A 56,863-nucleotide genomic window follows, 5' to 3' on the forward strand; every position below is an offset into this window, starting at 1 on the left:
TGAAGGCGATCGACCCGGATATTCCAGTCGTCCTCATCACTGGGCATGGCGATGTCGAGTTGGCCGTCGCGGCCATCAAGGGCGGCGCCTACGATTTCATCCCGAAGCCATATGCGACGGAGCGACTTCTAGAGACGCTGCATCGTGCTTCGGAGAAACGGCACCTGGTTCTGGAAAACAGGCGTCTAAAGGACGCGGTCGCCCGATCCGCCGGCGATATGCCGCTCATCGGCGAGGCGCCGGCCATGAAGCGGTTGCGCAGAACGCTCCGCCAAATCGCCGATACCAATGTGGACGTCCTCGTGGAAGGTGAAACAGGCACCGGCAAGGAGGTGGTCGCCGCGCTGCTGCACCGGTGGAGCAACCGGCACGCGAAACCCTTTGTCGCGTTGAATTGCGGCGCGCTCCCGGAAAGCGTCATCGAGAGCGAGCTTTTCGGACATGAGGCAGGCGCCTTCACGGGAGCACAGAGGCGCCGGATCGGGCGGATCGAGCATTCAAACGGTGGGACGCTCTTCCTCGATGAAATCGAGTCTATGCCGCCCCCGCTTCAGGTGAAGCTGCTCAGGGTGCTCGAAGCCCGGCAGATCACGCCGCTCGGCACCAATGAAACCCGAAGCATCGACCTTCGTGTCGTCGCCGCGACGAAGGTCGATCTCGGCGATCCAGCGACCCGCAGAGATTTCCGGGAAGACCTCTATTTCCGGCTGAACGTAGTGACGTTACGCATCCCGCCGCTTCGCGAGCGCCCCGAAGACATTCCGGCGCTTTTCGGCCATTTCCTGGAGCGCGCATCGAAACGCTTCGGCCAGCCGGTGCGGGAGATGACCGCGGCCGTGCGCGACCATCTCATGGGCCACAAGTGGCCCGGCAATGTTCGCGAACTCGTTCATTTTGCCGACCGCGTCGCCCTGGGGCTCGAACCGGCATTGGAAACCTCGGTTGTATCGACTCAAGAATGCGGGACCGCACCAGGCCTAAGTCTTGCTGAAAAGGTGCGCCGTTACGAAGCAACTGTAATTCACGAAGCCTTGCAGGAACATCGCGGCGATATGCAACAAGTGATCGAAACACTTAGAGTCCCTCGCAAAACTTTCTTCGATAAATTGAAACGCCACGGGATAAACTCGGCCGATTATCGAAAGAATCGCGAGTGTTCGAAACCTTCTTGAACTTGCACATCGCGGAAAGGCTGCGATGATGTGTTGACGCCAGCGCATTGGAATAGTTAAAGCCGCTTGTGCCGAATGCCACGCTATTTTGCCTCAACCCTTACTGTAATACCCATCCACTGAAGTTCTGACTCGGGTTTGCGATGGAGTTCCTGACGTGATTCACTGATCGCCGGGTGCTGTTGATGGGGATCAGCATGGCTGCCCTCCGGATCCGCCAGGACTACTCACCGTGCGACTTACGCCAGCGGGCCGCCCGCGAGAGGGATCCCAGGGCGATCTTGCGGCTCTTGGCCATTGCCAATGCGCTGGAGGGCCTGACCCGCGCCGAGGCGGCCCGGCTCGCCGGCATGGAGCGCCAGGCCCTGCACGATGCCATCCAACGCTTCCATGCCGCAGGCACTGACGGCCTGCATGACCGCTCCCGTTCGGGTCGCCCGGAACACCTCACTCCCGGCCAGCAGCCCGCGCTCAGGGCGCCCCTCCTGCGCGGACCCCAGCCGGAGCGCGATGGGGTGAGCGCCTGGCGCCTGGTTGATCTGTGTGACTATGTCGAGCGGACTTAGGGCGTCCGCGACAGCCAATGGGGTCTCTCCCGCGTGCTCAAGCGGCTCGACTAGTCGCGTCAGAAGACACGGCCCTCGCCCCCGAAGGGCCATCCGGCCGCACAGGCGGCGTTCAAACAATCAGCTCCCATCAAAGCTTCAGGCCTTCGCGGCGGAGCATCCTGACGCACGTCTTCACCTCTGGTGTCAGGACGAGGCGCGCTTGGGCCAGAAGGGCCGGACCACCCGGGTCTGGGATGAGCGCGGGGTGCGCCCGCCGGGCGTGGTCGACCGGCGCTTCGAGAGGCTGTATCTGTTGGCCGCTTGCCGTCCGGGCACGGACGAGGCCTTCGCGCTGGCGCTACCGCGAGTGCACGCCGACGCGATGACGGTGCTTCTGGAGCACTTCTCGCGCCAGCTTGCGCCGGGCGTGCATGCGGTGCTCGTGCTGGATCAGGCCGGCTGGCACGACGAGCGGGCCTTGCATGTGCCCGCGTCCATCACGCTCCTGTCATTGCCGTCGGCCTCGCCCGAGTTGAACCCGGTGGAGCGGATCTGGCTCTATCTGCGTGAGCGGGATCTCTCGCATCGCGTGCTGGACGACGATGGGGCTGTCCTGGAGGCCGTCTGCCGCGCCTGGACCAGGCTTCTTGATGAGGCGGGTCGGCTCACGACACTTACTGCTTATCCTTATCTGACCACGTCAGAAATTCCGTGAGCGGGTATAATCCCTGAAATATAACCGCCAGACCGAAGCGCCGACGGCAATATTGGCTTTCTGGCCAGGTATTTTCTTCTCATTTTGGGGCTGCAGCTCGCTCGCTTCGGAACAACGGTCCACTAATGGGATGGACCGGCTGCTTCCCCCGGCGGGTACTCGGCAAAGGCTGGTACCCGCGACAACGGGAGAAGCAGCCATGGAGCCCGAGATAGAGAATTTATTTCCGACCCTTACGATGATTGGCATCGACATCGGCAAAGACGTCTTCTCCCTTGTCGGCTTCGATGCCGAAGGGAAGATCGCCTGCCGTCGCAAGATCAAGCGGGGTGGCAATCACGCCGAGGTGGTATAGGAATGCCTGAGCTGTCCCGTGGCCTCACGCGGGTAAGCCATGTGGGATGCCTCGTGTAATAGTATCTCTCGCATCCAGATGCTTGCTGGATCATTATTGTGAAGGGCAGGCCATTGGACGGCTTCGGTGAATGCGGGAAGTGGCAGCGGCAGTTCAACGATCCGCAGGGGTATCGTCTTTGCGAAATGCTCAACCAGCCGTAAGGGCATGGTTGCTATACGGTTGGTGCCTGATAGCACGGGTGGGAGCATGCTAAAGCTGTCCACCACGACCTCAAGACGTCTCTTGAATCCGTGCTCGAGCAAAAACCATTCCTCGATGGAGGGCTTCCGTGTCCGTCCGAACTTGACCGCAACGTGCCCCATCGACATGTATCTCTCGAATGTAAGCTGCCGCGGTAGCTGCTTGTTCATGCGGCAACCTACACACACAAGTTTCTCGTCAAACAGTGCCACTCTAGGATGCACGCTCGACATGAATACTTCCGGAAGGACTAGAAAATCGACGTCACCGCGCCGGAGAAGCTCATCGGGGTCATCGTCGAGAGGCAGCAATTCGAAGCTGACGGCGGGAGCTTCCCGGGCAACACGCTCCACGACCTTTCTAAAAAATACGAGTGTCATGAAATCGGAAAGGATGATCCTGAAGCGGCGCTCCGATTGGGCTGGGTTGAACCGGTCCGAGGAAATGATGGAGAGCTGGATGTGCAGCAGAGCCTCGCGGACTGCGGGGGCGAGCCCTGCCGCACGCGGTGTTAGGACAAGTTCACGGCCCCTCATCGTGAATAGCTCATCGCGGAAATAGGCGCGTAACCGGCCGACGGCCGCGCTCATGGCCGGCTGGCTCAGGTTGATGCTGCGTGCCGCCGCCGTGAGGTTACGCTCGGTCATCAGAGCATCGAGCGCGACGAGGAGATTGAGATCAAGGCCCTTGAAACGCATGGTGTGCAGTGATCCATAGCATGGATGTGGGCGGATTCAAGCGGTCGTCGCAACGGTGAAATTTTAGCTCATCGCAGATACTGGTCCAAGGCCTCGGCAGGGGTTCTCCAGCCAAGGGCCTTTCGCGGCATGGTATTGAGGGCCAGTGCCACAGCTGAGATGTCATCGACGCTATGCGCGCTGAGGTCGGTCCCCTTTGGAAAGTACTGGCGCAGCAGACCATTGGTTGTTGTTGCCCCGAAAGATCGGACAGATCATCCCGGTTGACGTGAGGCGATGAACTCACGCGGGGAACGATCGCCGAGCGCCTTGTGCGGGTGAAGGCTGTTGTCATGCTCGAACCATAAGGGAAGGCTTTCCATGACCGTTCTCGCATCCGGGATCGGGTTTACCCGGACGTCATCACGCGTGATCGTCCGTACGAAGGCTTCGGCCAGGCCGTTGCTATGCGGGCTCTGCACCGGCGTGGTGCGCGGCTCCAGCCCCATCTCCCGCGCCAGGCTCTTCGTGTCATGCGCGATGTCGCCCGAGCCGTTGTCGGAGAGCCCTTCGATGGTCTCCGGCAGCCGGTTCACGGACCCGAAGCGAGGCTCCACCGCCGTGATCATCAGATCCTGCACGTCCTCGCCCGTGAGTCCTTCGGTCGTGGCCACATGCCCCAGCACCTCGCGATCACAGCAGTCGAGTGCAAACGCCACCCGCACCGTCTCGCCATTGGCGCAGCCGATCTCGAACCTATCCGAGCACCAGCGCAGACTGGAGCGCTCCACGGCAACACGCCCGTCGTGCCAACGTGTCTCAGCTCCGCCAGCATGGCGCTGCAGCAGGAGGTCATGGGCCTTCATCACTCGATAGACCCGCTTGTGATTAGGCGCAGGACGACCCTGCTCACTGCAACAGCTCGAGTTTTTGACATCCGGGCGCATGATGCCGTTATAGAGGTGATGATAGGCGCCGTGCGCTATCTGATGCTCATCAGAGTGTCCCTCCTCGGCCCTAGCAGGGAGGGAGTAGAAGAGGGCCGCGATGACAACGATCGTCATCACGACAGCTAAGGCGTTATAGAAGGCCGCCCAGATTTCGGCACGCCGCATCGAAGCCTCCTTTTCCCTAAGACCGACGCTCGGCCGGGTCGGCATCGCGCCCTCAGTGATCACGAGCGCCTTCACCCGCAGCCGCACAGAGTTACGCCGACATAAGGCGATGATGATTGCGGCAGCACTCCACGCCAATTATCCGCGTGGCTGATTGGATTACACGTTGGTATGGGCTGGCGATGCGCGGGGTATAAGCGGGGATGTCACATCAACCAAGTAAAGGCCTTTCCGGCGCGGGCCTCGCCTGCCTAAGTCCTTGAAAACGCACAATCGGGCATCCGCGCGAGGGGCAGTATGCGTACGTAAAACACTTTGATGTGACGACGCCCTTCCGAGAAGTGCCAGAGCCTAACCTCAGGGGTGTTCCTGAGAACGGACCCTGGGGCCGCATGTGGTCAGCCTTTTGCGAAGGGATCCTCGCATAAGCATCGCTTTACCGGACGCAGAGCAGAATCGCCGAACAATCAAAATGCTTGCCGTTGAACACCACGTCCTCCGTTGTCGGGATTTCAATCATAGTAGCTAAAACTCTGAAACAAACTGTCTGCGCCATAACCCAGCTCGGATCTACTAAGGGCTTGGCAGGCAACAACCTGCCCAAATGGGCAACTGGTGCGTTGTTGGAACAAGGACCATCCGTTCTGAACGGAGCTGCCGATGTCGCTACCCTCCCTTCACCCATGTGGATGCCCCAAGTGTCACTCGCGCAAGCCCCATCCGGACCGCATGCTTCATCGGCAGATCAACCTGCTTGCCAGCCGGCTCGACGAACAGCAGCGCCGGTGGTTTATCGCGTTTGAGGCGATGCGGATCGGCTGGGGCGGCACTCAGCGGCTTGCCCAGATCACGGGCTTGAGCCCCCATACCATCCGGCGCGGCCGTCGCGAACTCGAGGCCGGGCTTGTTGACCGCCCCACCGAGCGCGTGCGGGTCGCCGGTGGTGGCCGTCCCACCCGAGAGGTCCAGGATCCTGAACTCCCACAGACCTTGGAGGAGTTGCTCGAAGGCGAGACAGCGGGTGACCCGATGGGTCGGCACGCCAAAGCCAAGCGGAGTTCTCTGCATCATCTGAGCCATGAGCTTGCCGTCGCAGGACACCCGGCCAGCCGCCCCACGGTGGCGCGCCTGCTGCGCCAATTGGGCTACTCGCCCAAAGCCAATGCACGGCGTACCGAGGCGCACAGCACGCCGCCTGAGCGCGATGCGCAATTCCAGCACATCGCCGAACAGCGCGCGCAGTTTGCAGCCACAGGTGAGCCGATCATCAGCGTGGATTCGAAAAAAAAAGGAATTGGTCGGTGACTTCAAGAACCCGGGCCAGACGTGGTGCCGGAGAGCCGAGCCGGTCTTGGTGCACGACTAGCCGCAGGATGCAGTCGGTCAGGCCATTCCTTACGGCATCTACGAGATCACAACCAACAGCGGCTATGTGTGCATCGGCGATTGCTTTGACACCCCGCGCTTTGCCGTTGAGGCGATCAGTGACTGGTGGGAGAGCGAAGGACAGAAGCGCTTTCCAGAAGCCGGGCGTCTCCTCGTCCTGGCCGATGCGGGCGGCTCGAACAGTTGCCGCTCCCGAGTTTGGAAAGCCCAGTTGCAAGAACAGCTCTGCGATGCCTGCGGGCTCGAGGTCACGGTGTGTCACTATCCCACCGGCTGCTCGAAGTGGAACCCAATTGAGCACCGGCTCTTCAGCTTCATCAGCTTGAACTGGGCTGGCGTGCCGCTGCGGACCTTTGCGACGATGGTCCGCTACATTGCCGGAACCGTCACGGCAGCCGGGCTGCGGGTGAATGCTCGCCTCAAGCGTGGTGGCAATGAGACCGGGGAGCGGGTCTCCGACGAGGTCATGCGTCGCCTCCACCTGAGGCCGCATGCCGTCTACACGCTCTCGCCGCGAACTTGATAACCTGAATTGGCAAATAGTTGGCTGCCAAGCCCTAAGGTGCGACAGCATTCTGCCCACTGGATGAGGACACCTATACTTTGATGTGATTGCTATCGCACAGGGCTGCCGCTAAGGCGCTGTTAGCGCATGAACTCATTGCGTCTGAGGGCGTTTTGCTCGTCCTGATCTGAGGAGGAGCCATGCTGACGGCCGCACAGTGGGCGATGCTGGAGCCTTTGGTGGAACAGTGCCGTCCCAAGGGCAAGACACCGCCGCAGGATCTACGACGGACCATTGAGGCCATGCTCGGCGGCATGAGAATGGTGCCAAAGGGCGGTCCGTCCCCGCTGAGCTGGGGCCGTGGTGGCGCGCGGCTCAGACCTTCATCCGCTGGGCGCGTCGGGGTGTCTGGGAGCGTCTCCTGGTGCAGGAGCACAGCATCCAGCTCGGAATGACGTTCCTCGACGGCAGCAGCGTGCGGGCGCATCAGAAGGCCGCCGGAGCTCGCCGAAAAGGGGCTCTCAAGCTGAGCGAGACCATCGTGAAGCACTTGGCCGCTCTCGTGGCGGCTATGGCACCAAGGTTTGCGTGATCGCGGACGGTCTCGGACGCGCCGTCGCGTTCCGCATCGCCCCCGGTCAGGCGCATGAGCTGCCGCACGCCATTCCTCTGCTGGACAGCCTGCCGGACGTGCCAATGTGGGTTGTGGCCGATCGCGGCTACACCAGCCATGGTTTTCGTGAGCACATCTGGAGCATCGGCGCACGACCCGCTATCCCACCGCGGCGCCATGAGGCGCCGGTGGCATGCCCCGAGTGGATCTACAACAACCGCAATGTTGTCGAGATGGTCTGATCACAAATGACAAATTCTGCCTAAGTCGCTTCGGACAGCTCAGGTTGAGTTGGTGGCGGATGCCGTTGCACTTGCGCCGGACCTGTTCGTCGGGTTGCCCTTCGTTGCCGAACTTGTCTGCGACAGGAGGCAACAATGAGGAAGTGGCGGATGCACCGGACATGCCAGCCTCATCCGGACGGGCAGAGCCGGTGGGATCGGACCTATCAGCAATTGATGGCCTGGACGCAGGTGTCCCAAGACGCCGCGGTTCCGGTCGGCCCCGAGCTTCCCGCACGGGAGGTGAACCATGAGGACCGGGGTCTATGCACGGGTCTCCACCCAGCGCCAGGCGCAGGCCGACGGGCTCGCTCAGCAGATTGATCGCCTGCAGGCTCACGCCCGTCAGCAGGGGTGGAGCGTCGCCCCGGAGCACATCTTCCGCGATGATGGCTATAGCGGCGCCAAACTCACACGGCCAGGTCTGGAGCGGCTGCGCGACCGCGCGGCTCTGCGCGAACTCGATCGGGTTCTGATCACGGCGCCAGACCGGCTCGCGCGCAATTATGTGCATCAAGTCCTCCTGCTCGAGGAGATCACGGCCGCCGGATGCCAGGTCGAGTTCCTCGACCGGCCGATGAGCCAGGATCCGCATGATCAACTCCTGCTGCAGATTCGTGGGGCCGTGGCCGAGTATGAGCGCAGCTTGATTGCCGAGCGCATGCGCCGTGGTCGCTTGCGCAAGCTGCAGGCCGGAATCCTGATGCCGTGGACGCGCCCACCCTACGGCTATCGGGTGGATCCCGAGCGACCGCGGGATCCGGCCGGAGTCCGGCTCGATCGGGCTGAAGCTGCCGCGGTGGCCGAGATGTATGGCTGGTACGCGGACGAGGCCCACAGTCTCTTCGGGCTGGCCAAGAAGCTGCAGCAGGATGCCGTGCCGCCGCCGCGGGTGCAGGGGCGCTGGAACGTGACGACCTTACGGGCCATTTTGACCAACCCCGTCTACGCCGGACAGGTGTACGCTGGTCGCATTCAGGCTGCCCCCTACCGCGTGCGCCCGCCGGAGGAGTGGATCGCCGTGGCACACGTTCCGGCGATCGTCACACAGGAGCAATTTGATCGCGTGCAGACCAAGATCGCCCAGAACCGACAATTTGCCCGCCGCAACAACACGGCCCATCGCTATCTGCTGCGCGCCCTTGTCAGCTGTGGGATATGTGGATTGTCGTGTTTGGGCCGCAGCTTGCCATCCGGCTATTGCTATTATTGCTGCCGCGGCAAGCAGTCGCCGCGGCAGTCCTATCGGGAGACCCGATGCCCCTCCCGCTTCATCCCGGCCGAGCAAGTCGATGACCTCGTCTGGAGCGACTTATGTCAGGTGCTCACCCATCCGGAGTCGATCCGGTTCGCCCTGGAGCGGGCGCACGGGGGACATTGGCTGCCCCAGGAACTGCAGGCGCGCCGGGAGGTGCTCCGGCGCGGCCAGACCCATCTTCAGCAGCAGATTGAGCGGCTCACGGAAGCTTATCTGGCCGGCGTGCTCGGGCTTGAAGAACTCCGGCGGCGCCGGCGTGATTTGGACCAGGCCAAAGAGGCCCTCGAAGCCCAGGTGCGGCAACTGGAGGCCCAGGTGGATCGCCAGACCGAGATTACCCGCTTGAGCCTGAGCATCGACGGGTTCTGCCGCCGGGTGCGGGTCGGGCTTGAGCAGGCGACTTGGGAGCAGAAGCGGCAATTGATCGAGTGGCTGGTGGTGCGTGTCATCGTCACCGATGGGCAGGTCGAGATCCGCTATGCCATTCCGACCAGCCCTGCCGGTGAAGCCACTCGGTTTTGTCATTTGCATTCAGACTATCGAGCGCCTCTGGGCGAGGCTCAAAGAGTGGCGGGCTGTTGCAACCCGCTACGAGAAGACCGCAGCGTCCTTCATGGGCATTCTCTGCCTTGCCGCCGCCCTCGACTGGATCAAGTCCTAACAGGCCCTAGCTGTTTGGTGGCGGAACGTTGTTGGGATCAGGTGCGTTGCGCGATTGAGGAGTACGCTTGGCGCTTCGATGGCCTGCGACGCCGAGCCCCTCGTCGAAGGAGATGAACCGTCCCGGGATTCCCGGAGGCTCCAACACCTGACAGGATGGAGCCATGACGAAGCGAACACCCCCGTATTCACCAGAGGTCCGCGAGCGGGCGGTCCGGATGGTTTTCGAGCACCGCGACGAGTACGCCTCCCAGTATGAGGCGATCCTGTCGATTGCGGCCAAGATCGGCTGCTCGCGCGAGACGCTGCGCCACTGGGTGCGGCAGGCCGGGTGCGACCAGGGCCTTCGCCCCGGGCCGACGAGCCAGGAGCAGGAGAAGATCAAGGCCCTTGAGCGTGAGGTACGCGAACTGCGCCAGGCCAACGAGATCCTGCGCAAGGCCAGCGCGTATTTTGCCCAGGCGGAGCTCGACCGCCGCTTCAAGCCATGAAGGCCTTCATCGACGAGCATCGTGAGGTCTACGGGGTCAGCCGATCTGCCGTAGGACCACCGTCAGCGACGCCGCTGCCCCTTGCCCGCGCGACCGGGTCGGGCTTTGTCTATGTGGCCTTCGTGATCGATGCCTTCGCCCACCGGATCGTGGGCTGGCGTGCGTCACGCTCGGCTCGGGCCGAGCTCGATGCTCGATGCTCGATGCTCTCGAGCAAGCTCTCCATGACCGGCAGCCCTGGCAAGCCAACCTCATTCACCACAGCGATATGAGGGGTTCAATACGTGTCACTGAAGTACACCGAGCGCCTCGCCGAGGCGGGGATTGAGCCATCGGTCGGCAGTGTTGGCGACGCGTACGACTGTGAGAATGTGAGAGCCGCTCGGAAGGCCTGACCCTTCGTACGATTGACTGCGTGTCATTGCATTGACGTGTCGGTCCTCCGGGCGGCACCTGACGGTCTGCTGTCGCGTGACTTGATAGGAGCTTGAGGGTCTCGTCCCATCACAGTCCTGTCCGCTCGCAGGAACCTGTCAGGTTCTTACCTTCGGAGGACGAGGAATGCGCAAGACTGATCCTGCTGAGATCATCATCGGCATTGACACTCACAAAGAGGCCCACGCCGCCGTCGCCATCAACGGGCTGGGAGCCCGCCTTGGGGCAATGACCCTGCCGGTGACCAGCAGAGGCTATCACGAGATGGAGAGCTGGGCTCAGTCCTTGGGTCCCGTTCGCGCCTTTGGGATCGAGGGGACAGGCTCTTATGGGGCTGGCCTGGCACGCTTCCTGCAGGAGAGAGGCCACAATGTCATCGAGGTCAACCGCCCCAATCGCCAGATCCGGCACCAGCATGGCAAGAATGACCCGCTTGACGCTGAGAACGCGGCCCGCGCCGTTCTCAGCGGCCAGGCAAGGGCGGCTCCGAAGTCGGGCACCAGCTCCGTGGAAATGATCCGCCATCTCAAGGTGGCGCGAGACACCGCCGTCAAGAGCCGCACCCAGGCGATGGTCACCCTCAAGACGATCATCGTCAATGCTCCCGCTGCCTTGCGCGAGAGCCTTGACGGCCTCACCGGCAAAATGACCCTGATCCGCCATTTAGCCGCCTTGAGACCAGGAGCGATGACTTCGCCAACAGCCTCAGCCAAAGCAACATTGCGCGCTCTCGCCCGGCGCTGGCTGATGCTCGATGCTGAGATCAAAAGCCACGATGCCGATCTCGATGCTCTGACCTCCGCCTGCGCGCCGACCCTGAAGGAGGCTCATGGCATGTCGACCGGTACGGCTGCCGAGATGCTGATCCTCGTCGGCGACAATCCCGAGCGCATCCGCTCGGAAGCAGCCTTCGCCAAACTGTGTGGCGCCTGTCCCATTCCGGCCTCGAGCGGCAAGACTTCACGTCACCGTCTCAACCGCGGTGGCCATCGTCAGGCTAACGCGGCTCTATATCGCGTCGTCATTATCAGAATGCGCAGCCATCCACCAACTCTTGACTATGTCCGTCGACGAACGGCAGAGGGTAAAGGTAAGATGGAGATCATTCGTTGTCTCAAGCGCTTTGTCGCGCGGGAGATCTTTGGCTATCTCTGCCGAGCCAGAAGGGATCCCACGACGGTCCCTTCGACCTCTTGACCTCTATAGGAGCATCAATGCTCTGGCGGAAACCGTCATCGGCCTGTTCAAGGCCGAAGTGATCCATCGGCGTGGTCCGTGGCGCTCGTTTGAGGCGGTTGAGTTTGCCACCCTAGAATGGGTCGACTGGTACAACAACCGGCGCCTGCTCGAGTCCATCGGCAGCATTCCGCCCGCCGAGGCGGAAGCCACCTACTATGCCCAGCTTGAGCTCACGCCGATGGCCGCATAGAATCCAAGCCAATTAGCCTCCGGAAAATCCGGCGCGGTTCACCCGCACCGCCGCCCGGCTCCACAGGGCAAAGGGCAGGCCCAGCTCGTCGGGCGTGTGCCGGCGGATCAGCGCGCGGACCTGCGCTTCCTGCTCGACCTGGAGAAACCGGCCTGTGCCAGGGGCCGGGCCGCGCGGCCCGCTGGCCAAGCCGGCCTGGCCCTGCTCGGCGAAGCGGCGGCAGATATCGAAGACGCCGGTGCGCGTCAGACCCACCTGCGCGGCAATGGCATCATAAGTCAGGCCGCTCTCGCGCAGGCCGATCACCTGCCGGCGGCGCTCCTCTTGCGCGGCTGCTGGCAGCTTGCGCATGTCTATATGCTTCATCCAGCCAAACTGGAGTCTTCCGCAGCAGATTTCAAGAGTACCCAAGCCGGATCAATAAGTCGACGGTGCCCCAAGCAAGGGGATTAACGATTTTGAGTGCACGCAAGCTATTTTCTTTGGAGCGTGACTTATCTCTGAGTACCAGATGGCTGCCGGCAGGATTTGGACGGTGCGCATAACTTCATCCATAGCGTAGATTGCTGCCATCAAAACAATGGATTTTACAATGCTACCGAACAACCAGTAGCAAAGGTCAGGTTAGACACCTATAACTCGGGAATACTAGAATGGCTATCGATCTTAATCCTGCCCTCGGGAAAAATTCTCAGCTGTACCCCGAGCATCAACCGAAGCGCATGTCCATTGCAGTCACGTTCTCCGGCCTGCGCAAACTGCATCGCGCCCGCTCGACACGACAAGCGCCCCCCACGTCGCGGAGGCGCTTGCTAGCTACAAACCTTCGTATAGCTTTCCCAAACCATTCGATATCAGCCACATACCTCCGTACAATTGAGCCAGCCCTCGATCCCGCTTTAGCTTCGCGAGGAATGGGGTGTTGCTGATCGCAGGTGCCAAATGCTTCTGCCACCCGGCCAAATGGATCCCATGTCCATCGCAGTGGAAACGTGCAGAAGATGCAGGGAAGCCGTTGGTGAATCTGGTACGGATGGCTCATGCACCCGATGCAATCTCCATCGTGTATGACAATCAAATAGGGCGCGAAGCGATGACGGACATCCTCTTTTCGGCGGGCTTCATCCCAGAACTGTGCCAGAGTGCAGATGAGTTCTTGAAACCCAGCCGCCTTCGGAGCACGTCCTGCTTGATCGCGGACATGCAGTTGCCCCGGGTGACAGGGATCGACCCGTGCGACCATCTGGTTGCATCCGGAAAGGCCATTCCCACCATTTTGGTCACAAGCCGATCCGGCGACGACCAGCGGGCGCGGGCGCTGCGAACCGGTGCGTCCTATTACCTGAGCAAGCCATTCAGTGACAGCGAGTTGCTTCCATGCATCAACTCCACTCCGATATGCCAGACAGCGCGGAAGAGGCGCACATGAATATTGCCATATCCAGCGCTACGGGAGTTCTCTTACGGCGCTCTCAGGTGCGGTGGAGGCTGGCCTGGGAAAACGAGCTGCAACTCTCCGATCACATCGACCTGTCCGAGTTCTTTCGAAAGACCTACGGACCGACTGGGGCCTTTAATGCAAAACCATTCGAAGGCAATCGGAGCTGGGCTGGCGCGAGGCCTGAGCTCCGCGCAATCGGCTACGACTCGGGTGGTGTAGCAGCTCATATGGGCTTGCTGCGCCGCTTCATCAAGGTTGGCGCGGCCGACCTGCTAGTGGCTGAACTAGGATTGTACGCCGTCCGTCCAGATCTTGAGGGGCTCGGAATCAGCCATGCAATCCGCGCCATGCATCCAGTCCTGCAGGATCTGGGCGTCCCATTCGGCTTCGGCACGGTTCGGCACGCGCTGCAGAAGCATGTTGCAAGGCTGGGCCGGCACGGTCTGGCGACCATTGTGTCGGGGGTTCGCGTGCGGTCTACCCATCCAGACGTGTATCTAAACTTGCAGCCCACGCGCGTCGAGGACGTACTCGTCGTGGTTCTACCGATTGGACGCTCGATCAGCGATTGGCCGACAGGTACGATCATTGATCGGAACGGACCGGGGCTGTGAAACACCTGGATTATATATGCAAAGTGCCGAGTGCATTTGATGTCAACACTGGAGATCGTAGCGTCTATCTGACGTTTGACGACGGTCCCCATCCACTTTTCACACCAAAGATCCTCGACGTGCTGGCGGAGCATCGAGTGCCGGCGGCTTTCTTCGTCATCGGCTCCTGCGCGGCAGCCCAGCGAGACCTCATCCGACGCATCGTTGCGGAAGGGCACGAGGTCGCTAACCACACGATGACTCATCCGGATCCGTCCAGATGCAAACCCGACGAAGTACAATACGAAATACTTGCGGCGAACAGGACCATTAAACTGGTGTGCCCCCAGGCCTCCGTGCGGTACATGCGCGCGCCGTTTGGCATCTGGACTGAAGACCTGCTCACTGCATCCGCGCGCGCTGGACTGACGCCCGTACACTGGTCGGCAGACCCGCGCGACTGGTCTCGCCCCGGAGCCAACGCGATTGTCGATGCAGTGCTTGGCTCTATCCGGCCGGGCGTGATTGTGCTCTTGCACGACGGGTGCCCTCCCGACGAGTTGAACCCGGGCACTCGCGCCGGCCTGCGCGATCAGACGGTCAGGGCGCTGTCCCGTCTGATTCCAGCATTGCATGACCGTGGATTTGAAATCCGCTCGCTTCCTCAACGTTACTGAAAAAGCCGACATCCTATGAACCTGCTTGCCACAACCAGCACTGTCGCCATCTCCTGCTACGCACTGCTCTCGACCGCTTATAAAGGCATGCAGGTGGCTTATGCTGTGCCGACAAACGGCCCACTGGCGTCGGACGACCCGGCCGGCTCCGACCCTCTGCCGAGCGTGGATGTCATCATCCCCTGCTTCAACGAAGACCCAAGCACGCTCTCGGCATGCCTCGCTTCGGTTGCCGACCAGGATTATGCGGGAGAGCTGCGGGTCTATGTGGTCGATGACGGTTCTAGGAACCGCAACGCCGTGGAACCTGTACACGACACCTACGCGCGCGACTCGAGGTTCCATTTCATTCTGCTCCGCGAGAACGTTGGAAAGCGCAAGGCGCAGATCGCGGCGATACGCCGCTCATCCGGAGGCTTGGTGCTCAACGTTGACTCGGACACGACCCTCGCACGCGACGTCGTCACAAAGCTTGCATCGAAGATGCAGAACCTATCGATCGGTGCAGCCATGGGCCAATTGACAGCCAGCAACCGAAGCGACACTTGGCTGACGCGGCTAATCGACATGGAGTACTGGCTTGCCTGCAATGAGGAACGCGCAGCGCAGGCCCGCTTCGGCGCTGTTATGTGTTGCTGCGGCCCTTGTGCTATGTACCGCCGGTCTGCACTTCTTTTGCTGCTAGATCAGTACGAGACGCAGCTGTTCCGGGGCAAGCCAAGCGACTTCGGTGAGGATCGCCACCTCACGATCCTTATGCTGAAGGCAGGCTTTCGCACCGAGTACGTTCCGGATGCCATCGCGGCAACCGTCGTTCCGGACAGCCTGGGGTCGTATCTGCGCCAGCAACTCCGCTGGGCACGGAGCACGTTCCGTGACACTTTGCTTGCGTTGCGCCTGCTGCCCAGTCTCGATCGTTACCTCACGCTGGACGTGGTCGGACAGAATCTCGGCCCACTCCTTCTCGCGCTAGCGGTACTCACCGGACTTGGGCAGCTCGCACTGACAGCCGAAGTGCCTTCGTGGACAGTCCTGATGATCGTGTCCATGATAATAACACGCTGCAGCGTGGCAGCGTTTCGTGCTGGCCAGCTTCGATTTCTCGGCTTCTCGCTGCACGCAATCATCAATATTCTTCTCTTACTCCCCCTGAAAGCCTATGCCTTGTGTACATTGAGCAATAGCGATTGGCTGTCGCGTGGCCCCGCGGCCAACGTTCCAAACAGCAGTAGAAAACTGGGCGCTATCCAAAGACCAAAGTTGGTGGCATCTGACGGCACTTGCAGCGACGAGCGATAGCCGACTTAGCGCAGGCGGACGAGTTTTGAGACAGGACAGGAAAAGTCAGTTGCTGAATCGGGATTTGGCTACAGAGGATCCTTACAGGCTCGAGCCCAATTCGCTCGAACGGGAACCTCGTACAATCATAAGCGCAAAAGGTTCCCTACCTGACTCTATGTCAACCGTGGCAATCGATTTTGCCGGTGTAATGAAATCATATGGCGACAAAATCGCTGTCGACGGGCTGTCGTTCACCGTTGCGCCGGGAGAGTGCTTCGGCCTGCTGGGACCAAACGGCGCAGGGAAAAGCACGATTACGCGTATGGTCCTCGGAATGACAACGCCTGACGCGGGTACGATCACGGTGCTCGGCGTGCCGGTTCCGGCACGCGCTCGTTTGGCACGCGAGCGCATCGGCGTGGTTCCGCAATTCGATAACCTTGACTTGGAACTGACCGTACGCGAGAATCTGTGGGTGTTCGGGCGCTACTTCAGCATGAGCACGCGCGAGGTCGAAGCGGTCATCCCATCGCTCCTTGAGTTCGCCTGTCTTGAGAGCAAAGCAGATGCACGGGTCACGGAGTTATCCGGCGGCATGAAGCGGCGCCTGACGCTGGCGCGAGCGCTGGTCAACGACCCGCAGCTGTTGGTGATGGATGAGCCGACCACTGGGCTCGACCCGCACGCGCGCCGCTTGGTCTGGGAGCGCCTGCGGTCGCTGTTGGCGCGGGGCAAGACGATCCTCCTGACGACCCACTTCATGGAAGAGGCCGAGCGCTTGTGCGATCGGCTGTGCGTGCTCGAGGGAGGGCGTAAGATCGCCCAAGGCCGACCTCATGCGCTGATCGACGAGCAGATCGGGTGCCAAGTGATTGAGATCTACGGTGGCAATCCGCATGAGCTGCGTGCGCTAATCAGGCCCTACGCGCAGCGCATTGAGGTAAGCGGCGAGACGCTCTTTTGTTATGCGTCCGATCCGGAGCAGGTGTGCGTGCAACTGCGCGGGCGCGCGGGTCTGCGGCTTCTGCAGCGTCCCCCAAATCTGGAGGATGTCTTTTTGGGACTGACTGGGCGTGAGATAGGGAAATGAATATAGGCAAAGGTTTTTCGGCGGGTCTGCCAGCTAACGCATGGAACTGGGCCGCGGTATGGCGCCGCAACGGTCTTGCATGGAGGAAAGTCGCGCTTGCATCGGTTCTTGGCAGCCTCGCCGAGCCTATGATCTATTTGTTTGGCCTCGGCTTTGGTTTGGGAATAATGGTAGGTAGGGTTGACGGCACCTCATACATCGCGTTTCTGACCGGCGGCATGGTTGCGACAAGCGCGATGACTTCCGCGACCTCTGAAACGATTTATGCCGCTTTCGCCCGAATGAACGCTCAGCGCACGTGGGAGGCAATCCTGCACACACAGCTCACGCTCGGCGATATTGTTCTGGGTGAGTTGGCGTGGGCAGCGACCAAAGCCGTCCTGGCTGGAACGGCAATTATGTTTGTTGCCGCAGCTCTGGGCTATGCAGCGTGGCCATCCGCCCTCTATGCACTACCAGTCGTTATCCTCACTGGTTTCGCCTTCGCGAGCTTGGCGATGGTCGTCGCGGCGCTGGCGCCCAGTTACGACTATTTCGTGTTTTACCAGACGCTCGTCCTCACACCGATGCTGTTCCTATGTGGCGCGGTTTTCCCGGTCGCCCAACTGCCCACCGCTTTTCAGCATGTAGGGCACTTCTTGCCGCTAGCACATTCGATTGAGCTGATCCGTCCGGCGATGCTCGGCCGCCCGGCCGGCAGTGTCGGCCTGCATATCAGCGCACTTTGCATGTACATAATACTGCCGTTCTTCCTGTCGACAGCGCTGCTTTGTCGACGCCTGATGCGTTGACGTCACTTTCGACCACTACAAGAACGAGCCGGCGGAGAGATAACAGCGTGGATTCTAGTGCTGGCCCCATCCGAACCTTCGCACCCGATGATAGCTGGAAGTACATACGATGACCTACCCCACACCGACGCCTGAGCCATTTGCAGTTCTTGCGATGCCAAGGACTGGCACGCACTATCTGGAAGCATTGCTCAACGAGCATCCGAACGTACTGAGCAACGGTGAGTTGCTCAATACGTATGACTCAAATTGGCCCGATAAGGATCGCCTGATACGCAGCGATCGGGAACTCCTAGAGCTTGCCTACCTGGGCTATCCCACGCGGAGCGACAAGAAGGTGACGCGTATCGGCTGTAAGATCAACGAACCTCAGTTTCACGACCGTCCGGGCTTTTTTGCTGAGCTGGCCGGTTGGCCAGACCTGAAGGTCATCCTCGTGGTTCGCAGAAACCCATTAGAATCGCTACGGTCGCTGGTGCAGGCAAGGCAAAGCGGCAAGTGGCTGAAGTTCAGCTCGGACAGCAATGCGGCTCCGCCACCGCGCGTCAGACTGTCAATCACAGAGTGCGCGGCCTACTTCGAGACCGCGGACGCTTTTCACGCTCGGGTCGCGGACTCCTTCGCGGCAACCAACATGCTTATGATTGAGTATGAGAGCCTTCTTCGCCAACCCGCCGCATGCGTGGCAGCGATTTGGGATTTCCTGGGGGTTCCAGCGCTTCAGCTTCCCGGGCGCGCGATCCTTCAGCGCCAGGAAACGCGACCACTGGACCAAACGGTACAGAATTATCATCAGTTGCGGCTGCACTTCGCAGACGGACCTTACGCGAGATTCTTTGAGGTTGGCGACGCGTGACTAGCCTTCGCACCCACTATCGACCTTCTCGATATCGACGAGGCACGAAAGAAAATCGTGTCAACCCCGGCCCGGCGCGGGCCGTGGTCTCCGAGACCCCGTACCTCATCCCGGTTTCGGACGATATCATCGGCGGCATCAGCCGCTTCGTCGGTGAGCTCAACAGCTTTGGGATACTCGTAACGGCGGACGATTTCGCTTTCAATGGCCTCTCTACGAAGACGCCGCCTGAAATCCTTCATCCCATTGCACACAAGAATGGGGCACCAATACCCATTTCCACTAAGAAACTCTCGCGGCTTGCCGAGTCACATGGGCGACCTGACAGCAGCCTTGACGAGGCTGTCCAGGACGTCGCCTCATCGGCTGCCTCTGCTGCTAACGACGACGGCCTGCTTGGTCAGGTCGGCATCGATGAAATCTGCAAGATCAGCGAAGGGATTAATGCCGATGTCTGATGTCAGCAACATGCCAAAGTTCAGCGCTCGAGCCCTTCCCGACGATCGCGCGATCGAAATCAGCGTCAACGCCTATCCGTGCCTCGCGCAGGCTGGAAAAACGGAAATCCTGGAACTCGCGGAGCGAGACTGGGGCGGCTGCGGCAAGGCCGACGAAGTCGCGAACATAATTGAGTCCCGCGACGGCGAAGTGGATCGCTTTCTGGCTATCCTGTCGACGCACCCCCGCATGGTTGGCGAGGCTCGACCGGTGGAGCATCTGCGATCCCGAGAGATGAATGTTCCAGACGACATTCTAATGGATATCGGCGCGCTTGGCTGGAGATACATCAGCCTGAGCGGCGATTACCGCTGGTATTATGTAACCTCGGGAGCCGGCAGCACCGTCCGCTACGCAGTCTTCGCCGCCGCGCCACAGCCTCAGAGTGGTTCACACGTCCTCCAAGTTACCAAAGTTTATTGCATAATCCTCGCGCGCGTCCCTGCTTTAGGCCAAATCACCGGCGGCTTGGACGTGACAGCGCACTATAGTCGTTTATCCACTCGTTAGAGGGGGAAGTTTACGTGAAGAAAATTCTGATTATGGGCCTACCCGGCGCTGGAAAGACCACACTGGCGAAACTCCTTGCGCCGCTGCTTAACGCCGTTCACTTCAACGCCGATGACGTGCGCCGTGAAATCAACAAGGACCTGGGTTTTGGCCCTGAGGATCGGCTCGAGCACGCGCGCCGTATGGGCTGGCTGTGCGATCAGGTCGTCAAGACAGGCGCCTTTGCTATCGCGGACTTCGTCTGCCCGACGCCCGCGACGAGACGCGCGTTCATGGATGACGGACCGGCCTTCGTGGTCTGGATGCGGCGCGTCCAAACCGGCCGCTTCGAGGACACCAATGCGCTCTTCGAACCGCCGGAAACTTGCGACGTCGCTGTCGGTGTAGAGGGCGCACCAGAATATTGGGCGGAACGCATCCGGCAAATGCTGCTGCCGGTCTTCGACCCACAGAAGCCTACGGCTCTCTTTCTCGGCCGCTACCAGCCGTTTCATGAGAGCCACCGTGCACTCATAGCTGAGGGCATCCGCCGCGTCGGTCAGGCCTGCATCGCCGTTCGTAATACACACGATCTGGACGACGCAAATCGCTTCGCCTTCGAGGATGTCAAGGCCCGCATTGAGGCAAGGCTGCGCGACTTCTACGGGCGTTATGTCGTGGTGCAGGCGCCGAACATCACGAAGGTTTTTCACGGCCTGGATCTGGGTTATGAGGTGGAGCAGATTGTGCTGGGCGACGCCATCCAAGCCGTCTCGCCGACCGCGGTTCAGAACCGTTTGAGCCAAGCAACTTCCTAGGAGTCCGGCAGTCAAGGCTCCCTACAGAAACAGGTGGTGCAGCAAGGTTCATGCCTTCTTGGGATTGTTGAGACGACGCGCGAGTGGACCCTACTAATCGGCGGTGGAGGCGGGCGCGACAGGGCCGGGACAAGCCGGGATATCGGCCCAGCGCTGGTCCTGCAAGTACGGCATCAGCGTTCGTGATCCCGCCAAGATGATGCAACAGCTTGGTACCGAGGTCGACCCATCTGCGATTTTTCGTTGGATGAAGCGCTTGCCCCGGAAGTCGAGGCGTGGGCCCGCCGGTATCAGGGCCATCGGTCTAGCTCCTGGCGGGTCGATGAAATGTATGCACGGGTTGGCGGTGGGAGGAAGCTAAGAATGAATGCGGCGTGCACCTTGTGCCGACCCAAAGAGTTTAGGAGCAGTCCCATGATCAGCGGGCGTGAGGGAGCTGTGCGACACGCAGACCAGATTCATTCCCAAAGGCACATCCCCGACAGTAACCTGCTTCGGTCCGTGTTGACCCATCTCGACCGCCTTGAGGCGGAGAGCATCTACATCATGCGCGAGGCGGTTGCCGAAAGCGACAACCCGGTCATGCTATATTCGATCGGCAAGGACTCGTCAGTTCTGCTGCATCTGGCGTTGAAGGCGTTTTATCCGGCGAAGCCTCCATTCCCTCTGCTTCACGTGGACACGACCTGGAAGTTTCGCGAGATGATCGCATTCCGGGACCGGAGAGCGCGCGAACTCGGGCTCGATCTGTTGGTGCACACCAATCCCGATGGACTGGCCCGCAATGTCGGTCCGATCAGCCACGGCTCCGAGGTCCATACCGACGTCATGAAGACCCAGGCGCTCAAGCAGGCGCTCGAGCGCTACGGCTTCGACGCGGCTTTCGGCGGCGCCCGCCGCGACGAGGAGAAGTCACGGGCGAAGGAACGTGTCTTCTCACTGCGTAATGCGCATCACTGCTGGGATCCCAAGCGTCAGCGCCCGGAGCCCTGGCAGCTCTATAACGGCCGCAAGCGCTGGGGTGAGAGCCTGCGCGTCTTTCCACTCTCCAACTGGACCGAACTCGACATTTGGCTCTACATCCACCGTGAGAACATCCCCATCGTGCCGCTCTACTTCGCGGCTGAGCGACCGGTCGTGGAGCGGGACGGCATGCTCATCATGGTGGATGATGACAGGCTGCCGCTCCATCCTGGCGAGCAGCCACAGCTCCGATCTGTCCGGTTCAGAACGCTCGGCTGCTATCCCCTGACCGGTGCGGTAGAGAGCACGGCAGCCACGCTCCCGGACATTATTCGCGAAACGCTCGAGGCGCGCACGTCCGAGCGAAATGGGCGCGCGATCGATAAGGACACGGCAGCGTCCATGGAACGCAAGAAGCAAGAGGGCTACTTCTGATGACGGTTCATCGCGCACCTGAGAGTTTCGAGCTGGAGGATTACCTCGCGGCCCAAGAGCGCAAGAGCTTGCTTCGCTTCATCACCTGCGGCTCCGTCGACGACGGCAAGTCCACGCTGATCGGCCGCCTGTTGTACGAGTCCAAGCGCCTGTTCGACGATCAGCTCGCCACGCTCGAGCGCGATTCACGCAAGCACGGAACCCAAGGAGGAGAGATCGACTTCTCGCTCCTGGTCGACGGGCTTGCCAGTGAGCGCGAGCAGGGGATTACGATCGATGTTGCCTACCGGTTCTTTTCGACGGATCGGCGGACCTTCATCGTCGCCGATACGCCGGGCCATGAACAATATACGAGGAACATGGCGACGGGCGCCTCGACGGCCGATGTGGCCATCCTTCTCATCGATGCACGCAAAGGGATCACGCGGCAGACCCGTCGACATGCTCTGCTCGTATCCATGCTCGGGACCCGGCACATTGCCTTGGCCATCAACAAGATGGATCTCGTGAACTGGTCGGAGGCGAAGTTCAATGAGATAGTGGCGGCGTTCCATATCTTCTCGGGCAACCTCGGCTTTGAACGCGTGACTGCGGTTCCATTGTCCGCCTTGCATGGCGACAACATCGTTAGGCCGCCACCGCAGGCCGCTTGGTATCAGGGCCCGACGCTTCTGTCTTATCTTGAGACGGTGGAGGTAGTGCCTAGGGGCGGAGCCGAGCCGTTTCGCTTGCCGGTTCAATGGGTCAACCGGCCGAACCCGGACTTTCGGGGCTTCGCGGGTCTGATAACGAGCAGCGTGATCAGGGTTGGAGAGCGGGTGCGGGTGGTGCCCTCCGGCCTTGAGTCCACCGTTGCAGGGATCGTGACATTTGACGGAAATCTGGATGAGGCAGTTGCCGGGCAGTCCGTTACGCTTATCTTGTCCGATGAAGTTGATGTCTCCCGGGGCGATATCATTGCTTCCGTTGAGCAGGCTCCGCATGTCTCCGACAGGATCGATGCCCGCCTGTTCTGGATGGCAAGAGAACATCTGAAGGAAGGCGACCAATTTCTCCTGAAGCTTGGGACGCAAACGGTTCCCGTCACAGTGATCGCGGTTCGCCAGAAGATCGATCTTGCGACACTCACACCTGTGAATGTTTCCTCCTTGGGAGCGAACGACATTGGGGACGTCATTCTCACAGCCGATTATCCAGTTGCATTCGATACCTATGCGGAGAGCCGCTGCACGGGCGGATTCATCCTCATCAATAGGGAGAGCTTCGACACGGTTGCGATTGGCCTAGTGAGTGGATTAGGCCATAGTTCTCAGGACCAGACGGAGGTCGATCAGAGCAGGGCACAGAAAACTTGGCTCAAGCCCCCCAGCGAAAGACCTTGGCGAAGTGTGCTCAAGGCAATCTCATGGCGGATCACAGGCTCACTTGACACAATGGTCGTCGCATTCTTCTTTACGCAGAATGTCCGCCTGTCGGCAGCGATCGGAGCCACGGAGGTTTTAACAAAGCTCGTACTCTACTATGGGCATGAGCGTCTCTGGGACCGGATCATGTTTGGGCTGATCCGCAGCGGTGACGGGCCACGGTAGCGACCGCGGCCTGGGCCGTCTTCCGGAGTGCGCCAGGCAAGTCCAGACCCTGTTCCCAGCATCAGCTGTCTCTTGAACAGTCGCGTGAAAGAGGCGAAATCAGTTTAAAGGACGAACAATCAGTGAACGTTTATGCCGAAGTTGGCCTCTGCATCCGCGGACCCGCCTTGTCCATGAGAGAATTCTGCGGATCGTGTTCAGTGAGATCTCTGAGGCGCTCTTTCTGACACGTTGATCTTCCCTCGCGTTGGATACTGCTGGCGAATTGCATGTTGCCGCTTCATTCGCAGCCAGAGAGCTGATCTGCAGCGCTCGAATGCAGAGCGCCGGTGGTCCGCTCTGGAAGCTTGGCAGCCGCCTCGGAAGCTCCAAAGCGAATTCCTAAGAAACAACGAGTTCGGTTGAGGCGAGCTCTGCCTTTTCCAGGACGTAGCCGAGCGACTTGGCGCGGCGGCGAAGATTGCTCAGCACCCGCTGCCGATAGCGTTCCTCGTAGTACGCCGCCCCCGGATCGGCGTAGGCCATGCCGTGACGGAGCGTGTTGTAGATCAGCACCGCGATCTTGCGCGCTGTCGCCGTGATCGCCTTGACCTTGCCGACCCGCGCGGCCAGCCGCCGGTAGAAGGCGCCCAGCGCTGTCTGGGTGCGCCCGATCGCGCCCGCGGCCAGCCGCAACAGTGCCGCGACCCGACTGCCGGAGCGGCGCGTGCGGCTCGACAGCACCTTGCCCCCAGAGATCTTGTTGTGCGGCGCGAGACCCAGCCAGGAGGTGAAGTGCTGGGCGCTCGGCCAGGCCGCGAGATCCGGGCCGCACTCGCTGACGAGCTTGAGCGCCAGGTAGGGTCCGATCCCATCGATCTGGGTCAGGTCGACCCCGAGGATCGCATGCAGGGCCGCGCGCACCGGCACGGCCGGCTCATGGGCCTGCGGCTGCGCGCGGCGGGGCGGCGGCAGCGGCACCGCCGGGGGCGGGCTGGCCGCCTTCAGGCGCTCCAGCACGGCCGCGATGCGCTCGTCGCAGGCGGCCACCTTGGTCTGGTAGACCTCATACAGTTCGAGCGCCTGGGCCAGGGCGAAGATGTGCTCCTCCCGGTCGTTGCCGACCAGCGCGGCGCGCAGGGTCGCGAGCGGGGTCTTGCAGCGCCCGTCGCGCAAGGCGGCCAGGCGGTCGGGATCACGCTCGCCTGCCACCAGGGCCCGAATGATGCGCAGCCCCGTCTGGCCGGTGATGTCGGCCACCACGTGATGGAGCTGCAGGTTCATCTGGGTCAGCGCCTTCTGCATGTGCTGGATGTGGGCAGCGGCAGCTTCCAGGAGGCGCTCACGCTGGCGCAGATAAGAGCGCAGGGTGGCGATCTCGCCTTGCGGCTGGAAGCTGGCCCGCAGGAGCCCGTACTCATGCAGGCGCTGCAACCACTGGGCGTCGCACACGTCCGTCTTGCGGCCCGGCACCTGCTTGACCTCGCGGGCATTGACGACCACCACCGCGAAGCCGCGTTGGGTGAGGATCTCGTAGAGCGGGATCCAGTAGACCCCAGTCGATTCCAGGGCCACCGTGGTGACCCTGCACTGCCCAAACCAGTCGGCGAGGCGCTGCAGGTCACCCGTGAAGGTGCCGAAGGTGCGCACCGGCTCGGGATCGCAGCGGGACGAGACGGCTGCCACATGGATCCGGGCGCCGATGTCGACGGCGGCCGCATGGGGATGGATCGGGGCAAGATCCCGCTGCAGGTGGGACGGCGATTTGCGCGGCATGGCAGGCTCCTCCTTTGTGACATCAACGGAGGGCGGGGCTGCGCGAGATCATCACATTCCTAACCGGGATCGCCTGGGCGTCACCACTCTCAAGTGCGCAGCAGCCCGTGGACCATGTTCGCCATCGGGGTTGGGACCACCACATGGGCATCGGCCGCTCCCCTCCGCAGCCGATCATAGAGCGCCCTGTTTCTCCCGCCACAGGCGGATTGAAAATTCGCGACCGTTCGCCAGCAGTATCGCGTTGGTGGCTCTCCCGCACTTTGCGTGGATGAGTCGCAGTAACGTGGCCTGATCCCGCCGATTTCTGGGGACAGAGCGGCGCATGAACCCGCTTTCGCTCATTCCCGGTTGCCGGATCCGTCACGTCACTCCTTTCGGCCAGAACGCCCTAGTTGTTGCAGTTGAGGGGCGTGCTCCCCATGGCCGCTGCCCTGCATGCCGGCATATCAGTGGCAGCGTGCACAGCTCCTCAGTCCGGCATCCGGCGGATCTCCCATCCTTCGGACGCGAGGTCCGTCTGCAGGTCCATGTGCGGCGTGTCTACTGCCACAATCAGGCTTGCTCGAAGCAAACCTTCACGGAGCCTCTCTCCCGTCTTCTCAAGCCTTATGCCCGACGCACATTAAGGCTGGACAAGGCTCAAGGCCGGATCGGCATTGCGTTGGGAGGGGAGCCCGGTGCCAGGCTCCTCGCGCATGGAGCCATACCAGCCAGTGCCTACACAATCCTGCGCCTGGTTCGGCACCAGCCGCTTCCCAGCGCCAGCCGCCGCGTATTGTCGGCGTTGATGACTGGGCGGTAAGGAAGGGGCGCACCTATGGATCCATTCTGGTCAACCTGGAACGCCGAAAGCCAATTGAGCTTTTGCCCGACCGAACCGCGTCCACCTTCTCGGCCCGGCTCCGGCGCCACCCCGATATCAGGATCATCGCTCGTGACCGCTCCAGTGAGTACGCCCGCGGCGCGGCCACGGCCACTAAGGTCATCCAGGTTGCGCATTCCAGGGATGGTGATCGGTGGCTCGACGCGATCGTGATCACTCGTTCCAGTGATCGTGATCACCGTCAGCATTGACCTGGTGGTCTGCTGAGCGGGAGTGAAGCGGTCCGTACCGCCGGCAGTTGCAGGGTGGTCTGGAAACAGGCGTCAGGTCAAGCCCGGCGCCGCAGGCTGTCGCCCTTGAGTTCAATCCGATGCGCATTGTGAATGACGCGATCCAGGATCGCATCGCCGAGCGTGGGATCGGCAATCACATCGTGCCAGTGTGACACGGGAACCTGACTGGTGATCAGCAGCGAGCCCTTGTCGTAGCGATCGTCGACGATCTCGAGAAGATCCCGGCGCTGCTCGGCGCTGAGCGGCTCCGGGCCCCAGTCATCGATGATGAGCAGATCCGTGCGCTCCAGGGCACTCATCAGCCGGGCCAGACGGCCTTCGCCGCGGGCCTGGGCCAGATCGGCAAACAGGCGCGGCGCCCGCCGGTACAGAACCGAGAAGCCGTCGCGACAGGCCTTGTGCCCAAGCGCACAGGCGAGCCAGCTCTTGCCCGTCCCGGTCGGGCCGACAATCGCCAGGTGATTGTGATCGCGCACCCACTGGCTGGTCGCCAGCGCCTGGAACAAGGCCCGGTCGAGACCGCGTGAGGTGCGGTAGTCGACATTCTCGATGGTGGCGTTCTGGCGCAGTTTGGCCGCGCTCAGGCGGCGCGCCAGACGACGGTTGTCGCGGAACGTCGCTTCCCGATCGACCAGAAGACCGAGCCAGTCGGCATGGGGCATGGCCGCCGCGTCGGGGTTGGTCTGCAACTCGATCAGCGTGTCGGCCATGGCACTCAGGCCAAGGGCGCGCAGGCGTTCGACGGTGGGATGAAGCAGCATGAGGATCTCCTGATCAGTGATAGTAGCCGGGGCCACGGATGTTGGCGTGGACGAGAACCGGCGCGTCCTGCGCCGGCTCAGAGGCCTTGGGCGTGCCGCTCTTCAGAATGGCGGCCACCGAGGTGTAGGACCGGGTGTTGATCGCCAGCGCCTGCGCGCAGGCCGCATCGACCCGCTCGGCCCCATAGCGCTTGACCAGGCCGAGAATGCCGATCGCCGAGCGGAAGCCCTGCTCGGGATGCGGCCGGGAGCGCAGGATGACGTCGATCAAGGTGGCCGCGTCGGCCCCGACCTTGCCCGCCTCGCGGCGGATGCGCTCATGCGTCCAGTCGCGGTAGCGCCGATGCGAGCTCGGCATGTGTTCGGCCACCGTGGTCGGCCGATGCGGACGATGGGAGCGCACATGCGAGGCCACGCGCTTGCCGCGCCAGAAGACTTCGATGCTGGTGGCCGTGATCCGCGCCTCGACCTCCTGGCGCACGAGGCTGTGCGGCACGCTGTAGTAATGCTTGCCGATCTCGATGTGATAGTCGAGACCGACCCGGCAGCGCTTCCACTCGGCATACTCGTAAGCTTCGGCCGGCAGCGGCAGGAGCGCCGGGCGGTCGAGCGCCTCGAACAGCTCGCGCCGGCTGCAGCCCCACCCGCGCAAGGGGCGCTCGTTCAGGTCATGCAGCAGATCGTGGATGGCCGCGTTGAGGGCCGGCAGCGAGAAGAAGCGGCGGTTGCGCAGGCGGGCCAGGATCCAGCGCCCGACCACCTGAACGCCGACCTCGACCTTGGCTTTGGATTAAGCCGTCAAATGCTGGTCATACGGGGATCACCGCCCAGACCGTATGGATCACGCACCCGTTCCATCCGCTGAGCGGGCAGAAGCTCGCCCTTGTCAGCCGAGGGTGCCACTGGGGTGAGGATAGGGTCGTCTATCGCGGTCCTGATGGCGTCTTGCGAACGATTGCGGCAGCGTGGACCGATCTCGATCCACCGGACGAGTTCCGTCGTGTTGCGGCCGGGCGGGCGGCTTTCCGTACGGTCGATCTCCTCGCGTTATGCACCCTCCTGGACAGGCTCGCGCTGCGCCCGGAGCGCGGCAAGTTGTAAGGGAGATTATGCCGCATGTGTAAATCTAATTCCGCCATGCCATGCGCCGCAACGCGAGCTTGCATCGCGCTAAAGACCTTCAGGTGTAAGGGAAGTAGCGTCAACCTGGCGTTTGACGACGGTCACGTTGTGGCATATTCTACTTTACATCTCTCGGGCGAGGTTGATCATGGCAAGGCCAAACCGCCGGGATCTCAAGAGCGCCGCACTGGCGCGCGACGGCACCCTCAATCCCCATCCCGAGGGCGTCCAGGACGCCTTGTTCACCAGCAACCCGTTCTTCGATGCGCGCGATCTCATCCAGGTGCGTTACGAGATGGTGCGTCGGCATCAGATGGACGGTCTCTCCATCAGCGAAGTCGCCGCGGCCTTCGGGGTCTCGCGCCCGACCTTCTACAAAGCCCAGAATGCCCTGGCCAGCCAGGGTCTGGCCGGTCTTATCCCGGGCCAACGGGGTCCCAAGGACGGCCACAAGCTGTCGGCCGCGGTGGTCTCCTTCGTCTCCGAGATGAAGCTTGCCAGCCCGGACCTCACCACGCTGCAATGTCTCGACGCGATCCAGGAGCGGTTTGGTCTCAAGGTCCACAAGCGCAGTTTGGAACGAGCGCTGGCGCGCAAAAAAAAACGCTCCCATCCGGCCTGATCGGCATCGGCGCCGTCGAGACCTACGAGAGATTGCGAGCCGCGGTCCTGTCGGCCGAGCCGGTCTGGGGTCTGGACCTTGGCATCCTGCGCCAGCGTGGCGTGGCAAGCTGGCTCAAGGGGCGAAGCCTTCGGTCGCCCGTGCCCGCCAGACCGGCACCAAGGTCGCCTGTCCTGGTTGTCGAGCCCGTGTCGCCCGCTGGCGAACTCACCCGCCTTCTGGCCGGGATCGTCGTTGCGCTCATGGAGGGCCCCGCCCATGCCTGATCTCAAAGTGACGGCCGATCATCTCAAGCGCGATGCCTATCTGTATGTCCGTCAATCGACCTTGCGTCAGGTGGCCGAGCATGGTGCGAGCACGCAGCGCCAATATGGCTTGCGCGGTCGCGCCATCGCCGCCGGCTGGCCGGCCGAGCGCATCCGCGTCATTGATCGGGACCTCGGCAAGTCCGGCTCCAGCGCCGCAACCCGTGATGGCTTCCAGGAACTGGTCAGTGAGGTGGCGCTCGGCAAGGCCGGGATCGTGATGGGGCTTGAAGTCTCGCGTCTGGCGCGCAACTCCGCCGATTGGCACCGGCTCATCGAGCTGTGCGCGCTGACGGCCACGCTCATTCTCGATGAGGATGGCATTTACGACCCGGCCGAATTTAATGACAGGCTCTTGCTCGGCCTGAAGGGCACGATGAGCGAAGCCGAGCTCCATATCCTCAAGGCGCGGATGCGCGGGGGTCAGCTCAACAAGGCCCGGCGCGGCGAGCTCGAAATGGCTCCGCCGGTCGGTCTGGTCTACCGGCCTGATGGCGGTCTCGACCTCGACCCCGACGCGGAGGTCCAGGGGGCCTTGCGTCTGGTGTTCGAGACCTTCGCCCGCACCGGCAGTGCCATGCGCACGGTGCGCTTCTTCCAGGAGCAGAATCTTTTGTTCCCGCGCCGGCTGCGCAAGGGGCCGAATAAGGGAGAGCTGTTGTGGGCCCCGCCGCAGCACGCCCGCATTCTGCAAGTGCTGCATAACCCGCGCTATGCCGGCGCCTTCGTGTATGGCCGGACGCGCACGCGTCATCGGCCTGAGGGAGGGGCCGCGACAATCCGGGTCCCCAGGGCCGAGTGGCAGTTCGTCATCCCGAACCTGCATCCGGGCTATATCAGCTGGGAATGCTTCGAAGCCAATCAACTCCGGCTCGCCGACAACGCGCGCGCGTTTGGCGGGGAGCGCCTGTCCGGTCCCGCCCGCGAAGGACCTGCGCTGCTGCAGGGCCGTGTGTTGTGCGGTCTGTGCGGCTCGCGCATGGGCGTCCGCTATCAGCAGGAGCATGGATGCAGCGTTCCAGTTTACATCTGCCAGGAAACCCTGGTGCGACGCGGCGGAGCGGTGTGCCAGACCATTCCGGGCAAAGTCGTCGATCCGGCCATTGGCGCGCTTCTCGTCGAATTGATGACCCCGATGACGCTGGAGGTCACCCTGGCCGTGCAGCAGGAACTTGAAGCGCGCGGCCGAGACCGACAACTTGCGTCGTCAGCACCTCGAACGCATGGCCTATGACGTGGAGTTGGCCCGTCATCGCTACATGAAAGTCGATCCCAATAACCGGCTTGTTGCCGACACCCTGGAGGCAGACTGGAACGACAAGCTGCGGCTTCACGCCGAAGCAGCCGAGGCGTATGAGCGCAAAGCTCGCGAGCAGGTCGGTGAACTCGACGCCGAGGCGCGGCGGCGCATTCTTGATCTCGCCGAGCAGTTCCCGCGCGTCTGGCATGATCCCCGGATCGACCCACGGGAGCGCAAACGTATCCTGCGTCTGCTGATTGAGGATGTGACGCTCGTCAAAGCCGATACGATCACCGCGCATGTCCGCCTCCCGGGCGGCGCCACGCGGACCCTCACCCTTGAGCGGCCCCTTCCCATCGCGCAGATCCGCAAGATCAAGCCCGAGATCGTCTCCGAGGTGGACGGATTGCTTGACGAGCACTGCGATCGCGAAGTCGCCGATATCCTCAACCGGAGAGGACGCCGCACCTGGGAGGGGAAGGCCTTCACCCTCAAGAAAGTTGCGCTGATCCGCAGCACCTATCATCTGCCGAGCCGCTATGAGCGCCTCCGCCGTCGCAATATGCTCACTACGCGCGAGGTGGCCGCACGGTTTGGCGTCTCGGAGGCGACCGTCCATCAATGGGGACGACAGGGTCTCATCCGGAAGTGCTACAGTGACCGTCTCGCCCGTGGCCTATGGGATGTTCCTTCGGACGAGACCATCCTCAAGGGCTGCGGCGGGCGAGGCGCGCGTCCAGCCCGACGGGGGCCCATCACTTCATCGAAATCCGAACAAGGTGCAGTATGAAACAACCGCTTTGTCGCGCGGCTTGTAGGGCCGGGCCGGAACAATGGCGGTGCCGTAATGGCGCGCTGCGTCGGCATAGGTGCGATTGACCATCGGCTCGTGGAAGCAGGCCTTGGTGATCCCGGCCTTGAGATTGTCGCTGACCGTCTGGCGGGTGGCGCCGCCCAGGAAGGCGAAGGTGCGCCCATGCGAGCCGATCCAGTCCGGCAGGCTCTGGGTGAAGCTGGCCTCGGCATAGGTGTAGTTCGACGCCCCGAGCACGGCGACAAAGATCTGGACCGGGCGAACCTCGCCGGTCGGCCCGTCGATCACCTCCATGGTGTGGCCGGAATAGTCGACGAACAGCCTCTCGCCGGCAACATGGACCTGGCGCAGGGTGGGTTTGAGCCGGCCCGCCCAGTCCTTGTAGTGCTCGCAGAACCAGGAATAGCTGAAGGCCTCGGGCGTGCTGTCGCAGTATTCCTCCCACAGCAGCATGAGGGTGACGCCCGGCCGGCGCAGCTCGCGATGGACCAGGGCCCAATCGGGCTGGCTGCGCTGCTCGGCGGGCAGGTCGGAGGGCGGCGGATAGAGCCGGTTCTCCAGCAGGCCATCATCATCGAGTTCGGGCGGCAGCGGCCAGGTCAGGCCGGCGCGCCGGGCGCGGTTGATGTATTTGCTGATGGTGCCCTGGGCCAGGCCCAGGCTGGCCGCGGTGGCGCGCTGGGAGAGCCCGACAGCGTGGTGCAGGCGTAAGACTTCACGGATGTGGCGCATCGACAGTCTCTCGGTGGGCATCTTGGTCCTCGGCTGGAAAGCAAAAGCCAAGATTACCGTGGGTTGCGGACTGCCGGCGGCAAGCACCACTTCACGGTCTCGGAAGACTGATCACGATCGCTGGAACGGGCGATCACGACCCTCTGGAAACCATGATCACGCCGCCCTGGAATGGATGATCACGATCATCTGGAAACCATGATCACGATCGCCTCGAACACGCAATCCAGGTCGCGGATCGTTGGCATCTGCTGTTGAATGCCCGCCAAATGTTCGAGCGCTGGCTGGCGGCAGCCCAGGTCCGGCTGCGGCGTCTGCCTCTCATCGAGCAACCGCCTGTAGCCTCAGGACGGCGAACTCGCACCTACCCTCGCACGCGGGCGGATCAGGCCGCCAGTGACGACAGTCGAGCCCGTTGGCAGGCTCTCTATGAGGAAGTCCGGCAACGACATGCCCGTGGAGAGAAGCTGTTGGCGATCAGCCGCACGAATGGCCTGGCGCGGCACGGTGAGGAGGTTTGCTCAGGCCGAAAGCTTTCCCGGGTGTGCCGTGCGACAGCCGGGACCCAGGATCCTCGATCTGTATCTCTCTGAACCGCGCCGGATTTTCCGGAGGCTAATTGGCTTGGATTCTATGCGGCCATCGGCGTGAGCTCAAGCTGGGCATAGTAGGTGGCTTCCGCCTCGGCGGGCGGAATGCTGCCGATGGACTCGAGCAGGCGCCGGTTGTTGTACCAATCGACCCATTCTAGGGTGACGAATTCGACGGCCTCAAAGGAGCGCCACGGACCACGCCGATGGATCACCTCAGTCTTGAACAGGCCGATGACGGTTTCCGCCAGAGCAGTCGTACGCGTCGCCGACACTGCCGACGGATGGCTCAATCCTCGCCTCGGCGAGGCGTTCGGTGTACTTAACCCGGAAAATTCATGGAGGGCCGATCCGCGTCATTTTCGGGAGAACCCACCCGCCATGAACCACTCTACGCTTCCACTGCCGGGCCTGTCACCTGGTGGCGGCAAATCCGTTCTAGCGCGGTTCGACGGCGGCCTGCTGTCCTCCGATGCCGGTGTTCTCGCCTTGCGCGAGGTGGAGAAGCGTTTGGGTGTCGCCGAGCGGCTCGCCGCGTGCATCGATGACCCACGCTCTCAGGATCAGGTCGTTCATCGCCTGCCTGATCTGATCCGCTTCCGCCTGCTGATGATCGCCGCTGGCTACGCGGACGGCAACGACGCCATCAGCCTGCGCTCCGACCCGATCTTCAAGATGGCGCAGGACGGTCTCCCGTCCGAGCGCGATCTCGCCTCACAGCCGACACTCTCGCGCCTGGAGAACAGGCCCGATGCTCGCTCTCGGGTGCGCATGGGTCGGGCCATGGTCGAGCTGTACTGCGCCTCGTTCCGACAGGTGCCGAAGCAGATCGTGCTCGACCTCGACGATACCTTCGATGCCGTTCACGGCGATCAGCAACTGCGCCTGTTCAATGCTCATTACGACGAATACGGCTTTCAGCCCATGGTCGTGTTCGACGGTGAGGGGCGGTTCATCACGGCCGTGCTGCGGCCGGCCAGGCGGCCCAAGGGCAGCGAGATCCGGGCTCATCTGCGCCGGCTCATCCGAGCGCTCCGAGCCCATTGGCCCACCACCCGCATCCTGATCCGGGCCGACAGCCACGATTGCGGTCCAGTGGTGATCGATTGGTGCCGCGCCAATCGCATCGACTTCATCCTCGGAGTGGCCTCAACCTCGACCCTGCGCCGGCACATCACGGGTCTGGAGGCGAGCGCCAAGGCGCGCTTTGCCGCGGCTCCCCAGAGAGGCAAGGTGCGGCGCTTCACGGAGTTCTTCGACGGTGCTGCAAGCTGGAGCCGGGTCGAGCGCATCATCGCCCGGGTTGAGGCCGGCGCGCAGGGCAGCGACACCCGCTTCATCGTCACCAATCTCACTGGCGGCAGAGCCAAAATGCTCTACGAGCGGATCTACTGTCGGCGCGGCATGGCGGAAAACCACATCAAGGCCTGGAAAGCCCACCTGGCAGCCGACCGCACGTCGTGTACCAAAGCGACGGCGAACCAGTTCCGGCTGTTCCTGCATGCCGGCGCCTATTGGCTGATGTGGGTCCTGCGCGCGAGGATGCCGAAGCGCTCGCTCTGGCGCATCGCGCAATTTGATACCTTGCGGCTGCGTCTGATCAAGATCGCCGCCCGGGTGGTTGAACGGAAGACCCAGATCCAGCTGCACTTGCCGAGCGCCTGTCCTGACCAGACGATCCTGCGCGTGGTTCTCGGCCGTCTGCCGCGCCTCGTCACCTGATCAATGGGGCACACACGCCCCTGACCCGAGCCCTGTCCCGTCCACCTGCAAACCCGCCGCTCTCATCCGCCACGCAGAACGCTTGGAGGTGGTGAGGACATGCCTGAAAGCCCATCAACGCTACCAGTAAGGCTCGCAAAGCCAACCTCAGAAGGGTCGCCGTGAATTATTGAGCCGGTCCTCATTGTCTTGAAAGGGTCTTGGTTGGCTCCAGCTTCATCAGCATGAAGCACGTGGACATGCGCAAGCTGCCGGCGGCGGCTCAAGAGGAGCGCCGGCGGCAAGTCATTGGGCTCCGGGAGCGCGGGCTGACCTACCGGGCGATCGCGGCCCAGGTTGGGCTGTCGCCAACCGGGGTCTTCGACATCTGCCAGCGGTTTGCGGCCGAGGGCGCGCAGGGGCTGGTGAGCAAGCCACGCGGGCGCAAGCCGGATGAGCAACGGCTGCTGGATGCCGCCCAGGAGGCCGAGATTCAGCGCCTGATCTGCCGGCACACCCCGGACGAACTGGACCTGCCGTTCGCCCTGTGGAGCCGGGCGGCGGTGCGTGCGGTGATCTGGCAGCGCTGTGGGATTGCGCTGGCCGTGCGAACCGTGGGCAAGTATCTGGCGCGCTGGGGCTTCACCGCGCAGAAGCCGCTCCGGCGGGCGTACGAGCAGAACCCGGCCGCGGTGCGGCACTGGCTGCGGCGGGAGTACCCGGCCATCGTCGCGGCGGCCCGGCAGGCGCGGGGCACCATCTTCTGGGGTGACGAAACCGGTCTGCGCGCCGACGACGTGCGCGGCCGCGGCTATGCGCCCCGGGGCCGGACGCCGGTGATCCGGGTCTGCCATCGGCGCGCCGGGCTGAGCCTGATCGCGGCGGTGAGCAATCGCGGCGCCTTGCGCTGGATGATTGTCGACGCGGCGGTGAATGCCGCAATCTTGATCCGTTTCCTGCAACGCCTGATCCGCGAGGCAAAGCGCAAGGTGTTCCTGATCCTGGACCGGCTGCGGGTGCATCGCGCCGCCCGGGTCCGCGACTGGCTTACCGCGCATCGGGCGAAGATCGAGGTCTTCTACCTGCCGGCTTACAGCCCGGAGCTGAACCCGGAGGAGTGCCTGAACGCCGACCTGAAGCAGGTTGTCACCCGCCAGGCGCCCGCGCGCAGCAAACAGCAGCTCAAGCGGGCAACGGTCAGCCATATGCGTCGCCTCTCGAAATCGCCCCGGCGCGTCCGAAGCTATTTCAGCCACAAACCCGTCCGCTACGCCGCATGCTCAAGACAATGAGGACCGGATCAATAATCGGGTTAAATGACACGTATTGGACGGATTCAAACGGTCGTCGCAACACCCTGAAGGAGGAGGTTGCGATGAGCATTCGAAAGCGGCGGTCGGATCGGTCTGGGCGAGCCCCTCTCCCGTCACCAGGCCGGCCCCCTGTGGCGGGACGCGATGAAGGGCGTCGGTTTTGGCTTGCGATCGCAGCTGGAATGAGCAGCGAGGATGCTGCGGTCGAAGCCGGTGTGTCACAACCTGTCGGATACAGATGGTTCCGAAAGGCAGGTGGCATGCCCCCGGCGATATTCAGATCCTCGGCCAAGCCCCTTTCCGGGCGATACCTGTCGCTGCTGGAGCGAGAGGAGATTGCGCTTCTTCGGGTCCAGGGCCGTTCCATGCAGGAGATCGGGCGCCGGCTCGGTCGTCCCGCCTCGACGATCTCCCGTGAGCTACGGCGCAACGCAGCCACCCGCAGCGGCGGACTGGAGTACCGTGCCACGACCGCCCAGTGGCATGCCGAGCGATCAGCCCGGCGCCCGAAGCCGACGAAGCTTGCCCTCAACGCGACCTTGCGCACTTATGTCGAGGAGAGACTGGCCGGTGTTGTCGTTGCTCCAAGCGGTGTTTCCGTTCCCGGTCCTACTGTCGCCTGGAAGAGCCGCCGGCATGGCAAGCGACAGGATCGGCGGTGGGCCAGAGCCTGGAGCCCGGAGCAGATTGCCCGACGCCTGCCGATCGACTTTCCGGATGACGAGACTATGCGCATCAGCCACGAAGCGATCTATCAGGCCCTCTTCGTCCAAGGCAAAGGAGCGCTGCGCCGCGAACTCACGGCCTGCTTGCGAACCGGGCGGGTATTGCGGGTGCCGCGGGCACGCGTCCGCCGGCGCGGCAAGAGTTTTGTCTCACCCGAGATCATGATCAGCCAGCGTCCTGCCGAAGCGGCCGATCGGGCGGTACCAGGTCATTGGGAAGGAGACCTTATCCTGGGCCTTGGCAGCTCGGCGATCGGCACTCTGGTCGAGCGCACAACCCGCTTCACGATGCTGCTTCATCTTCCCCGTTTGGCAGGCCACGGTGATTGGCCGCGCATCAAGAACGGGCCTGCGCTGGCTGGGCATGGGGCCGAGGCTGTACGCGACGCGATCACGCGCACAATCATCACCTTACCCGAAGAGCTGCGCCGATCACTGACCTGGGATCAAGGCGCCGAGATGGCTCAGCATGCCCGTCTCAAGATCGATGCGGGCGTCCAGGTCTACTTTTGCGATCCGCAAAGCCCATGGCAGCGTGGTACCAACGAGAACACGAACGGGCTGCTGCGTCAGTACTTCCCGAAAGGCACTGATCTGAGCGCGCACAGCGCCGAGGAGATTGCGGCTGTCGCGGCCGCCCTCAACTCAAGGCCAAGAAAGACGTTGGGCTGGAAAACCCCTGCAGAGGCGCTTGACGAATGGCTGCGGGAGATCAACAGAATCCATGTTGCGACGACCGTTTGAATCCGTCTTGACCCCCTCTATCGCTGTGGTGAATGAGGTTGGCTTGCCGGAGAGGTCGCCGCTCGTGGAGAGCCTGCTCCAGGGCATCGAGCACGAACGCGGCCCGGGCTGAGCGCGACACGCGCCAGCCCACGATCTTGCGAGCGAAGGCGTCGATCACGAAGGCGACATAGACAAAGCCCGACCAGGTCGCCACATAGGTGAAGTCGCTCACCCACAAGGCGTTTGGCCGCGGCGCCGTGAACTGCCGGTTGACCCGGTCGCGCGGGCACGGCACGCCAGCGTCGCTGACGGTCGTCCTGACGCTCTTGCCGCGCACCACACCCTTCAGGCCCATCTGCCGCATCAGCCGGGCGACCGTGCAGCGCGCAACATCAATGCCCTCACGCTGCAGCTGGCGCCAGATCTTGCGGACGCCATAGACCCCGAAGTTGGCCGCGAAGACCCGGCGGATCTCCTGGCTGAGTTCAGCATGCCGGCGTTCTCGTGCAGACCCTCGATCGGGATTGGCCTTGCGAGCGGCATGTTCGTAGTAGGTTGACGGGGCGATCGGCAGCACATGGCAGATCGGCTCGACCCCGTAGACCTCACGATGCTCGTCGATGAAGGCCTTCATGGCTTGAAGCGGCGGTCGAGCTCCGCCTGGGCAGAATAGGCGCTGGCCTTGCGCAGGATCTCGTTGGCCTGGCGCAGTTCGCGCACCTCCCGCTCAAGGGCCTTGATCTTCTCCTGCTCCTGGCTCGTCGGCCCGGGGCGAAGGCCCTGGTCGCACCCGGCCTGCCGCACCCAGTGGCGCAGCGTCTCGCGCGAGCAGCCGATCTTGGCCGCAATCGACAGGATCGCCTCATACTGGGAGGCGTACTCGTCGCGGTGCTCGAAAACCATCCGGACCGCCCGCTCGCGGACCTCTGGTGAATACGGGGGTGTTCGCTTCGTCATGGCTCCATCCTGTCAGGAGTTGGAGCCTCCGGGAATCCCGGGACGGTTCACCCAGCCGAAGGCTCGGCGGTGGTGAAGTCATGCCTGAAATCCGGTCGGAACCACCAGCAAGGCTCGCACAGCAGACATTAAAAGGGGCGCCGTGAATTAACCGGGCTAATTGCAAGCGCCGGCAGGACCAGACTCTGCCTTTAGGGTGTGGGTGAGTATGATTGGCGCTCACCCGCGGCAGCGGCGCGAGGGCTGTAGAAATTGGAGTGGCGCAGTCTCCAGCATGCTTAGGATATGGGGTTAAGCAGCAACGTCAATCATCTCCTGGCTCGATGAGATTTTGGGAAGCGTCTTCCAGCCATCGACCTTGCGCATCGTGATCTGGCCGGACGCCAGCAGCGCCCAGAACAGCATGGCCGCGGTCGCCGCTGAAGGCAGCACCGTCTGGGTCTTGATCCGCCGCTTGAACTCCTCATGCAGCCGCTCGATCGCATTGGTGGTTCGGGCCGACTTCCACTGCGAGGGCGGCAGCTTTGTGAACGCAAACAGTGCCTCGCCGGCCTCCTCCAGGCTGTCGGCCACCGCCGGATGCCGCAGCTGCCATTTGCGAACAAAGGCTTTGCGCCGCTCCTTCATCTCCTCGGCCGTGGCGGCATAGATCATATCCGTGTAATCGGCCGTGATCTCCTCATGCAGCCGCTTGGGCGCATGGGCGAGCAGATTGCGGTGCTTATGCACCGTGCAGCGCTGCAGCGGGACCCCCTCCCACACCGCCGCGAGCGCCTGCTCCAGGCCCGGCGCGCCATCCACAATGACAAAGGCCGGCCGGCGCAGCTGGCGTGCCACGAGGTCGTCGAGCACCGCACGCCAGGCGGCCGTGGTCTCCCCGCCCATGTTCTTGACCGCCAGCAGCACCTTCTGGCCATCCTCGCGCACCCCGATCACCACCAGCAGCGAAATCGAGGTCGCCTTCCTGTCGAGCCGGACCCGCACCACCGTGCCGTCAAGGATCAGCCGGACGATCGGCTCGTCGGCGAGCGAGCGCTGGTTCCAGGCTTGCCAGTCGGTCTGCACCTTGCGCCAGACCCGGCTGACCGTGTCCTTGCCGATGGCTCCGCCGAACAGGGCGGCTAAGGCCCGGCGGACCCGCCGGGTGTTGGTGCCGGCCAGATACGCTGAGGCAATCAGCGCATCGGCGGCCTTGGTGCGCCGCTGATAAGCCCGAAGGGTTGCGCTTCTCCACTCAGTGGTGCGGCCATCCTCGGTACGCAAGCGCGCTCGCGGCACCGAAATCTCTGTCTGGCCAAAGGTGCCGGTCAGGCTGCGGCAGCGGCTGCCATGGCGATAGCCGTGAGTGGAGGCGGGTGGTGCGGGACGCTCCTTGCGGCCATAGCGCGGCCGGCCCAGAGCCGCCTCGAGTTCCGCCTGAATGAGGGCTTCGATCCAGCCCCGCACCCGCTCGCGCACGCCGGTCTCGATCGGGTCGATCCAATCGTCGAAAAGCCGGGCTTGCGGCTGGCCGGCAGGATGCGCAGCATCTGTCTTGCTGATAAGGTCCGTCATGGCGTGGTCTCCCACGGGACCGGAGCGCTCCAACGCCCGAATCCCGCTGTGTGGGTTGCAGCACCCGGAGACTACGCCACCCTCAAAAGTCTACCACCTCCCGGACGGCACCTCACCCGCAGTAATCTCGCGAGTAACACGACAGGGATTGCCAGCCGCGAATACTCCAGCTGGGACGTCACGAGTGACAACACTACCAGCACCGATCACTGTCCCTGATCCGATGCTCACACCGGGCAGGATTAATGCACCCGCTCCCACCCATACCTCCGATCCGATCTCAATTGGTTTGCCATACTGCTGTTTCCGGCGCAGGGCTGGATCGAGTGGGTGCATGGGTGTCAAGATCTGAACGGCTGGCCCGAAAAGCGTGTAATCTCCGATACGAACCCGGCAGACATCGAGGATAATACAGTTGAAGTTAAAGAATATCCCCTCGCCTAGCTCAATGTTCGAGCCGTAGTCACAGTAGAATGGCGGCTGTATCCACACCGTGTCACCACCCTTTGCAAAGATTTGCTTGCACAGGTCTCGGCGTAGGTGTTCCTCCACATCACGAGAAGCGTTGAACTTCTGGCATAAATCTCTGGCCCTGTATCGTTCTGCAACAAGATCCGGATCGAGAGCATCGTAAAGCTCCCCCGCCAGCATTTTTTCACGTTCGGTGTACATCTGCATCCTCCTGATCCTCAAATCTGTATCATCGGCTCATGTTCATCTGCGACGGTCAGCTTGAATCGTGAGCCGGGTTGCTAACGTGTAAAGCGTCGACTGCGTATCTTCGCTTTCCTCCCGTCAATGATGATCGAATACCCGAATCCGATCGGTTTCCTCGATCAGGACCACTCTGTAATCCAATGGTGTCTGAATGCATCCGAGCTAGAACACACTCGCTGCCTGTTGTCTGCATCGTGCCATTTTCCATGCCATCCACCTCAACCCGACCTGGGACGATTAGGGTAGCGCTGATCAGCGGGAAACGATACCTTTGAAAGGACTCTTCTGTTTGCTTCGCAGTGTTCGCACGATCAGATGCACGGTGGCGGTGATAATAATCGTCCCGCCTGCGATCGTGACGGACGCGTGATAGCGGCCGTCATGGATGAGCGCTTCAGTCGTATCAAGCACTCCAACAAGTTCCCGAGCGGGTCGATTCAATACTGCCTTGCACCTGCGTGGGTTAAACTCAGCGACATCGTCTGTATCACCTTCTAAGCTACCGAGGCCAATTGCAATGCCTTCGTCGATTGCCTGTTCGTTTTCCAGCCGGACACCTCCATTCCGTTGGGTGCCGAAGTGCTGCTGCGTACCTTGCTAGTGCAGGAGTTCGGTACCGAAGTTGATGGTTCGCGGGTCTCACTCGCAAGTCACCATCAGGCGCACGCTGCGAGTGCGTTTGCGATGTCGGGGTTCGAGCAAAGACTGATTCTTGCGATCGATGAGAGTGGTGATTTCCTCTCCGGCCGCTTGGCGCTAGGTTCTGGAACCGAAGTTACGAAGTTTGAGACCTTTCCAGAGAAGAATTCTCTGGAGCTGTTTTACCTCGAGACGATCCGGTATCTGGGATCCGACATGTTCGACGAATGAAAGGTCATGGAGCTCGCGCCCTATGGACATCCCGCTTCTTCACTCGCTCTTTGAGCAGTGCAGAAAGCACTGGAGCGGATTGTGGTTCACGTACCCCGGCACTATCGCGAGGCAACCGGTATGAAGCAGTTGTGCTTGGCCGGAGGGGTTGCCAACAACTGCACCATGAACGGTAATGAGACCTGTGTGCGGGTGGGCTCGACCCTTGGCTGTTGGAGTGATTCAATAGGGCCGCTTAACATGACGGGAGCGGTCCCATGGCACGCCGTCAGATTGGACAGGAAGTCTTCGCGTTTGGCGCCGATCGGACACCCCATCGCGGTTCCCTGGACCGGCTGTCGGAGATGATCGATTGGTCCTCGTTGGATCGGCAGCTGGTCAACATCTACGCCTCGGCCAAAGGTGAACCTGCCTGGCCACCGCTGGCCCTGTTTTGCGCTCCGCTGCGGGCCATCTGGTACGATCTGTCGGATGTGAAGCTGGCTGAGGCGCTGGAAGACCGCGCCTCATTCCGGCGCTTCTGCGGCTTCGCCGCCCATGAGCCCACCCCTGAGCGCATCGCCTTCGTGCGGTTCCGGCGCGAGTTGGCGCGGCGCAGTCTCGACAAGGCGCTGTTCGACGAGGTGACGCGTCAGCTCAAAGACCAAGCGATCACCATCAAGATAGGCACGCTGATCGATGCGACGGTGATTGCCTCGGCCAGTGATCGGGATGAGGAGGCGGCCTGGGCCGGGCACAAGCGGCGCAGGGCCATTCACGGCTTCAAAGCGCATGTGGCGGCGGATGCTGATACGGCTCTCGTCGAGGAATTGACCGTTACACCCGGCAACATCCATGACGGGCGGGCTGGCGGCGGGGCGTTGCCGGAGAACCCTAGTGATGTTTACGCCGATAGTGCCTACCGCGGGTCGATGTTTGCCTCTGCGGTGCAGGCCAAAGGCGGGCGCCCACATGTGGTCCAGACAGGAGTACGGGGTCGGCCAGCTGGAAGCGCCTTGCAGAAATTGCGGGCGTGGAACTATCACGTCCAGCACGTGCGATGCCGGATCGAGGGCACTGTTGCGGTAACCTCGGCAGTATAATCCAGAGCGGCCAATCGAGGAGCCGCCCTGTTGTCTTTGTTCAAGCGCCGCCGTTTCCCAGTCGAGATCGTCCTGCTGTGCGTGCGCTGGTACTGCAAGTACGGGATCAGCTATCGCGATCTGGCAGAAATGATGTCCGAGCGCGGTGTCAGCGTTAATCCAAGCACGATCTTTCGCTGGGTTCAACGCTATGCCCCGGAGATTGAGAAGCGGGTGCGACCAAACCAGGGACCTCGCTCAGGCTCATGGCGGGTGGACGAGACCTATGTGCGCGTGGGGGGCGCTGGCGATACTTGTTTCGAGCGGTCGACAAACACGGTCGTCTGATTGCCTCCATGCTGTCCGGCCGGCGTGATACTGGAGCCGCTTATCGCTTCTTACGCAAAGCTCTGAGGATAGTGAGCAACTATCCTCCCTCCTCCATCACGACCGACAAACTGGCATCCTATCCGAACGCCATTCGACGCTTGCAGGACGAAGGGCTGCTGTCGCAGGACGTCGAACATCGCACCTCGAAATACCTCAACAACATCATCGAGGCCGATCATGGCGCGCTCAAGCGCGTCATCCGGCCGACGCGCGGCTTCCAGACGATGAGAACCGCCGCCGTGACCCTGATGGGCTTCGAAACCATGCGCATGATCCGCCGCGGTCATTACAACAAGCGGGGATGTCGAGCGACAGGCGAAGTCCGTCTCATCAATCAGCTCTTCGGTCTTGCTGCCTGAGCGGCCCGTTAAACCGGGTCCGTTATGCCGTTTTCAAGTTACTGCAACGGTGCCAAGTCGCTCACCCATAAGGCGTTCGGCCGCGCCGCCGTGAACTGCCGGTTGACCCGGTCGCGCGGGCAAGGGGCAGCGGCGTCGCTGACGGTGGTCCTACGGCAGATCGGCTGACCCCGTAGACCTCACGATGCTCGTCGATGAAGGCCTTCATGGCTTGAAGCGGCGGTCGAGCTCCGCCTGGGCAAAATAGGCGCTGGCCTTGCGCAGGATCTCGTTGGCCTGGCGCAGTTCGCGTACCTCCCGCTCAAGGGCCTTGATCTTCTCCTGCTCCTGGCTCGTCGGCCCGGGGCGAAGGCCCTGGTCGCACCCGGCCTGCCGCACCCAGTGGCGCAGCGTCTCGCGCGAGCAGCCGATCTTGGCCGCAATCGACAGGATCGCCTCATACTGCGAGGCGTACTCGTCGCGGTGTTCGAAAACCATCCGGACCGCCCGCTCGCGGACCTCTGGTGAATACGGGGGTGTTCGCTTCGTCATGGCTCCATCCTGTCAGGTGTTGGAGCCTCCGGGAATCCCGGGACGGTTCACTGGGCCTCGGCCCGATCCAGGGCAGCGGCCGCCTGCAGCCGGGCCGTCTGCGTCTGCTCCCAGGCCTCCAACTCGGCCGGCGCCACTGCCTCGAAGAACGCAGCAATCACCCGCGCATCGATCGGATCCGCCGGCAGGTGCTGGCAGACCGGCGCATTCTGGCTGCGGTGCAGGGCGTTGCAGATGTAGCGGGTGCCGCCCTTGTACTGGACCTGGAGCTTATGACCGCACGCCCCACACCACACCATCCCCTGCAGGAGAGCCGGCCCGTTGCGCGGGGCACCGCGGGTGGTCTTGCGGGTGTATTCGGCATAGTTGTCGTGCAGCATGGCCTGGATCCGCTCGAAGCCGTGCCAGTCAATGTAGGCCGGATAGCGATCCTTCACCACGATTGTCCACTCGGCCATCGGCACCGCCGTCGTCTGGCAGCGCCCGCCTGGTGGTCGGCTGGTGCGCGTGCGCCCGTAGACGAAGGCCCCTGCGTATGCCGGGTTGGTCAAGATCGAATACAGGGCATCGGCGGTCGGCACGCGCCAGCTCACCTCATCCGGGACGGTTCGCCGCGGCAGGCTGAGCCCCCGGGCCTGGAAGACCCGCACGGCCTTGGCAATGGATCCGCATTCCAGAAAGGTGGCGAACACCAGACCGATCCGGCCCTGCACTTCGAGATCCGGATCCTTGGTCACTGTGCCGGTGGCGTCGCGCGTCAAGCCTGTCGGGAGCAGCAACGCCAACTCGCCGCGCTGGGCCTTGCTCAACAGGCCCGCCGTGAGACGGCCGCGCAACGTGTGCAATTCGACTTCCGAGATCGTTCCCTTGAGGCCCAGCAGCAGGCGCCCATTGGGCGAGCCCGGGTCATAGATGCCGTCCCGATCGGCGATGAGACAGCCGCGATAGCCGCACAGATCCAACAGCGGATACCAGTCGGAGCAGTTGCGGGCCAGCCGGGTGACATCGTAGGACAGCACGAGGCCGACTTCCCCCAAGGGGACCCGGGCGATCAGGTCCTTGAAGCCGACGCGGTGATCGGCCGACGCGCCGCTCAGGCCGAGATCCTGGTCGATGATGTCAATGTCGCGGTCGCTCCAACCGAGATCACCGGCGCGCTGGCGCAGCGCATACTGCAGGTGCAGACTTTCCTGATGGGTCAGCACCTGCTGCGGACTGGACTGGCGGATGTAGATCACTGCCTTGCGGCTGAGATGCCGCGGGGTGACGAGTTCGGACATCATGGCTCATCTCCGACAGGAGGACGACGAGGTCATTGAGGATGCCGCGGCGGCGGTCGGCACAGAGGCTGAGCCAGACGCGGTGGGGCTCGACGGGCATGGCGTTTCACCCTCGGTTGCGAGGCGAATCAGATCGCGGATCGCCTCGAGGGTGAGTTTGGTCACCGGTTGACGGCATGACGGTGGGCTCAGGTTTGTGGCTGCGACGGGGATCCGCAAGACGGCGTCGTCGCCATAAGCCACGCGCACGTGGCTCCCGATGCACAGGGAACGTGGGATGGAGACTACGACAAAGCGGCGTCCCCACAGCGGGTGGCCGGGATCCGTGACCATGACCTGCTCCGGGTTGCCGGAGCTATCTGGAGACGGTCGCAGGGTATCAAGATATGGGCTCGTACAGGCCGTCCGCGTCGCCGATCAAGGTGTCGGACAGCCCGCACAGGTCGATCAGCCGGTACCAGTCGGCATTGTTGCGTGCCAGGCGCGACACTTCCAGCCCCAGCACGATCCCTGCATGTCCCATCGCCACTTCGGTCACCAGGTGCTGGAAACCGTCGCGGTCCTGCGACTGCGCGCCGGAGAGTCCCAGGTCGCTATCGATGACATGGACACGTTCGATGGGCTAGCCCAGCGCCACGGCGCGATCACGCAAGGCATATTGCCGCTTGGTGCTCTCGGTGTTCTCGAACACCTGACGAAGAGAGGACTGACGCACGTAGAGGAACGCATCACGCCGCAGATGGTCGGCGTCAACCTTCATGGCAATATCAGTAGACATGATTGCCTCGCGTCTCTGCTGCCAGCACCATGTTGGCGAGCATGTGCACGAGCTGGCGATCGTGCACGGCCGCTGAAGCCGTGGGCGGTGGTTCCGGCCGCCGATGGGGCGGCGGGGAAGGCTGAGGAGCCGCGATCAGCACCGCCAGCCCTTGCCAAAAGCCATGAAAAACGATGGCGCCCATGTCCTTGACGCAGGCCTGACCGCACAGGACGGCGGCGCGCAGCGTCTCATAGCAATCCTTGCAGCCGTGCGGCAGTGTCGGGATGCGCGCATGGGTCTCACCGTTTTTTTACGGGCGATCGCGCGTTCGATGCTGCGGGGATGGACACTGATACCGAGTGTCGAATGCAGCAGTTGCGCCAGGGACCGTGCCTGCAACGGGGCCCCCGCTTGCTGGTTCTGCTCGATGAGCTGCATAACCTCGGCGGTGAGCTTGTGGGCCGACTTCGGCCCCCGGGGCCGCGGCAGCAGGCCGGTGATGCCCTCGCGTTCGAACGCGGCCTCGGCCTGATAGTAGGTTGGGCGCGACAGACCGAAAAGCGCGGCGGCTTCGGCCTTGGTGACGCCGCCCTCCTGGACGTGACGCAGCATCTCGTACTTTACCTGCACGAGATCGAGAGGATCGAAGAAGCTGGACTCCCGAAACCAGAGTGCGCGGACGGCTTCGGGACGAGGGTTGAGGGCTCCGAGCTTTCAAGCGACATTCGGAACTAGACCCCTGGCGACAGATAGAACTAGACCCTCCGCATTAAGCTGATCCCTTCGGATCGGATATGGCAGCAGCCTTCAACAGACCGCTGCGACGTTTCTCCCGCAAACGATAGCTGTCGCCCCGGATCATGAGCACGTGGCTATGGTGAAGCAGGCGGTCCAAAATCGCCGTCGCCACAACCGCGTCCCCAAAAACCGATCCCCATTCGCCCACAGCGCGGTTGGACGTCACCAGCATCGCCCCCCGTTCATAGCGCCGAGAACAACGACCACCAAACTGATGAGTTGGATCCCCGTTCGGTCGAACGGGTTCGGATTACAGCCTCACACCATCCCCTGTTTGGCCAACTGGTCCGCGTGATACGGCGCAAGCGCCACAACGGTGAACCGCACTTGGTTATTGAAGGCTCGGATGGCGGGCGGCAGGTTCTACCGGCTCGCCACGTGGAGGCAGCGGCTCCGCTGCCCAGGGTGGCCGCTCCGGCTCTCACCTTCACCCCCGGCAGTCTCCGGGCGCTGGCCAGCCTGGTCGCTGGTTTACGCAATGCGCCGTTTCCTGCTCCCGAGGCCCGCCATGCGCCTGCACCGTCAGACCCCACCCCTCCAGGTGTGGAGCACCCTCCAGCCCGAGATCCGCCAGCTCATGGTCGCCCTCTGGACCGACCTCGTGCAGCGCCAGCTTCGCCTCGCCCCGGGACACGCGCACGCGCAAGGAAAGCCGTGCCATGACTGCGATCTTCCCCAAAATCGAACCCCGTCACCTGACGCGACGCGCCATCGTCTACATTCGCCAGTCGACGCCGCGGCAGGTCCAGAACAACCAGGAGAGCACCCGCCGGCAGTATCAGCTGGCCGAGCGAGCGTGCCAGATGGGCTGGGCCGCACCCCAGGTCGAAGTCATTGACGAGGACCTGGGACAGTCTGGCGCCAGCAGCCACCTGCGGACGGGCTTTCAACGCCTGGTCGCTGCAATCGGCCTGGGAGAGGTCGGCATCATTCTGGTGACGGAGGTCTCTCGCCTGTCGCGCCGCAACAGTGACTGGCATCGCGTGATCGAATTGTGTGCCGTCTTCCGCACCTTGATTGCGGACGAGGACGGCGTGTACTGCCCGCAGGATCCAAATGACAGACTGCTGTTGGGCGTCAAAGGCACCCTATTTGCCGCGGAATTGCATATCCTGCATGCCAGGATGCGCGGCAATCTGCTCAACAAGGCCCGGCGCGGCGAGCTGGCCCTGCGCCTGCCGGTCGGCTATCGGCGGCTGGGGGACGGCACCGTCGTGCTCGATCCCGACGACGAGGTCCGGGCCGTGCTGATCCGGATCTTCGAGCGCTTCGCCCTGCTGCGCAACGGGCGCGCGGTTCAGCGCTACTTGGCGGATCACGGCCTCAAAATGCCGCGGTTGATCCAGCAGGGCGCCGAGGCTGGCCGCATCGTCTGGGTCCGGCCCACCTACCAGATGATCCAGCAGGTTTTGACCAGCCCAGTTTACGCCGGAGTCTTCGTCTACGGGCGCCGCAAGCAGGAGATCAGCCCCGGGGATCCTCCTGTCGTGACCACCCGACGCTGCCCCGTGGATGAGTGGGATATCGTCATCCCAGGCGTCTATCCGGCCTATCTCAGCTATGATCAGTACCTGCTGAACCGGCGCTCCCTGCAGGACAACCTCTACAACTTCGCTGCCAAACGGCACGGCGCCCCGCGCGAGGGACGCGCTCTGCTGCAAGGCCTCGTGATCTGCGGGCGCTGTGGCCGGCGCATGAGCGTCAGCCATGGCAGCGATCGTCTGCGCTATGAGTGCCGGCGGGCGCAGATTGATTACGGCGCCCCGCTGTGTCAGGCCTTCCCGATCTCGCATCTCGATCGGGCGGCGGGAGAGGCTTTCCTGGAGGCGGTCAAGCCGGCAGCCCTTGCGACGACCTTGGAGGCGCTCGCCGTGCTCGAACACGAGCGTCAGGCTCTCGACCGGCAGTGGCAGCTCAGGCTTGAACGCGCCCGCTACGATGTCCAGCGCGCTCAGCGACAATACGATGCGATCGAGCCCGAGAACCGCTTGGTCGCCCGAACGCTCGAGACACGGTGGAATGCGGCCTTGGAAACGCTCGAGCAGCTGGAGCAGGACTACGCCGTCATCCGGCGGACGGAACTGCTGCCTCTGGATGGGGCCGAGCAACAAGCCGTTCGGCATCTGGCCGGAGATCTGCCAGGCCTCTGGCATGCCGGCACGACCACTGCTGTGGACCGCAAGCGCTTGCTGCGCCTGGTCATGTCAGAGGTTGTCGTCTCTGTTGATCCCCAGCACCGCCGGGCGGAGGTCGTCATTGTGTGGAGCGGTGGAGCGACAAGCCGGCACGAGGTGCACTGTCCGCCAGTGGGGTGGCATGCTTGCACTGAGCCCGAGGTGCTCGCGCGTCTGCGCGTTCTGGCAGAGAAATACCCTGACCATCAGATCGCAATGTGGCTGAACACTGAAGGATTCCGCACGCGGACTGGCAAGTTCTGGACCTATGCCCGGGTTCACTCGATGCGCAAGCAGCATGGCATTCCCACGTTGTGTCCCCTGCAAACGCAAGGGGCTGTCCAGCGTGCGGATGGATTGATGCCGGCCAGGACGGCCGCGCAGCGGCTTGGCGTCTCGCCCTCCTTGCTGCATGTGTGGGTACGTCACGGCGTCTTGGACTTCGATCAACATCAGACGGCATCGCGGGTCTGGGTTCGCTTGAATGAAGACGATCTGGCTCGCCTCGATGGCACGAGCCCGATCGGTTATCGCCTGCCGCGCTTTGCCCAAGTGATGGCGGATGAGCATTTGTCGCGGGATGCGCTTTGGGCGAAGGTTCGCGACAGAGACTATCAAGCCTTCCGGGTGCCGCATGGCCAAGTTTGGGAGTGGCACCTACGACGCTTACCCGGGCCGGCGGTTTGACGTGACCAGAAGAGGAAGCATCATTATGAATGACGATCTTTGACAAGCTGGAAGAACAGGTGCGCTGCATCCGGTTCAAACGGCAGATACCCAAGTTCGTCGACAATCAGCAGCTTCGGTTTGGTATAGTGCATCAGCCGCTCCTCAAGCCGCCCCTCGGTATGAGCCTTGGCCAGCTGCGCCACCAGCGCGGGCGCAGGCACAAACAAGACCGTGTAGCCGGCCACGATCGCCTCCCGGCCGAGGGCCACGGCAAGATGCGTCTTGCCGACCCCGGGCGGTCCCAAGAGCAGAACAGCCTCGCCATTGGCAATGAACCGGCCCGTGGCCAACTCCCGGATCTGGCCCTTGTCGATGGAGGGCTGGGCCGCAAAGTCGAAGCCTGCCAGATCACGCACAAACGGAAATCGCGCCAAGCCAATGCTCATCTCGATCCGCCGCTCGTCCTTGCGCGCGATCTCCCGTTCGCAGAACAGTCCCAGGGCTTCCCGGATCGTCAACTCCCGCCGCCCCGCCTCGTCCACCAGGCTGTCGAGCTGGTCGCGGATGGCCGTCAGCTTGAGCCGGGTGAGCATCGCCACCAGATGATCGTGCGAGACCTCCATCAGAAGCCTCCCCCGGCTACGGCTTCGTATTCAGCCAGGGGCCGCAGCAACATCCCCGCGGCAGGCTCGGCGCGAACCACCTTGCCGCCAAAGCCGGCAACCCCCTCAAAGTGCGCCGGATCGACCAGGCGCTGCCGGCGTCCCGCTGGCCGGACATGTACCGCCACCTCCTGGCCGGCATGACAGATGCGCACGGTCCTGTCCGAGATCACCACCCGGACGGTCGCTCCAATCAACCGCCAGGGCACCGAATAGGCATTGCCATCCACCTCGATGGCACAGTCGGCATGGACCTTGCGCGTGACCTCCCGCAGAACCTGGAAGGATGGAATTCCATCCAGCGGCTTGAGGGCTTGGGCTTCCTGGCGGGCAAAGCGCTCGGCCGGCACCTCCCCGGTGGTGCCGTGCACCCGCTGATCAGCCACCTCGCGCTCCCACTGCGCGAGATGAGCCTCAAGGGCGGCGAAACTCTCAAAGGCACGTCCGGCGACCGCGTTCTTCTTCACATAGCCAACGCCGCGTTCGTCCTTGCCCTTGGTGCGGGCCCGGTACGGAAAGCAGGCCTGCGGCCGGAAGCCCCAATGCCGGGCAAAGGCGCGCAGGCGGGCATTGAACTCCACTTCCCGCGTTTGGACGTCATGGTGCTGGACCAGGCCACGGTCATTGTCGAACAGGACCTCAGCGGGCACCCCACCAAAATGCCGGAAGCTGCTTTCCAGCCCCTCGAACCAGCTCTCCTGGCGCTCGTTGCGGAAGGCACGGACATGCAGGCGGCGCGAATAGCCCAGAGTGGCCACGAACAGAAACACCTTGGTGGAGGTTCCGGCAATCAGGACGCGCCGCTCGCCGAAGTCGATCTGCAACTGGTGCCCGGGCGGGGTCTCGAAACGGACGGTGGCTCGCGCCTGTGCCGCCAGCTCACGCCGCAGACCGACGACGGCCCGCTCCACCGTGCGCAGGCTGATGTCAATACCCTTCTCAGCGACAAGCTCCTGGCGCACGACATCGGCATTGCCGGCATGGCGGTGGAAGCGCTCGGCCAGCCAGTCCTCGAGCCCCGTCAGCGTGCGCCGGCGGATGGGACGCCGATAGACCCGGTAGCCGCCTTCGGCCAGGTAACGACGAACGGTCATGGGACTGCACCCCAGTTCGCGGGCAATCCGCTTGATGCCCCAGCCCAGAGCCTTCAACCGCAGCATCGCCGTCACATCATCCGGCGTTCGCATCACCTCTCCCCGCGGGACCTCCGCCCGGGGAGAACTCTGACATTCCTGTGACCTCATCTCGTCCTCTCAAAAGTAGGCGCGATGGGTCCAGCTCTTCATGTCGTCAGGGATCTAGTTTTACATGTCGCCCGATACGAGCCGGCGCAGTCGATCGCGTTTGGTCTCATTGGGCATGGCATAACCCCTTCCCGATATGTAAGATAAATTATGCCTCACAAGCGGATCCGTCAATCTGATAAAGCCAGCTAACGTACGGGATACACGCTGGAACTTGGCGCGGAGTCGAGGCCAATGCCGAGAGTGAAGGCTGCGTGCCGCGGCATAATTAGCATGACATCTGCGGCATAAATTGCCTGACACGCGGTCAGCCGCCATGGCTGCGCTCAATTTGCGCGATCAACGCCGCCAAGGTTGCCAGATCATCGGGACGCACGAACGACCCGCAGGCCGCGACCTGAATGAAAACATCGGGTCCGGCGACGTCGGTCCATGACGCAAGCAGAGAGCGAAGCCGTCCCTCCGCGTCGTAGAACATGACGCGGTCCTCACCCCAGTTCTGCTTGCGGGTCGATAGCACGAAGCGCTGGCCGCGCCACGGATGGAACGGGTGTGTAACCTCGAACTCTATGCGTGCTTGAGTGTCAGCACGAACTGCAGTCCTAGACTTGAAGGAAAGGCAAGGCCGAGCGCTTCATCCAGACCCTTCTGCGGGAGTGGGCCTATGCGATCCCGTTCAGTTCATCGGATGCTCGGGCCGCTGACCTGCCGCGGTGGTTGACCTGGTATAATCAGTAGCGCCCGCATGGTAGTCTTGGCCGACGAACACCGGCTCAGGCCCTCGCTGGAACAACCTGATCAGAACTCACATCTAGAGATGGTTTCCGCTTATAGGCCAGGAGCTCTCGGTCACAATGGCCTGTCCCGGTCGACCGGCAGGCTGAAGTGAAAGACCGCGCCCCGAGGCTCGTTGGCGCTCGCCCACAATCGTCCGCCGTGCGCCTCGATGATCGAGCGGCAGATGGCCAGACCCATGCCCATCCCCTCCGCTTTCGTCGTGTAAAACGCCTCGAACATCCGTCCCGCATTCTGTGACTCCAACCCGACGCCGGTGTCCTGCACGGCCACCAGCACTGCGGCTTCCTCGCGCCGGGACCGGATCAGCAGCTCGCGCGGCCGCTCCGTCACATCCTTCATGGCCTCGATACCGTTCAGCACCAGGTTCAACAACACCTGCTGCAGCTGCACGTGATCGCCCATCACGGGCGGTAGATCGGGCGCCTGCTCGGTACGCAGCAGGATCCGATGCTGGCTCACCTCCCCATGGACGAGGGCGACCACATTTTGAATGAGATCATTTAGGTTCACCCGCTTCGCGACGGCGGCTTTCTTCCGGAGGAGTGCGCGTACCCGGCCGATCACCTCGCTGGCCCGGTGTCCGTCCCGCGTGATGCGCTCCAGCGTCTCGCGGGCCTCGTCGAGCTCGGGCGGCTCGTGGGCGAGCCAGCGCAGGGCCGCATTGGCATTAGTGACGATGGCACCCAACGGCTGGTTGACCTCGTGCGCGATCGAGGCGGTTAGCGCGCTCATCGTCGTCACACGGGTGACATGCGCGAGCTCAGCCTGCGCCTTGTGCAGCGCCTCCTCGGCGCGCCTGCGCTCGGTCACATCCATTACCGTGCCAACGTATTCGACGACAGCGCCGGTGTCATCGAACACCGGATGCCCGCTCACGTGCAGGTGCTTGACCGTTCCGTCGGGCAGCACGATCCCGTGCTCGACCGCATACTCGGCCTTCTCGCAGACTGCCGTCCTGATGCGTTCGAGAACTCGGTCGCGATCGTCCGGATGCCAAAAGCAAGCGAGCTCATTCACGTCGGGGGCACGGCTGCGTTGCGGATCCAATCCATAGATCCGGAACATCTCCTCGGACCAGTAAATCACTTGCTCGGTGGCCGGGGTGTAGGCGCAACTGCCGGTGTGACTGAGGCGCTGCGCCTCGGCAAGGTAGTGCTCGCTCCGCCGCAAAGCGGCTTCGGCCCGCTTGCGGTCTTCAATGTCGGTCAGAATGCCATACCATTTGAGGATGGTGCCGTGCTCATCGCGCAGCGGCACGGCACGGTCCAAGAACCAGCGATAGGCCCCGTCCGCCGCCCGGCGGTAACGCGACTCATTTTCGTATGGCTCGCCTACCGCCGCGCACACTCGCCACTTCTCCAAATTGCGCTCCAGGTCGGCCGGATGGACAACGCTTTGCCAGCCGGATCCGGCCGTGTCCTCCTGGGACAAGCCTGAGTATTCGCGCCATCCCCGGCTGGCAAACGCAGCAATAGGCCCGAAGGGCCCCGGCAAAACGATGTACACCATGGCCGGCAGGTTCTCGATCAGATCACGCAGCTCCTGTTCGCTCCGCCGGGCCGCCTCTTGGGCGCACTTGCGCTCAGTAGTGTCTTCGCATGCGACCAGGATGACTTGGCACTTCCTCAACAGCACGGACCGAGCGGTTTCGCGCACCCAGAGCTCCGTGCCGTCCTTGCGTACCTTGCGAACCTCCCAACTCATCGCCTTGTTAGGCTGGGCGAAGCAGCTAGCGATGTTCCTCTGCACGGTCTCCCGGTCCGGCTCGTAGAACACGCTCAGCACTGGAGTGCGGACCAGTTCATCAACTGTATAGCCGAGTTGCTCGGCTCCGAAGGGATTGACGGACAGGATGGTGCCGGCCGCGTCCGCCATGAAGTACATGGTTGGGTTGCACTCGAACACCGCCTTCCATTGCTCCTCGCTCTCGCGCAGCGCCTCCTCCGCCCGCTTGCGCTCAGTGATGTCGTTGTTGGTCTCCAGGATCGCGACGGGACGGCCCCGTGCGTCCCGTCGCATCGACCAGCGGCTCGCCACGATCGCCTGCGTGCCGTCTTTCCTGGTGTGGACGAGCTCCCCGTCCCAACGGCCTGTGCGGAGCAACTCGGCCGTGATCTCTTCGAGCGGCCTGGGGAAGATCGTCTGGGTGAGCTGGTGAGAGACCTGGCCGATAGCTTCTCCTTTGTTCCACCCGTACTGCTCCTCGGCGCCGCGATTCCAGTAGGTGATGACGTCGTTCGGGTCGCGCACGAAGATCGTGTCGTGGGTAAGATCGAGGAGACCCGCCTGCTCGCGCAGCACCGTTTCTCTCGATCGGCTGTGCACGGCGAGGAATGCCGTAACGCCGATCGCCGCAAGGCTGAGAAGGCGGTTTGAAAGAGCGATGCTTGGCGATGCATCGTGCTGCGCCAGCACATAGCTCAGCATCGTCAGCGCCATGCAGCCCACCGCCACGAGCACAACACCGCGCGCCTGAAGAACCTTGGCCGTGAGCAGCACGACGCCCACGTACAGTACGGCGACGGCGATCTCCGCAGGGGTCATCGTATCGAGAATGAAGATCCCGATAGCGGTGACAGCGCTAACAGCTCGAAGTACACGCGACGAGACGATTGGCGACGTCGCCTGATCTTGCCCTTGGGTCTGCCCTGCCTGCATGTTGCAACCTCACCAGGGACATGCCGGTGGTCCCAGTTCCGGAGCGACGGAGCATAAACCGCCGGCTCCGACCGCCAGTTGCCCGATTTGCAGCGCCGTTAGTTTGGCTCGATCGACCTCGCAGGTAAAGCGGCAGCAGCGAAGCGCAGCAACATGGCGCTGGCCGATTTGTTCTGGCAATTGCTTTGGCTGCTCCTTCCAAGCGCCTGTGCAAAAGGGGCTGCGCCAGGACAGGAACCGATCCAGTGCCACGCCCTAAGTTCGCTTGATGTGCGGGAGGAGGGTTTGAGTATCCGAAATATCTCGGAGATGATCAACTTGACCTTGGTTTCGGACGAAAGATCTAGGCCCAATACCGTTGACTTAAGCTGCCGATGGGGTGTGAAGTGACGAGGGGGGTAGCTTGCGGAGGGTTCAGTCATGACCGAACTATACCTGTGATGGAGTGGATGCCCCCTCCTGACGGCATCACAATGTGCCAAGGTGGTGATCTGAGGATCATTCACAAATGGAGAGGGCATCCGTGACAGACGTTAACATCATTGGTCTCGACCTTGCAAAGCGTGTCTTTCAGGCGCACGGCGCCCGCGCCGATGGGAGCGTGGCCTTTCGCCGGAAACTGACCCGCCAGCAGGTTCTGACGTTCTTCTCCAAGCAGCCACGTTGCATTGTTGCGATGGAGGCCTGCGCCACAGCGCATGACTGGGGCCGCGAACTTCAGGTTCTCGGGCATGAAGTGCGGCTCATCCCGCCGGTCTATGTAAAACCTTTCGTTAAGCGCCAGAAGAACGACGCGGCGGACGCAGAGGCCATCGCCGAGGCGGCGGCACGCCCGACCATGCGGTTCGTCACAGTCAAAACCGAGGAACAGCAGGCGCGAGCGATGGTCTTCCGCACGCGGGATCTTCTCGTGCGCCAACGCACGCAGCTGATCAATGCGCTGCGGGGGCATCTCGCCGAGCACGGCGTCGTCGCGCCACAGGGAACAGCCAAAGTGAAGCTGCTCAGCGATGTGATCGAGGACGTCAACACGACCCTTCAGCCACTGGTCGTCGAACTCGGTCGCCTCTATCTCGACCAGATCGCAGCCCTCGACGGCAAGATCGCGGATCTCGAGAGGGTGTTGAAACGCGAGGCCGCGCGTGGGGTGACGACGTCACGCCTGCAGACCATGCCCGGGATCGGGCCGATCACCGCAATGGCGATCGAAACCTTCGCACCGCCGATGGAGAGCTTCAGACGCGGACGCGACTTCGCCGCCTGGCTCGGGCTTGTCCCGGTCCAGCACTCCACCGGCGGCAAGCAGGTGCTCGGGCGCACCTCGAAGATGGGCCAGCGTGATATCCGACGTCTGCTCATCATCGGCGCGATGGCTGTCGTCAAGAGCGCAGGGCGCAAGAGCGCGCCGGAAGGCTCCTGGCTTGCCCGCATGCTGGCGCGCAAGCCGAGGATGCTCGTGGCCATTGCGCTGGCGAACAAGATGGCGCGGTCCGCCTGGGCCATGCTGACGAAAGGCGAGGACTTCAGAGTTCCGGCAGCAACGGCGTCGTGATCGGGAGATCCGGCATCGATCCTGCCGGTGCGTCAGGCGTGTGAGGAGGTCGAGGAACAGTAAGGGCAAAACGATCGGTCAGATCGGGAGCAGGAAAAGCATTATCACCCAAAGAGCTTCGCGCTCGGGAATTTGATCTGCACCTGCTCCGCGTATCTCCATACCGGCCAGCGGCATGATCATGGCCGCAACAGAAGGCCTGATACATGACCGCACCCGATCACATGCCGAAGCTGTTCAGAAATCCCTTGCGCGAACGGGGGCATCCATACATGGGTGATGACGGATTGAGAAAGGCGACGTATCGAGGCGGGTGTCGAGCCTGCCTGAACCTCTCCAGGAGAGCGATACGTCATGAACGAGACTACCAGCATTGTCCGCCTTCGTCAGCCCGACACGATCGACGATCCCCTGACCGATCTTCTCCGAGCCGGCGCGCGCAAGCTGCTGGCCCAAGCCATCGAGAGCGAGGCCGAGGCTTATCTGGCCAGCATGCGCGATCTCAAGCTGCCGGACGGCCGCGAGCGCCTGGTCCGGCACGGGCATGGCCCCGAGCGCATGCTCCAGACCTGCATCGGCCCGGTGGCGGTCCGCCGGGTCAAGATCCGCGACCGCGGCGCCACGGATGATGCCGACCGCATCCGCTTTACCTCGGCGATCCTGCCGAAATGGGCGCGGCGCACCAAAAGCTTGGATGCGCTGCTGCCGATCCTGTACCTGCGCGGGCTCTCGACCGGCGACTTCCAGGAGGCGCTCTCCGCCCTGCTCGGCCAGGATGCGCCCAACCTCTCGCCCTCGGTGGTCACCCGACTCACGGGCGAATGGCAGGGCGAGTACGAGCGTTGGCAGGCCCGCGATCTCTCGGCTCGGCGCTACGTCTATGTTTGGGCCGACGGCGTC

General features: G+C 62.7%; 44 protein-coding genes, 20 pseudogenes and 3 other annotated features (2 of these 67 running past the window's edge). Of the genes and pseudogenes, 41 read left to right on the forward strand and 23 right to left on the reverse strand.

Going from position 1 to position 56,863, the window contains the following annotated elements; all coding sequences use genetic code 11:
- The 4 genes from U0023_RS28375 to U0023_RS28390 all read left to right on the forward strand — a co-directional run.
- On the forward strand, positions 1 to 1,172 hold the 3' portion of the coding sequence (locus U0023_RS28375) for a sigma-54-dependent transcriptional regulator (protein WP_009489148.1). It extends 211 nt beyond the left edge of the window; 1,172 of the gene's 1,383 nt are visible here — the last part of the coding sequence; its start codon lies off the left edge, out of view; its stop codon occupies positions 1,170 to 1,172.
- 197 nt (positions 1,173 to 1,369) lie between these two features.
- Entirely contained in the window at positions 1,370 to 1,738 is a 369-nt protein-coding gene (locus U0023_RS28380; RefSeq protein WP_009489147.1) for a helix-turn-helix domain-containing protein, read from the forward strand.
- Positions 1,722 to 2,435 carry an IS630 family transposase gene (locus U0023_RS28385; RefSeq protein ID WP_154660895.1) on the forward strand — a complete coding sequence of 238 codons (714 nt, stop codon included), beginning with the start codon at positions 1,722 to 1,724 and terminating at the stop codon, positions 2,433 to 2,435. Before U0023_RS28380 ends, U0023_RS28385 begins: the two co-directional genes overlap by 17 nt.
- A 199-nt stretch (positions 2,436 to 2,634) precedes the next feature.
- Complete coding sequence (locus U0023_RS28390; RefSeq protein ID WP_009489145.1) at positions 2,635 to 2,790, forward strand: hypothetical protein; 156 nt, start codon at positions 2,635 to 2,637, stop codon at positions 2,788 to 2,790.
- Here the strand turns inward: U0023_RS28390 and U0023_RS28395 are convergent.
- The 3 genes and pseudogenes from U0023_RS28395 to U0023_RS28405 form a co-directional block, all read right to left on the reverse strand.
- Positions 2,772 to 3,731: a LysR family transcriptional regulator gene (locus U0023_RS28395; RefSeq protein WP_009489144.1), complete on the reverse strand. Its 960-nt coding sequence runs from the start codon at positions 3,729 to 3,731 to the stop codon at positions 2,772 to 2,774. The two genes, U0023_RS28390 and U0023_RS28395, sit on opposite strands and share 19 nt — an antisense overlap.
- A 68-nt stretch (positions 3,732 to 3,799) precedes the next feature.
- Positions 3,800 to 3,958 (reverse strand): annotated as a pseudogene (locus tag U0023_RS28400) (IS30 family transposase); the annotation flags it as partial.
- Positions 3,959 to 3,985: 27 nt separating this feature from the next.
- A pseudogene (locus tag U0023_RS28405) lies at positions 3,986 to 4,615 on the reverse strand (DDE-type integrase/transposase/recombinase); the annotation flags it as partial.
- Positions 4,616 to 5,554: 939 nt separating this feature from the next.
- On the opposite strand from U0023_RS28405, the gene U0023_RS28410 reads away from it, so the two are divergent.
- The 8 genes and pseudogenes from U0023_RS28410 to U0023_RS28445 all read left to right on the forward strand — a co-directional run.
- Positions 5,555 to 6,130, forward strand: a complete 576-nt coding sequence (locus U0023_RS28410; RefSeq protein WP_052600416.1) for an ISAzo13-like element transposase-related protein — start codon at positions 5,555 to 5,557, stop codon at positions 6,128 to 6,130.
- 106 nt (positions 6,131 to 6,236) lie between these two features.
- Entirely contained in the window at positions 6,237 to 6,734 is a 498-nt protein-coding gene (locus U0023_RS28415) for an ISAzo13-like element transposase-related protein (protein ID WP_322883853.1), read from the forward strand.
- 182 nt (positions 6,735 to 6,916) lie between these two features.
- Positions 6,917 to 7,562, forward strand: a pseudogene (locus U0023_RS28420) (IS5 family transposase); the annotation flags it as partial.
- A 298-nt stretch (positions 7,563 to 7,860) separates the two neighbouring features.
- Positions 7,861 to 8,865, forward strand: a pseudogene (locus U0023_RS28425) (recombinase family protein); the annotation flags it as partial.
- Positions 8,866 to 9,355: 490 nt separating this feature from the next.
- A pseudogene (locus tag U0023_RS28430) lies at positions 9,356 to 9,529 on the forward strand (transposase); the annotation flags it as partial.
- A gap of 163 nt (positions 9,530 to 9,692) precedes the next feature.
- A pseudogene (locus tag U0023_RS28435) lies at positions 9,693 to 10,381 on the forward strand (DDE-type integrase/transposase/recombinase); the annotation flags it as partial.
- Positions 9,974 to 10,101: a sequence feature (AL1L pseudoknot), on the forward strand. Its footprint overlaps the pseudogene before it by 128 nt.
- 199 nt (positions 10,382 to 10,580) lie before the next feature.
- Positions 10,581 to 11,651: an IS110 family RNA-guided transposase gene (locus tag U0023_RS28440; protein ID WP_009489085.1), complete on the forward strand. Its 1,071-nt coding sequence runs from the start codon at positions 10,581 to 10,583 to the stop codon at positions 11,649 to 11,651.
- A 16-nt stretch (positions 11,652 to 11,667) separates the two neighbouring features.
- Positions 11,668 to 11,883 (forward strand): annotated as a pseudogene (locus U0023_RS28445) (integrase core domain-containing protein); the annotation flags it as partial.
- 12 nt (positions 11,884 to 11,895) lie between these two features.
- Here U0023_RS28445 and U0023_RS28450 read toward each other — a convergent pair.
- Positions 11,896 to 12,234, reverse strand: coding sequence for a helix-turn-helix domain-containing protein (locus U0023_RS28450; RefSeq protein ID WP_322883812.1), 339 nt, complete (start codon positions 12,232 to 12,234; stop codon positions 11,896 to 11,898).
- Positions 12,235 to 12,802: 568 nt separating this feature from the next.
- On the opposite strand from U0023_RS28450, the gene U0023_RS28455 reads away from it, so the two are divergent.
- The 12 genes from U0023_RS28455 (at position 12,803) to cysN (ending at position 23,404) form a co-directional block, all read left to right on the forward strand.
- A complete protein-coding gene (locus U0023_RS28455) occupies positions 12,803 to 13,312 on the forward strand; it encodes a response regulator (RefSeq protein ID WP_245272852.1) in 510 nt (169 codons plus the stop codon).
- Positions 13,309 to 13,938 carry a NodA family N-acyltransferase gene (locus U0023_RS28460; RefSeq protein ID WP_009489137.1) on the forward strand — a complete coding sequence of 210 codons (630 nt, stop codon included), beginning with the start codon at positions 13,309 to 13,311 and terminating at the stop codon, positions 13,936 to 13,938. Before U0023_RS28455 ends, U0023_RS28460 begins: the two co-directional genes overlap by 4 nt.
- The gene (nodB, locus tag U0023_RS28465) at positions 13,935 to 14,594 is read left to right on the forward strand and encodes a chitooligosaccharide deacetylase NodB (protein WP_009489136.1); all 660 of its coding nucleotides are present in this window, start codon (positions 13,935 to 13,937) and stop codon (positions 14,592 to 14,594) included. The genes U0023_RS28460 and nodB overlap by 4 nt, the downstream gene beginning before the upstream one ends.
- A gap of 15 nt (positions 14,595 to 14,609) precedes the next feature.
- Entirely contained in the window at positions 14,610 to 15,893 is a 1,284-nt protein-coding gene (nodC, locus tag U0023_RS28470; RefSeq protein ID WP_009489135.1) for a chitooligosaccharide synthase NodC, read from the forward strand.
- Between the two features lie 64 nt (positions 15,894 to 15,957).
- Positions 15,958 to 16,965, forward strand: a complete 1,008-nt coding sequence (nodI, locus tag U0023_RS28475) for a nodulation factor ABC transporter ATP-binding protein NodI (RefSeq protein WP_201842514.1) — start codon at positions 15,958 to 15,960, stop codon at positions 16,963 to 16,965.
- Entirely contained in the window at positions 16,962 to 17,756 is a 795-nt protein-coding gene (locus U0023_RS28480) for an ABC transporter permease (RefSeq protein ID WP_009489133.1), read from the forward strand. The genes nodI and U0023_RS28480 overlap by 4 nt, the downstream gene beginning before the upstream one ends.
- Before the next feature lie 109 nt (positions 17,757 to 17,865).
- Positions 17,866 to 18,612: a sulfotransferase gene (locus tag U0023_RS28485; RefSeq protein WP_009489132.1), complete on the forward strand. Its 747-nt coding sequence runs from the start codon at positions 17,866 to 17,868 to the stop codon at positions 18,610 to 18,612.
- Between the two features lie 83 nt (positions 18,613 to 18,695).
- A complete protein-coding gene (locus tag U0023_RS28490) occupies positions 18,696 to 19,070 on the forward strand; it encodes a hypothetical protein (protein ID WP_040637890.1) in 375 nt (124 codons plus the stop codon).
- A complete protein-coding gene (locus U0023_RS28495; RefSeq protein WP_009489130.1) occupies positions 19,063 to 19,620 on the forward strand; it encodes a hypothetical protein in 558 nt (185 codons plus the stop codon). The genes U0023_RS28490 and U0023_RS28495 overlap by 8 nt, the downstream gene beginning before the upstream one ends.
- A gap of 14 nt (positions 19,621 to 19,634) precedes the next feature.
- Positions 19,635 to 20,417, forward strand: a complete 783-nt coding sequence (locus U0023_RS28500) for an adenylyl-sulfate kinase (protein WP_009489129.1) — start codon at positions 19,635 to 19,637, stop codon at positions 20,415 to 20,417.
- Between the two features lie 546 nt (positions 20,418 to 20,963).
- Positions 20,964 to 21,815, forward strand: a complete 852-nt coding sequence (gene cysD / locus U0023_RS28505; protein ID WP_245272861.1) for a sulfate adenylyltransferase subunit CysD — start codon at positions 20,964 to 20,966, stop codon at positions 21,813 to 21,815.
- Entirely contained in the window at positions 21,815 to 23,404 is a 1,590-nt protein-coding gene (cysN, locus tag U0023_RS28510) for a sulfate adenylyltransferase subunit CysN (RefSeq protein WP_009489126.1), read from the forward strand. Before cysD ends, cysN begins: the two co-directional genes overlap by 1 nt.
- Before the next feature lie 381 nt (positions 23,405 to 23,785).
- Here the strand turns inward: cysN and U0023_RS28515 are convergent, their stop codons facing one another.
- Positions 23,786 to 25,159, reverse strand: coding sequence for an IS110 family RNA-guided transposase (locus tag U0023_RS28515; RefSeq protein ID WP_322883794.1), 1,374 nt, complete (start codon positions 25,157 to 25,159; stop codon positions 23,786 to 23,788).
- A gap of 325 nt (positions 25,160 to 25,484) precedes the next feature.
- Between U0023_RS28515 and U0023_RS35730 the strand changes: the two genes are divergently transcribed.
- Entirely contained in the window at positions 25,485 to 25,964 is a 480-nt protein-coding gene (locus U0023_RS35730; RefSeq protein WP_083861274.1) for a transposase family protein, read from the forward strand.
- Between the two features lie 349 nt (positions 25,965 to 26,313).
- Here the strand turns inward: U0023_RS35730 and istB are convergent, their stop codons facing one another.
- From istB to U0023_RS35950, 3 genes and pseudogenes are all read right to left on the reverse strand, one after another.
- Complete coding sequence (gene istB / locus U0023_RS28520) at positions 26,314 to 27,039, reverse strand: IS21-like element helper ATPase IstB (protein ID WP_009489124.1); 726 nt, start codon at positions 27,037 to 27,039, stop codon at positions 26,314 to 26,316.
- Positions 27,040 to 27,052: 13 nt separating this feature from the next.
- On the reverse strand, positions 27,053 to 27,661 hold the full coding sequence (locus U0023_RS28525) for a Mu transposase domain-containing protein (protein WP_456085529.1): 609 nt from the start codon (positions 27,659 to 27,661) through the stop codon (positions 27,053 to 27,055).
- Positions 27,662 to 27,826, reverse strand: a pseudogene (locus tag U0023_RS35950) (IS21 family transposase); the annotation flags it as partial.
- A gap of 74 nt (positions 27,827 to 27,900) precedes the next feature.
- Between U0023_RS35950 and U0023_RS28530 the strand changes: the two are divergent.
- The 4 genes and pseudogenes from U0023_RS28530 to U0023_RS28545 all read left to right on the forward strand — a co-directional run bounded on the left by U0023_RS28530 (position 27,901) and on the right by U0023_RS28545 (position 31,118).
- Positions 27,901 to 28,140 (forward strand): DUF5372 family protein, encoded by a 240-nt coding sequence (locus U0023_RS28530; RefSeq protein WP_040637888.1) that lies wholly within the window; start codon positions 27,901 to 27,903, stop codon positions 28,138 to 28,140.
- A 169-nt stretch (positions 28,141 to 28,309) separates the two neighbouring features.
- Positions 28,310 to 28,783: a helix-turn-helix domain-containing protein gene (locus U0023_RS28535; RefSeq protein ID WP_009489181.1), complete on the forward strand. Its 474-nt coding sequence runs from the start codon at positions 28,310 to 28,312 to the stop codon at positions 28,781 to 28,783.
- A gap of 32 nt (positions 28,784 to 28,815) precedes the next feature.
- Positions 28,816 to 29,049, forward strand: coding sequence for a hypothetical protein (locus U0023_RS28540; protein ID WP_040637903.1), 234 nt, complete (start codon positions 28,816 to 28,818; stop codon positions 29,047 to 29,049).
- A pseudogene (locus U0023_RS28545) lies at positions 29,042 to 31,118 on the forward strand (recombinase family protein). Before U0023_RS28540 ends, U0023_RS28545 begins: the two are co-directional and overlap by 8 nt.
- On the opposite strand, the gene istA (U0023_RS28550) reads toward U0023_RS28545, so the two are convergent.
- The gene (gene istA, locus U0023_RS28550) at positions 31,089 to 31,895 is read right to left on the reverse strand and encodes an IS21 family transposase (RefSeq protein ID WP_009489120.1); all 807 of its coding nucleotides are present in this window, start codon (positions 31,893 to 31,895) and stop codon (positions 31,089 to 31,091) included. The pseudogene U0023_RS28545 and the gene istA (U0023_RS28550) overlap by 30 nt on opposite strands.
- Positions 31,896 to 32,095: 200 nt before the next feature.
- Here istA (U0023_RS28550) and U0023_RS28555 point away from each other — a divergent pair.
- Positions 32,096 to 32,465 (forward strand): annotated as a pseudogene (locus tag U0023_RS28555) (ISL3 family transposase); the annotation flags it as partial.
- Positions 32,466 to 32,505: 40 nt separating this feature from the next.
- Here U0023_RS28555 and U0023_RS28560 read toward each other — a convergent pair.
- A pseudogene (locus U0023_RS28560) lies at positions 32,506 to 32,791 on the reverse strand (integrase core domain-containing protein); the annotation flags it as partial.
- Between the two features lie 54 nt (positions 32,792 to 32,845).
- On the opposite strand from U0023_RS28560, the gene U0023_RS28565 reads away from it, so the two are divergent.
- From U0023_RS28565 to U0023_RS28575, 3 genes are all read left to right on the forward strand, one after another.
- Positions 32,846 to 34,186, forward strand: coding sequence for an IS1380 family transposase (locus U0023_RS28565; RefSeq protein WP_009489118.1), 1,341 nt, complete (start codon positions 32,846 to 32,848; stop codon positions 34,184 to 34,186).
- A 224-nt stretch (positions 34,187 to 34,410) separates the two neighbouring features.
- Positions 34,411 to 35,457 carry an IS630 family transposase gene (locus tag U0023_RS28570; RefSeq protein ID WP_009488659.1) on the forward strand — a complete coding sequence of 349 codons (1,047 nt, stop codon included), beginning with the start codon at positions 34,411 to 34,413 and terminating at the stop codon, positions 35,455 to 35,457.
- 83 nt (positions 35,458 to 35,540) lie between these two features.
- Complete coding sequence (locus U0023_RS28575; protein WP_040637887.1) at positions 35,541 to 36,947, forward strand: IS30 family transposase; 1,407 nt, start codon at positions 35,541 to 35,543, stop codon at positions 36,945 to 36,947.
- A 7-nt stretch (positions 36,948 to 36,954) separates the two neighbouring features.
- Here the strand turns inward: U0023_RS28575 and U0023_RS28580 are convergent.
- From U0023_RS28580 to U0023_RS28590, 3 genes and pseudogenes are all read right to left on the reverse strand, one after another.
- Positions 36,955 to 37,886, reverse strand: a pseudogene (locus tag U0023_RS28580) (IS3 family transposase); the annotation flags it as partial.
- Positions 37,489 to 37,605, reverse strand: a sequence feature (AL1L pseudoknot). (Overlaps the previous pseudogene by 117 nt.)
- 291 nt (positions 37,887 to 38,177) lie before the next feature.
- Positions 38,178 to 39,440: an IS256 family transposase gene (locus U0023_RS28585; protein ID WP_009488662.1), complete on the reverse strand. Its 1,263-nt coding sequence runs from the start codon at positions 39,438 to 39,440 to the stop codon at positions 38,178 to 38,180.
- A gap of 90 nt (positions 39,441 to 39,530) precedes the next feature.
- Positions 39,531 to 40,112 carry a sugar O-acetyltransferase gene (locus U0023_RS28590; RefSeq protein WP_009489117.1) on the reverse strand — a complete coding sequence of 194 codons (582 nt, stop codon included), beginning with the start codon at positions 40,110 to 40,112 and terminating at the stop codon, positions 39,531 to 39,533.
- Positions 40,113 to 40,472: 360 nt separating this feature from the next.
- On the opposite strand from U0023_RS28590, the pseudogene U0023_RS35735 reads away from it, so the two are divergent.
- From U0023_RS35735 to U0023_RS28605, 3 genes and pseudogenes are all read left to right on the forward strand, one after another.
- Positions 40,473 to 41,201: pseudogene (locus U0023_RS35735) on the forward strand (carbamoyltransferase N-terminal domain-containing protein); the annotation flags it as partial.
- Between the two features lie 83 nt (positions 41,202 to 41,284).
- The gene (locus tag U0023_RS28600; protein ID WP_009489114.1) at positions 41,285 to 42,109 is read left to right on the forward strand and encodes an IS5 family transposase; all 825 of its coding nucleotides are present in this window, start codon (positions 41,285 to 41,287) and stop codon (positions 42,107 to 42,109) included.
- Between the two features lie 30 nt (positions 42,110 to 42,139).
- A pseudogene (locus tag U0023_RS28605) lies at positions 42,140 to 42,837 on the forward strand (IS6 family transposase).
- Between the two features lie 56 nt (positions 42,838 to 42,893).
- Here the strand turns inward: U0023_RS28605 and U0023_RS28610 are convergent.
- The 5 genes and pseudogenes from U0023_RS28610 to U0023_RS28630 form a co-directional block, all read right to left on the reverse strand.
- Positions 42,894 to 43,368, reverse strand: a pseudogene (locus U0023_RS28610) (transposase); the annotation flags it as partial.
- Positions 42,960 to 43,087: a sequence feature (AL1L pseudoknot), on the reverse strand. Its footprint overlaps the pseudogene before it by 128 nt.
- Before the next feature lie 47 nt (positions 43,369 to 43,415).
- Positions 43,416 to 44,651 (reverse strand): recombinase family protein, encoded by a 1,236-nt coding sequence (locus tag U0023_RS28615; protein WP_009495319.1) that lies wholly within the window; start codon positions 44,649 to 44,651, stop codon positions 43,416 to 43,418.
- 379 nt (positions 44,652 to 45,030) lie between these two features.
- A pseudogene (locus U0023_RS28620) lies at positions 45,031 to 45,426 on the reverse strand (recombinase family protein); the annotation flags it as partial.
- 135 nt (positions 45,427 to 45,561) lie between these two features.
- Positions 45,562 to 46,020: a helix-turn-helix domain-containing protein gene (locus U0023_RS28625; protein WP_245273187.1), complete on the reverse strand. Its 459-nt coding sequence runs from the start codon at positions 46,018 to 46,020 to the stop codon at positions 45,562 to 45,564.
- Positions 46,021 to 46,177: 157 nt separating this feature from the next.
- Positions 46,178 to 46,408: pseudogene (locus U0023_RS28630) on the reverse strand (ATP-binding protein); the annotation flags it as partial.
- A gap of 89 nt (positions 46,409 to 46,497) precedes the next feature.
- Between U0023_RS28630 and U0023_RS35740 the strand changes: the two are divergent.
- A pseudogene (locus U0023_RS35740) lies at positions 46,498 to 46,620 on the forward strand (hypothetical protein); the annotation flags it as partial.
- A gap of 13 nt (positions 46,621 to 46,633) precedes the next feature.
- Here U0023_RS35740 and U0023_RS28635 read toward each other — a convergent pair.
- Positions 46,634 to 46,867 (reverse strand): hypothetical protein, encoded by a 234-nt coding sequence (locus U0023_RS28635; protein WP_040639775.1) that lies wholly within the window; start codon positions 46,865 to 46,867, stop codon positions 46,634 to 46,636.
- On the opposite strand from U0023_RS28635, the gene U0023_RS28640 reads away from it, so the two are divergent.
- A complete protein-coding gene (locus U0023_RS28640; RefSeq protein WP_009495314.1) occupies positions 46,866 to 49,067 on the forward strand; it encodes a recombinase family protein in 2,202 nt (733 codons plus the stop codon). The two genes, U0023_RS28635 and U0023_RS28640, sit on opposite strands and share 2 nt — an antisense overlap.
- A 29-nt stretch (positions 49,068 to 49,096) precedes the next feature.
- Here the strand turns inward: U0023_RS28640 and U0023_RS28645 are convergent.
- The 3 genes and pseudogenes from U0023_RS28645 to U0023_RS28655 form a co-directional block, all read right to left on the reverse strand.
- Positions 49,097 to 49,672: pseudogene (locus tag U0023_RS28645) on the reverse strand (ATP-binding protein); the annotation flags it as partial.
- Positions 49,672 to 50,898, reverse strand: a complete 1,227-nt coding sequence (gene istA, locus U0023_RS28650) for an IS21 family transposase (protein WP_322883813.1) — start codon at positions 50,896 to 50,898, stop codon at positions 49,672 to 49,674. The pseudogene U0023_RS28645 and the gene istA (U0023_RS28650), both read right to left, overlap by 1 nt.
- A 364-nt stretch (positions 50,899 to 51,262) precedes the next feature.
- Positions 51,263 to 51,475 carry a DUF5372 family protein gene (locus U0023_RS28655; RefSeq protein ID WP_040637833.1) on the reverse strand — a complete coding sequence of 71 codons (213 nt, stop codon included), beginning with the start codon at positions 51,473 to 51,475 and terminating at the stop codon, positions 51,263 to 51,265.
- Between the two features lie 98 nt (positions 51,476 to 51,573).
- On the opposite strand from U0023_RS28655, the pseudogene U0023_RS35745 reads away from it, so the two are divergent.
- A pseudogene (locus tag U0023_RS35745) lies at positions 51,574 to 51,690 on the forward strand (integrase core domain-containing protein); the annotation flags it as partial.
- A gap of 114 nt (positions 51,691 to 51,804) precedes the next feature.
- On the opposite strand, the gene U0023_RS28665 reads toward U0023_RS35745, so the two are convergent.
- Complete coding sequence (locus U0023_RS28665) at positions 51,805 to 54,411, reverse strand: PAS domain S-box protein (protein WP_009489110.1); 2,607 nt, start codon at positions 54,409 to 54,411, stop codon at positions 51,805 to 51,807.
- Between the two features lie 523 nt (positions 54,412 to 54,934).
- Here U0023_RS28665 and U0023_RS28670 point away from each other — a divergent pair.
- Positions 54,935 to 55,963 (forward strand): IS110 family RNA-guided transposase, encoded by a 1,029-nt coding sequence (locus U0023_RS28670; RefSeq protein WP_040637926.1) that lies wholly within the window; start codon positions 54,935 to 54,937, stop codon positions 55,961 to 55,963.
- Positions 55,964 to 56,317: 354 nt separating this feature from the next.
- Positions 56,318 to 56,863, forward strand: partial view of an IS256 family transposase gene (locus tag U0023_RS28675; RefSeq protein WP_009489155.1) — the 5' end (the start) only. 723 nt of this gene lie beyond the right edge of the window; the window shows 546 of its 1,269 coding nt (coding positions 1-546); its start codon is at positions 56,318 to 56,320; its stop codon lies off the right edge, out of view.

Source organism: Microvirga lotononidis (genome assembly GCF_034627025.1).
Taxonomy (GTDB): Bacteria; Pseudomonadota; Alphaproteobacteria; order Rhizobiales; family Beijerinckiaceae; genus Microvirga; species Microvirga lotononidis.

Bases quoted from the DNA above. Each gene is read 5' to 3' on its own strand.
- U0023_RS28380 (WP_009489147.1), top strand. From the start codon at position 1,370: ATGGCTGCCCTCCGGATCCGCCAGGACTACTCACCGTGCGACTTACGC.
- U0023_RS28385 (WP_154660895.1), top strand. From the start codon at position 1,722: ATGTCGAGCGGACTTAGGGCGTCCGCGACAGCCAATGGGGTCTCTCCC.
- U0023_RS28390 (WP_009489145.1), top strand. From the start codon at position 2,635: ATGGAGCCCGAGATAGAGAATTTATTTCCGACCCTTACGATGATTGGC.
- U0023_RS28395 (WP_009489144.1), bottom strand. From the start codon at position 3,731: ATGCGTTTCAAGGGCCTTGATCTCAATCTCCTCGTCGCGCTCGATGCT.
- U0023_RS28410 (WP_052600416.1), top strand. From the start codon at position 5,555: ATGCTTCATCGGCAGATCAACCTGCTTGCCAGCCGGCTCGACGAACAG.
- U0023_RS28440 (WP_009489085.1), top strand. From the start codon at position 10,581: ATGCGCAAGACTGATCCTGCTGAGATCATCATCGGCATTGACACTCAC.
- U0023_RS28450 (WP_322883812.1), bottom strand. From the start codon at position 12,234: ATGCGCAAGCTGCCAGCAGCCGCGCAAGAGGAGCGCCGCCGGCAGGTG.
- U0023_RS28460 (WP_009489137.1), top strand. From the start codon at position 13,309: ATGAATATTGCCATATCCAGCGCTACGGGAGTTCTCTTACGGCGCTCT.
- nodC (WP_009489135.1), top strand. From the start codon at position 14,610: ATGAACCTGCTTGCCACAACCAGCACTGTCGCCATCTCCTGCTACGCA.
- U0023_RS28480 (WP_009489133.1), top strand. From the start codon at position 16,962: ATGAATATAGGCAAAGGTTTTTCGGCGGGTCTGCCAGCTAACGCATGG.
- U0023_RS28485 (WP_009489132.1), top strand. From the start codon at position 17,866: ATGACCTACCCCACACCGACGCCTGAGCCATTTGCAGTTCTTGCGATG.
- U0023_RS28495 (WP_009489130.1), top strand. From the start codon at position 19,063: ATGTCTGATGTCAGCAACATGCCAAAGTTCAGCGCTCGAGCCCTTCCC.
- cysD (WP_245272861.1), top strand. From the start codon at position 20,964: ATGCGCGAGGCGGTTGCCGAAAGCGACAACCCGGTCATGCTATATTCG.
- cysN (WP_009489126.1), top strand. From the start codon at position 21,815: ATGACGGTTCATCGCGCACCTGAGAGTTTCGAGCTGGAGGATTACCTC.
- U0023_RS28515 (WP_322883794.1), bottom strand. From the start codon at position 25,159: ATGCCGCGCAAATCGCCGTCCCACCTGCAGCGGGATCTTGCCCCGATC.
- U0023_RS35730 (WP_083861274.1), top strand. From the start codon at position 25,485: ATGAACCCGCTTTCGCTCATTCCCGGTTGCCGGATCCGTCACGTCACT.
- istB (WP_009489124.1), bottom strand. From the start codon at position 27,039: ATGCTGCTTCATCCCACCGTCGAACGCCTGCGCGCCCTTGGCCTGAGT.
- U0023_RS28535 (WP_009489181.1), top strand. From the start codon at position 28,310: ATGGCAAGGCCAAACCGCCGGGATCTCAAGAGCGCCGCACTGGCGCGC.
- istA (WP_009489120.1), bottom strand. From the start codon at position 31,895: ATGCCCACCGAGAGACTGTCGATGCGCCACATCCGTGAAGTCTTACGC.
- U0023_RS28565 (WP_009489118.1), top strand. From the start codon at position 32,846: ATGAACCACTCTACGCTTCCACTGCCGGGCCTGTCACCTGGTGGCGGC.
- U0023_RS28570 (WP_009488659.1), top strand. From the start codon at position 34,411: ATGAAGCACGTGGACATGCGCAAGCTGCCGGCGGCGGCTCAAGAGGAG.
- U0023_RS28575 (WP_040637887.1), top strand. From the start codon at position 35,541: ATGAGCATTCGAAAGCGGCGGTCGGATCGGTCTGGGCGAGCCCCTCTC.
- U0023_RS28585 (WP_009488662.1), bottom strand. From the start codon at position 39,440: ATGACGGACCTTATCAGCAAGACAGATGCTGCGCATCCTGCCGGCCAG.
- U0023_RS28590 (WP_009489117.1), bottom strand. From the start codon at position 40,112: ATGTACACCGAACGTGAAAAAATGCTGGCGGGGGAGCTTTACGATGCT.
- U0023_RS28600 (WP_009489114.1), top strand. From the start codon at position 41,285: ATGGCACGCCGTCAGATTGGACAGGAAGTCTTCGCGTTTGGCGCCGAT.
- U0023_RS28615 (WP_009495319.1), bottom strand. From the start codon at position 44,651: ATGATGTCCGAACTCGTCACCCCGCGGCATCTCAGCCGCAAGGCAGTG.
- U0023_RS28625 (WP_245273187.1), bottom strand. From the start codon at position 46,020: ATGCTGCGTCACGTCCAGGAGGGCGGCGTCACCAAGGCCGAAGCCGCC.
- U0023_RS28640 (WP_009495314.1), top strand. From the start codon at position 46,866: ATGACTGCGATCTTCCCCAAAATCGAACCCCGTCACCTGACGCGACGC.
- U0023_RS28635 (WP_040639775.1), bottom strand. From the start codon at position 46,867: ATGGCACGGCTTTCCTTGCGCGTGCGCGTGTCCCGGGGCGAGGCGAAG.
- istA (WP_322883813.1), bottom strand. From the start codon at position 50,898: ATGCGAACGCCGGATGATGTGACGGCGATGCTGCGGTTGAAGGCTCTG.
- U0023_RS28665 (WP_009489110.1), bottom strand. From the start codon at position 54,411: ATGCAGGCAGGGCAGACCCAAGGGCAAGATCAGGCGACGTCGCCAATC.